The sequence below is a fragment of the Streptomyces sp. NBC_00287 genome (genome assembly GCF_036173105.1).
Taxonomy (GTDB): Bacteria; Actinomycetota; Actinomycetes; order Streptomycetales; family Streptomycetaceae; genus Streptomyces.
Genome location: NZ_CP108053.1, coordinates 4104660 through 4162330 on the forward strand (window position 1 = coordinate 4104660; position 57671 = coordinate 4162330).

A 57671-nucleotide genomic window follows, 5' to 3' on the forward strand; every position below is an offset into this window, starting at 1 on the left:
GCAGAACATGGCCCGCTCCATCAAGGACCCGGCCCTGCGCGCCAAGCTCACCCCGGACTACCGCATCGGCTGCAAGCGGATCCTGCTGAGCAGCGAGTACTACCCGGCGCTCACCCGGCCCAATGTCGACGTCGTCGCCAGTGGGCTCGCCGAGGTGCGTGGCTCGACGGTCGTCGCCGCCGACGGCACCGAGGCCGAGGTAGACGCGATCGTCTTCGGCACCGGGTTCCATGTCACCGACCTGCCCATCGCGGACCGGGTCGTGGGCGCCGACGGGCAGACCCTCGCCGAGGCCTGGAAGGACGGGATGGAGGCGCTGCGGGGCGCGTCCGCCGCCGGGTTCCCGAACTGGATGACGGTCATCGGGCCCAACACCGGGCTCGGCAACTCGTCGATGATCCTGATGATCGAGAGCCAGCTCAACTACATGGCCGACTTCGTACGGCAGTTGAACGTCCTGGGCGGACGCGTCGCCCTGGACGCCCGCCCGAGCGCTGTGCACGCCTGGAACCGGCGCGTGCAGGAGCGCATGAAGCGCACGGTGTGGAACACGGGCGGCTGCACGAGCTGGTACCTCGACGCGAACGGCCGTAACACCACGATCTGGCCGGGCACGACGGGCGAGTTCCGGCGGGCGACGCGGAGAGTGGATCTCGGGGAGTACGCGGTAGTGCGCGCCGTGGGCGGCTCCGAGGGGCAGACCGGCGCTGAAGAGCGTGCGGAGGTGGACGCATGAGCCGCCTGATGCACGTCAGCTCCGGGCCCTACGCCCCACCCGCCCCCGCGCGCGAACTCACCGCGATCTCCGCGGACGGCGCGCCCCTGCACGTGGAGGTGCACGGCCCCGACAACGCACCCCCCGTCGTCCTCGCCCACGGCTGGACCTGCTCGACCGCCTTCTGGGCGGCGCAGATACGGGAGCTCGCCAAGGACCACCGCGTCATCGCCTACGACCAGCGCGGCCACGGACGCAGCCCGGCGAGCCGCGCCTGCGGTACCGAGGCGCTCGCCGACGACCTGGAAGCCGTACTGAAGGAGACGCTCGCGCCGGCGGAGCGGGCGGTGATCGTCGGGCACTCGATGGGCGGGATGACGGTGCTGGCCGCCGCGGCGCGGCCGGTGTTCCGGGAGCACGCGGCCGCCGTGCTGCTGTGCAGCACCGGGTCGTCGCGGCTGGTCGCCGAGGCCACCGTCGTACCGATGCGGGCGGGGCGGCTGCGGACGTGGCTGACCAAGCAGATCCTCGGGTCGCGGGCGCCGCTTGGGCCCGTCACACCGCTCGCGCGGCGGATTCTCAAGTACGCGACCATGGGGCCCGGTTCGGCGCCGCACATGGTCGAGGCGTGCGCGCGGATCGTGCACGCGTGTCCGCGCCGGGTGCGCCATGCCTGGTCGCAGGTGCTGGATCTGCTCGATCTCGACCACGGGATACGGGAGTTGACCGTGCCGACCGCGGTGGTCGTCGGGACCGCCGACCGGCTCACCCCGCCGGTGCACGCACGCTCACTGGCGGCCGCGCTGCCGACGTGCGTCGGGCTCACCGAGTTGCCCGGGCTCGGGCACATGACGCCGGTGGAGGCGCCCGAGCTGGTCAGCACCAGGATTCGTGAACTCGTCGTCGCCTACGCACAGATCAAGGAGGGCGCATGAGCAGGGTCAGCCTCGAAGGACAGGTCGCCGTCGTCACCGGAGCGGCGCGGGGCGTGGGTGAGCTGCTCGCCCGCAAGCTCTCCGCGCGCGGGGCGAAGGTGGCGCTGGTCGGGCTCGAACCCGACGCCCTCAAGCAGGTCTCCGAGCGGCTGCACAGCGAGAGCGACCACTGGTACGCCGACGTCACCGACCACGAGGCGATGGCCCAGGTGGCGCGGGAGGTCAAGGAGCGGTTCGGGAAGGTCGACATCGTGGTGGCCAACGCCGGTGTCGCGTCCGGGGGGCCGTTCGTGGACTCCGATCCGGTGGCGTGGCGGCGGGTCATCGAGGTCAATCTCATCGGATCCGCGGTGACCGCGCGGGCGTTCCTGCCGGTGCTCATGGAGAGCCGCGGCTATCTGCTCCAGATCGCCTCCCTCGCCGCGATCACTCCGGCGCCGATGATGACCGCGTACTGCGCGTCCAAGTCGGGTGTGGAGGCGTACGCGCACAGCCTGCGCGCCGAGGTCGGCTACAAGGGCGTACGCGTGGGCGTGGGGTATCTGTCCTGGACCGACACGGACATGGTGCGCGGCGCCGATCAGGACGACGTCATGCGGGAGTTGCGGCAGCGGCTGCCGTGGCCGTCGAACAAGACGTATCCGCTGGGGCCCGCGGTGGACCGGATCGTCGCCGGGATCGAGCGGCGCTCCAGCCATGTGTACGGGCAGTGGTGGCTGCGCGGGATGCAGGGCGTGCGGGGGTATCTGCCGGCGGTCATCGGGACCGTGGGCCAGCGGGAGATGCGCAGGTTCGCGGACCGGCTCGACGGCATGCGGATCGGCCTCGTGGGCGCGGGCGGGGAGGCCGATGAGCAGGAGAGGACTACGCGCCGTAACTGATCGACATGCGCTGCGTCACCGGGCGTGTGAATCTGGTCGGGCTTGATCCCCTCACCCATCACGGGAGTGAAACCTCATGGGCATGAAGGACCAGTTCCAGGACAAGTCCGAGCAGCTCCAGCAGCAGGCCAAGGAAAAGATGCAGCAGGCCCGCGAAAAGGGCGCGCAGCGCGGCCAGCAGCGTGACCGCGACGAGGAGACGGAGCGCCTGCAGCGGGAAGAGCAGGACCGCTTCGACCAGGACTACGACGCGTAGCTGCTGCGCTCGGCTTGAGCCGATGACGTGGGGTGTCCCGAGCTTCGGGGCACCCCACGTTCGTCATTGCTCGAAGACCACGGTCACCGGGGCATGGTCCGACCACCGCTCCTCATGGCTTGCGGCACGCTCCACGTACCCCTTGACCGCCCGGCCCGCGAGCCCCGGCGTCGCCATCTGGTAGTCGATGCGCCAGCCCGTGTCGTTGTCGAAGGCCCGCCCCCGGTACGACCACCAGGTGTACGGCCCCTCGACGTCCGGGTGCAGGGCGCGTACGACGTCGACGTAGCCGCCCTCGGACGGGTCGAGGACGCGGCCGAGCCACTCGCGTTCCTCCGGCAGGAAGCCGGAGCTCTTCTGGTTGCCGCGCCAGTTCTTCAGGTCCGCCTTCTGGTGCGCGATGTTCCAGTCGCCGCAGACCACGACCTCGCGGCCGTCGGCGGCGGCGCGTGCGCGCAGCTCCTTGAGGTAGGCGAGGAACTCGGTCATGAAGCGGACCTTCTCGTCCTGGCGCTCCGTGCCGACCTCGCCGGAGGGCAGGTACAGGGAGGCGACCGTCACACCGGGCAGGTCGGCCTCGACATAGCGGCCGCTGGTGTCGAACTCGCTCGATCCGAAGCCGACCTGGACGCGGTCGGGCTCGCGGCGGGTGTAGAGGGAGACGCCCGCGCGGCCCTTGGCGGCGGCGGGGGCGTGGACGACGTGCCAGCCGTCGGGTGTGCGCACGGTGTCCGGCAGCTGCTGCGGCTCGGCGCGCACCTCCTGCAGGCAGAGCACATCGGCGGAGGTCTCGGCGAGCCACTCCACGAAGCCCTTCTTCGCGGCGGCGCGCAGCCCGTTCACATTCACGCTGGTCACAGTGAGCACCCGGGCACGATACCGGCACACTGGACGGAGTCCAGATTCCGACCACTGATGAATGTACGGTTTTCCGCATGCACATACGTCGCGTCTCCTTCGACCACCCCGACGCCGTCAAGCTCAACGACGCGGTCCAGGCCGAGTACGACATCCGCTACGGCGACGGCGGCGACGCCACCTCGATGGACGCGGCCGACTTCGAGCCGCCGAACGGTGTGTACCTGATCGCCTACGACGAGCTCGGCGTCCCCGTCGCCTCGGGCGGCTGGCGCGTCCAGGACGCCAACGGCGAGGGCAATGTCGACGGGGACGCCGAGCTGAAGCGGATGTATGTGACCGACGCCATGCGCGGCCGTGGTCTCGCCCGGCGCATCCTCGCCGCTCTGGAGGAGGACGCGCGGGCGGCCGGGCGGCTGCGCATGGTGCTGGAGACGGGCGCCAAGCAGCCGGAGGCGGTCGCCCTGTACGAGTCCAGCGGCTATGAGCCGTGCGTGAAGTTCGGCTACTACCGCTTCCACGAACTGAGCCTGTGCTACGCCAAGGCGCTGCTCTAGCCGAGCTTGTCGACCGCCTGGTAGTACGTCCAGGCGGCCGCGTCGCAGGAGGTCTTCTTCAGCCCTGAGTAGGTGGCGCAGACGCGCTTGAGGTCGGCGTAGAAGGCGTCGTCGAGGCGGGTCTTGTTGGTGTCGAAGGTGCCGGCCGCCTTGTAGTTGCGGTAGCCGAAGTCATGGCGGACACAGGCGTTGGAGAACGGGAACCCGAAGGGGTTGTCCGGCGACGTGGTGCAGTAGTCCGTGGACCAGTCGAAGCCGTAGGCGCTCCACGCGCTCTGGTTGGCGCGGGCCGCGAAGAAGGCGTTGTAGCTGCTCGCGCCTGTCTGCGTCCAGCCACTGAGGACCGCGCCCTTGTCGGCGGGCGCGGCGGCGGCCTCGGTGGCGGGCAGCAGGGCGGCGGTCAGCGCGAGCGTGGCGGTGGCCAGGGACGCGGCTGCGGTACGACGGCGCATGAGGTGTCCTCCGTGGGGAGCGCTGCTCGCTCCGGCGGGGGTCGCTCGGAGCGGCGTCAGCGTTCGCCGCGGGGTTACAGCGGATGTATGCGCCGGCTATAGGGGCTGGTCAGGAGCGGAGGTAGGCCAGGACGGCCAGGACCCTGCGGTGGGTCTCCTCGGCCGGGGGCAGGTCCAGCTTGGTGAGGATGGAGCCGATGTGTTTGCCCACGGCGGCCTCGGAGACCACCAGCGCCTTGGCGATGGCGCCGTTGGACTTGCCCTCCGCGATCAGCGCCAGCACCTCGCGTTCGCGTGGGGTGAGCCGCTCCAGTGGGTCGCGGCGCCGGCGCAGCAACTGCCGTACGACTTCGGGGTCGACGACGGTGCCGCCGTCCGCGACCTCGCTCAGCGCGTCGACGAACTCCTCGACCTGGCCGACGCGGTCCTTGAGGAGGTAGCCGACCCCGGATCCGTCGCCCGAGTCGAGGAGGTCGGAGGCGTAGGTGCGCTGCACGTACTGGCTGAGGACCAGTACCGGCAGGGCGGGCCGCGTCTCGCGCAGGCGCACCGCGGCGTGCAGGCCCTCGTCCTGGAAGCCGGGCGGCATGCGTACGTCGGTGACGACGATGTCCGGTTCGTGCTCCTGAACGGCGGCGACCAGGGCGCTCGCGTCGCCGACGGCGGCCACCACGTCGTGGCCGCAGCGGCCGAGCAGGCCGATGAGGCCCTCGCGCAGCAGCACACTGTCCTCGGCCAGAACTACCCGGAGCGATCGGCGCGTTCGGCCGTCTCGGTCCACTCGCAAGGAATCTCCACACTCAGCAAGGTCGGTCCGCCCGGCGGACTGGACAGGGAGAGTCTGCCATCGAGGACGGACACCCGGTCGGCGAGTCCGGTCAGTCCGCTGCCCCGGTCGGCGTCCGCGCCGCCGCGGCCGTCGTCGCGGACCTTGAGCACCAGGCGTCCGTCGTCGTGGCCGCCGCTGACGGCGGCGCGGGTGGCGCCGCTGTGCTTGGCGACGTTGGCGAGGGCCTCGCAGACGACGAAGTAGGCGGCGCTCTCCACCGCTTGGGGCAGCCGTCCGGGCAGGTCGAGGTCGACGTCGACGGGGACGGCGCTGCGGTCGGCGGCGTCGGCGACGGCCGCGTCGAGGCCGTAGTCGGCGAGGACCTTGGGGTGGATGCCGTGGATGAGCTCGCGCAGTTCCGCGAGGGCCTTGCCGGCTTCCTCGTGGGCCTTGGCGAGCTGGTCGGCGAGGGGGCCCGGCGGGACGTCGAGGCGGGCCAGGCCGAGCGTCATCGTCAGGGCGACCAGGCGCTGTTGGGCGCCGTCGTGCAGATCGCGTTCGATACGGCGGCGTTCGGCCTCGAAGGCGTCGACCAGCCGGATCCGGGAGCGGCTGAGTTCGACGACCTTCTCGCCGAGGTCGGCGTCGCGCGGGGCGATCAGCAGACGGGTCAGCTCGGCGCGGGCGCCGGCCGTCAGGGCGAGGATGTAGGCGCCGGCGGCCAGCAGGAGCAGGCCGAGGACGGCGACGCCGAACGCGGTCGGCCAGTCGGTGACCGTCCACTGCTTGAGCACCTTGGTCTCCTCGCCCGCGCCGACCGTGGCCATCAGCAGCGGGGTCGCCGCCATCGACAGCGGGAAGAGCAGGGCGACGGTGACGACGAAGGCCTCGGCGGGCCAGAGCAGTACGGCGAAGAGCAGGGCGTAGCCGAGTTCCCGCCAGGTGAGCTGCTCGCGCAGGCGGGTGGTGAACCAGCACCACAGTCCGGGCTCGGCGGGTTCGGCGTGCGGGCCGTTCGCCGGGTCACCGTCGATCAGCCGCAGTCGGCGCCGCTCCATCGTGGCCACGGGCAGGCCGGCGAGGGCGGTGACGGCGAGCAGGGGCAGGCCGACCAGGACGATCGCCAGGACGCCGCCCACCGCCACCAGGGTCACCAGGGACACGAGGGCGGCGATGCCCGCCAGCACGCCCGTCAGCAGATACGCGACGGAGCGCCAGGGCCACGGCGACAGCAGGAAGTCCGGCCGGGACATGGCCTGCCACACATTGCGAGGGTGCATGGGGATCACCGTAGAAGCCGGGGCGTGGGCTGTGCCATCGGTCCAGGTGGCGGACCGGGGGTAGGGCTGGCCATACCCCCGGGGCAGGCGATGCGGGGTCACGGGTGGGCCGCTGCAAGGTCCTGCCATCGCAGGCTGCTGCCAAACAGAAGGCTCAATTCCGGCCGGGAGTGGCGCAAACAATGGCCATGGGTCAACGCTGCGCGCGTTGCGATCCGGCCCTGTCCATAGGGCCGGGGCTCACAGGAGTGGGGGACTCACACATGGAATTCCAGCTTCTCGGTCCGGTGGAGGCACGGCAGACAGCACAGAACCCGGGGCGACGGGTGGCATTGTCCGGCTCGAAGGTGCACACGGTGCTCGCCGCACTGCTGCTCGCCCGGGGCCGGGTGGTGGGGGACGGCAGGCTCAGCGAACTGCTGTGGGGGTGGGAGCCGCCGGCCACCATGAACGCGCAGATCTACACGTACATTTCGAGACTGCGCAAGCTGCTCGGCCCTGACGTGGAGTTGATCCGTCGTCAGCCGGGCTACCAGCTGCTCGCCGAGGGTGCGCGGCTGGACGTCGTGGAGTTCGAGGAGCTGGACCGCGGGGGCCGCAGGGCGCTGGAGGAACGCCGGTTCTCGGACGCGGCGGACTTACTGCGCCGGGCGCTCGATCTGTGGCAGGGCCCGGCGCTGGCGGGGGTGACGCCGTATCTCGCCGAGGCGGAGGTGCCGCAGCTGGAGGAGGCCCGGGTGACCGCGCTGGAGCACCGGGTCGAGGCAGATCTGGCGCTCGGCCGGCATCAGCGGCTGGTGTCCGAACTCACCGGCCTGGTCAGCGAGTTCCCGGTACGGGAGCGGCTGCGGGCCCAGCTGATGACGGCGCTGTACCGCGGGGGGCGGCAGGCAGACGCGCTGCACGTCTATCACGAGGGCCGCACGGTGCTCGCCGAGGAGCTGGGGGTGGACCCCGGGCCCGATCTGACGGCCGCCTACCAGGGTGCGCTCAGCGGTGAGCTGGGGCGGCTGCCCGAGCCCGCCCGGGTGTCCGTGGCCGTCTCCGGTGCGGCGCGGCGTACGCCGCCGCTGCTGTTGCCGCCGGATCTAGCCGACTTCACCGGGCGGCGGCGGGAGTTCGAGGAGCTGTGCGCGGCGCTGGTGCCGGCGCCGGCCGAGCGGCGGCTGCCGTTCCGGCCGCGGCGGCTGCTGTTGAGCGGTATGGCGGGGGTGGGCAAGACGGCGCTCGCGGTGCGGGTGGCGCACGCGGTGGCCGGGGAGTTCCCGGACGGGCTGCTGTATGCGCGGCTGCGCCACGAGGACGGTGGGGTGAAGGACTCCGGGGTGGTGCTGGCCCAGCTGCTGCGCACCTTGGGCGAGCGGCCGGAGGACGTGCCGGTGCCGGGCGGCGGGCCGGGGCGGCTCGACGAGCTGGTGCACCGGTGGCGGACCAGGACGGCGGGGCGCAGGCTGCTGGTCGTGCTCGACGACGCGGCGAACGAGCTCCAGCTGGACGCGCTGCTTCCGGCCACGACTGAGGCGGCGGTGCTGGTCACCAGCCGTGGGCGGCTGTCCACGGTGCCCGGATCGCGCGGTCTTGCCCTCGAACCCCTCGGGGACGCGGAGTCGCTGGCGCTGCTGGGGGCGGTCGCGGGGCCCTCGCGGATCGGGGTGGAGCCCGAGGCGGCCCGGCTGATCGCGCGGGCCTGCGCCGGTCTGCCGCTCGCCCTGCGGATCGCGGGGACCCGGCTCGCCGCGCGTCCGCACTGGCCGGCGGCGCGGCTGGCCCGTCGACTGGCCGACCCGGCCTGCCGGGCGGAGGAGTTGCGGGTGGGGGAACTGGACGTACGGCACACCCTGTCCAAGGCGCTCCGACAACGGCCGGTGGACGAGCGGGAGTTCGTGACCGCCTTCGCACCGCACGGCACGGAACCCTTCACCACGGCACGGGCCGCGCGCTTCGCCGGCGTCGCGGAGGAGGTGGCGGAGGAGCTGCTGGAGCGGCTGGTGGAGGCGGCGCTGCTGGAGATGGCGGGCATCGACGCGACGGGAGAACCCCGGTACCGCTTCCATGAGTTGGTCCGCCTGGTCGCGGCGGGCCTGCCGGAACGGGACGGAGGGCTGACGCTGTCGGGGGCGTGAGCGCCCCCGAAGGGGCGCGGGGAACTGCGCGACCAGCCCCCACGCAGCCGCAGCTACCCCGCAAGGTATGCCTGGCCCTACCCCAAGTCTCGCCTCTGCCGCACTGCGTCACACCCGCCTTACGCGGTTTCGTGGAGTGGTCGAAGCGGCGAGAGAGACGGGGACCGGATGTTGGCTTGGCTGGCCGAGCGTGTGCTGGCGTTCGGGAGTATCGGCATCCTGGTCACGGTTCTGCTGCTGCCCGCCCTGGAGGCGGCGCTGCCGGTGATCGGCGTGGCGCTGCCGGGACAGACCGCGGTGGTGCTCGGCGGGGTGTTCGCCTGGCACGGGCACATCAGTGTGCAGGCCGCGCTGCTCACCGCGATGGCGGGCGCCGTACTCGGCAACGCCGTCGGGTACGCCGTCGGCAGACGCTGGCGGCGGCCGCTGCTGGAGCGGATGCCGGGCGGTGCGCGCGGGAGCCGGTACACCGCTCGGGCGCTCGGCCTGATCGAACGGCGCGGCGGCGGCGCGGTGTTCGTCGGCCGGTTCACCGCAGTGCTGCGCACCCTCGTACCGACCCTGTGCGGGGCCGTCCGGATGCCGCTGCACCGCTATCTCGCCTGGTCGCTGGTGAGCAGTGCGGTGTGGGCGCCCTCCTTCGTCCTGCTCGGCTATGTGATGGGCCCGGCCGGACCCGGCTGAGTGCGCCCTTCGCAGGTTGCTGCCAGGGCAGTCTCCTGCCGCCCGCGGCACCTCGTTCGGGCCCGGCCCGCTTCGACAATGACTTCGCCACGCCACTTCCGTCCCGCCTTGGTGCGCGGGAGGACCGACACCAACGAACAGGGACTTAGGGACAGATGACGAACAACGCGATCCAACTGCGCTCCGTGAGCCGGGAGTACGGGTCGGGCGGCGGCCGAGTCACCGCCCTCGACCAGGTCTCCCTGGCCTTCCCCCGGGCTACCTTCACCGCCGTCATGGGCCCCTCCGGCTCCGGCAAGTCGACCCTCCTGCAGTGCGCCGCCGGTCTGGACCGGCCGACGTCCGGCTCGGTCACCGTCGGCGACACCGAGCTGACGAAGCTGAGCGAGACCCGGCTGACGCTGCTGCGCCGCGAGCGCATCGGCTTTGTCTTCCAGGCGTTCAACCTGCTGCCCTCGCTGACCGCCGAGCAGAACGTGGCGCTGCCGCTGCGCCTGGCAGGGCGGCGCCCCAAGAAGGCCCGGGTCCGTGAGGTGCTGGCGCAGGTCGGTCTCGGCGACCGGGCCGGGCACCGCCCCTCGGAGATGTCCGGCGGCCAGCAGCAGCGGGTCGCCCTGGCCCGCGCCCTCATCACCCGCCCCGAGGTGCTGTTCGGCGACGAGCCGACCGGCGCCCTGGACTCCCAGACCAGCCGTGAGGTGCTGACGCTGCTGCGCGGCATGGTCGACGCCGAGGGCCAGACGATCATCATGGTGACCCATGACCCGGTGGCCGCCTCCTACGCGGACCGGGTGGTCTTCCTGGTCGACGGGCGCGTCAACGGCGAGCTGATCGGCGCCTCGGCCGGCGACATCGCCGCCCGGATGACCAAGCTGGAGGCCGTGCCGTGCTGAGCGTCGCCCTGCGCACCCTGCGCACCCGCTGGGTCACCTTCGTCGGCAGCTTCGTCGCGCTGTCGCTCGGTGTCGCGCTGATCGCCGTGATGGGTCTGGCCCTCGCCTCCTCCCTCAACGCGCCCGAGCGGCAGCCGGAGCGGTTCGCCGCGGCCCCGGTCGTGGTGCAGGGCAAGGACACCCTGAGCGTGCCGACCTCGATCGGGAACCGCGAGCAGGAGCTGGAGCAGCCCAACCCCGTCCCGGCGAAGACGGTCACCGCGCTGAAGGAGCTCGGCACCGTCACCGAGGACCGCTCCTTCGCCGTACGGGCCGAAGGGGCGCCCGGTGATCTGGTGGGCCACCCGTGGTCCACGGCGGCCTTCGCGCCGTACAAGCTGAGCGAGGGGCGCGCGCCCGAGGCCGACGGTGAGGTCGTCGTCAGCGGCGACTGGGCCGCCGTAGGAAAGGAACTGCGCACCGCCGCCGGGACCGTGACGGTCGTCGGGACCGTCGGTGGGCTCGGCTTCGAGGACGCCGTCTTCTACACCGACGCGCGTGCCGCACAACTGGCCCCGGTCTCCACGCAGTTGGTCGTGGACGCCGACGCCTCGGCGGTGCGGAGCGCGGTCGACGGCTCCGGCGTCGAGGTGCTCACCGGCACCGACCGGCGGTACGCGGATGCCGACCCGGACCGTGACAGCGAGGCACTGACCGCGCTCAACGCCATGTTCGGCACGGCCGGCGGGGTCAGCGGCTTTGTGTCGGTGTTCGTGGTGGCCTCCACGTTCGCCTTCGCCGTCGCCCAGCGGCGCCGCGAGTTCGGGCTGCTGCGCACCGCGGGTGCCACGCCCGGGCAGATCCGCCGGATGGTGTTCGCCGAGGCCCTGCTCGTGGGTGTCCTCGCCTCCGCAGCGGGCTGTGTCCTCGGCGCGTACGCGGCGCCCCATCTCGCCGAGTGGGTGGTGGACGGCGGGCTCGCGCCCGAGTGGTTCGCCATCGGTGACCAGACCTGGCCGTACCACATGGCCTTCTGGACGGGTCTGCTGGTCGCGCTGTGCGGGGTCGTCGCCGCGTCCTGGCGGGCCGGGAAGACCGGGCCCACCCAGGCGCTGCGCGAGGCCTCGGTGGACAGCCGGACCATGACCTGGGGCCGCTGGCTGTTCGGTGCGGGCCTGCTGGTCACCGCCGCGGTGACGCTGGTGCTGGCCCTGGTGACCGAGCCGGGCGATCTGCTGCACCGCAAGACCTACGTCAGCCGGCCCATGCTGCTGATCACCGCGATCGCGCTGCTGTCGCCGGTGCTGGTGCGCCCGCTGACCCGGCTGATCGCCTGGCTGCCGGCCCAACTGCCGGGCGCGGGCGGCATGCTGGTGCGGGAGAACGCCGCCGCCGGGGTGCGCCGTACGGCCGCCATCGCGGCGCCCGTGCTGGTCACCGTGGCGCTGGCCGGTTCGCTGCTCGGGGCGACCGCGACGCTGAACGAGGCGAAGGCGACCGAGACCCGGGAGCAGACCGTCGCGGACTTCGTGGTGGCCCCGGGTGGTGACGGCTTCGACGCGGCGGCGGTGGAGCGGCTGCGCGAGGTGCCCGGCGCGGAGGTCTCGGTGACCTCGTCGAGCGCGGTGTACGTCCTGGAGGAGGGCGTCGCGCTGATCCGTTCCGACGCCCGGGCCGCCGAGGCGAAGGCGCTCGCGGACACCGTGAAACTGCCGGTCACCGCGGGCCGGGTCACCGACCTCGACGACGACTCGATCATCGTCAACGAGGAGTGGGAGAAGCACACCGTCGGGGACCGGGTGAGCGTGTGGCTCGGCGACGGTACGAAGAAGTCGCTGCGGATCGCCGCGGTGATGTCCATCGGAACCGGCAACAACGGCGTGTACGTCACCCCGGCCAACGCCCCGCGCGCACCCGTCGACCGGGTCGATGTGAAGATCGCAGACGGCGCGGACGCCGCGGCCGTGGCGAGCGCACTGGCTACGGCGGTCAAGGGCGACGGCGGCGAGGTCCTCACCAAGGACCAGTGGGTGCAGGCCAGTTACCCGGAGACCAATGAGACCACCCGGCTCGGTTTCCTGCTGGTCCTCGGCATCGCCCTGCTGTACACGGGCATCTCGCTGGCCAACACCCTGGTGATGGCGACCTCCGACCGGGTCCGGGACCTGGCGGTGCTGCGGCTCGCCGGGGCCACCACCTGGCAGGTGCTGCGGCTGGTGGCCTGGGAGGCGCTGATGGTCGTGGTGGTCGGCGGGGTGCTGGGGCTGCTGGTGGCCGCGCTCAACCTGCTCGGCATGTGGAGCGCGCTGGGCCTGCTGTCGGTGTGGACCTCGATCGAGATCCCGTGGGCGGCCGTCGGCTCCGCGGTGGGCGCCTGTGCGGTGCTGGCCGTGGTCTCCGCGGTGGCGCCGGCCGGGCTGTCCATGCGGCGGCGGGCCGTGGAGCTGGCGGGCATGCGGGAGTGAGGGCCCGCTGAGACGTCGCGCCGGGTGGTCAACGTCCCCCGTCCCGCCCGGCGCGGCACCAAAGAGGGCCGGCCGCCGGTTCCGTACGGCATGTGTACGGAACCGGAGGCCGGCCCTCGCCTGTGCTGAACAGGCGTGAAAGGAGAGGGGTGTTCAGACGGCGACCGGGGAACGCGAGGGTTCCGCCATCGCCACCGCGATCTTCCGCGGGCCCGTGAACGGCTCACGGCCGTGTGCGGCCAGCATGTTGTCGACGATCAGCACGTCGTCGCGCTGCCAGTCGAAGCGGGTGGACGCCGAACGGTAGGCGGCCCGCAGATGCGCGACCGTCTCGTCGGGGATACGGCCGCCGTCGCCGAAGTAGGTGTTGGTGGGCAGGTCCTCGTCGTCGAAGATCTCCCGCAGCCCCTCCTGCACCTCCGGCGCCAGCGAGGTGACATGCCAGAACGTGGCGTGGTTGAACCAGACCTCCTCCCCGGAGACCGGATGCGTGTGCACCGCCCGCCGGACCGTGGTGGTGCGCAGCCCCCCGTCGGGCCGCCACTCGGCCGTGATGCCCTTGCCCCGGCAGTACTCCACGATCGAGTCCCGGTCCTCCGTGCCGAACGCCTCCTGCCACGGCACCCCGAAGTCGGCGTGGAAGTTGCGCACCACGCGCCAGCCGCCGCGCCGCACGAACTCCTCGCGCACCGCCGGGTCGATCGCCCGGTACACCTCGCGGATGTCGGCGAGCGGGGTCGCGCCCTGGGTGAGGGCCGGCTCGATGCAGTAGAAGTACAGGGTGTGCGGCCACACGGCCTGGTAGGAGTTCTCGTTGTGCAGGAAGATCTCCTCGTCGGCCGGGTAGTCGGTCGACGTGTACACCTGCCCCTTGATGGTGGAGCGCGGCGAGGAGCGCTCGGCGTAGTCCAGCGGCGCGCTGCCGGAGAAGGCCCGCACCACCCCGTCGAAGCCGTCGACGCCGCCGACCTCGAAGCCGCGCAGCAGGATCGCTCCGCGGGTGCCGAGGACCTCCCTGAGTTCGGTGCGGTGTTCGGCGATCCAGCTGTGCACCGGGGTGCCGGGGGCCCCCGTGTATGTGATCGCGGTCATGGGACCAGGACCCCTCTCGTCGGTTCGCCCTGGCTGTCCAGGGACTCGTAGCGGCGCAGGACGACCGGGCCGAGCGCGGTGCCGGCCTGCCGGGCCAGGGCCGCGAACACCCCGTCGACCACGGGCAGGTCCTCCACCAGCCAGGTGTCGGGCCCGGTCGGCAGCGCGTGGCCGACCAGCACGGGGCCGTCGTCGGCGGGCTGTACGTCCACCTCGCGCAGGTTGGTGATGATGCCGACGCCGCTCGCCTTGACGACGGCCTCCTTGCGGGTCCAGCAGCGGAAGAAGGCGTGCAGCCGCTCCCGCTCGCCCTCGTGCGCGTCCACGTGGGCGAGTTCGCAGGGGCTCATCACCAGCCGTGAGGCGCCCTCCACATCCAGGTCGCGGCCGTCCTCCAGGTCGACGCCGACCTGCCGGCCGACGAGCACCGCGAGCAGCCAGTGCGGCCCGGACCTGGACAGGTTGAAGTCGAGGTCGGTGTGCGGCCAGTCGATACGTGGCCTGCCGTGCCGCGGGTGGGCGCAGCGCGGGCAGGGGCGGCGGCCGAGGACCAGGTCGCGCGGATCCTCACCCAGGTAGTGGGCGAGGATCCGGCGCAGGGCCGCGTGCGCCGACGCATAGCGCGTCGCGGCCGGTTCGCCGAGGCGTCGGGCCTGGGCCAGCTCCTCCTCGGACAACAGGTCGGTGTCGCCCGGCGCCAGGGTGTCCGGTGCCCTGCCCCGCCAGACGTGGACCGCGTCGTGGTCCCTCAGATACTCGTATGCGGCGGTCATCGCCTCAGTCCGTTCTGTGCGTTGGGGAGCCGAGGGGCCTCAGTCCGACATCGCGACCAGCACCCGGCGGTCGCCGGTGAACGGACGGCGGCCGTGCGCCAGCAGGACGTTGTCGATCAGCAGCAGGTCTCCGGTGCGCCAGTCGACGTCCACGGCGTGCTCGAGACCGCGGTCGCGGATCTGGACGACGTACTCGGCGGGGATGGGGCTCCCGTCGGCGAAGGTGACGTTCTGCGGCAGCTCATCCTCGGGCAGGATCTGCGCGAGGGCTGCCGCGGTGTCGTCGCCGAGGCCCGCGGGGTGCCACTGGTCGGCCTGGTTGAACCACACCTCGGCGCCGGTGACCGGGTGCCGGGTGGTGGCCGGGCGTACCGAGGAGACCCGGATGCCGCCGTCGGCCTTCCACTCCCAGGTGGCGCCGGTGGGGGTGAGGAAGGCCTCCACGTCCTCGCGGCTGGTGGTCTCGAAGGTGTCCTGCCAGCTCTTGCCGAGGCCGAAGCCGTCGTGCAGGTTCTGCACGTAGCGCACTCCGCCCGCGAACGCCTCGCGGACCTTGTCGTCCAGGGAGTTCAGCCACAGGGCGGCGTCGACGACGGGGGTCGCGCCGCGGCTGCCGGGCTGGACCTGGCAGTAGAAGGCGAGGCGGGCGGGCCAGGCGTGGGCGTAGCTCATCTCGTTGTGCATCGAGATGGTGAATTCCTGCGGGTACTCGGTGGAGGTGTAGACATTGCTGCCGACCTTGGTGCGCGGGGAGTTGCCGTGCACGTAGGCGAGCCGGTTGGGCAGCAGGGCGTCCAGCACGCGGTCGAGTTCGGCGGGGGTGACGCCGAAGCCGCGGAAGACCAGGCCCTTCTCCGCGACCAGCAGCTTGCCGAACTCCTCGCCCATCCCGGTGACCCGCTCGACGAGTTCCTCGGCGCCGCCCACCCCTTCGCTCTCGATCTCCAGCGGGGTCCAGATGTCCGTCTGCGTCATGTCAAAACCTCCAGGTCTTCGGTGATGTCGGCGAGCAGCTCGGCCTCGCGGGGGGCGAGGTAGAAGTGGTCGCCCGGGTAGGTGCGCAAGTGGAAGTCGGCGGTGGTGAGTTCGGCCCAGGCCGCGACGGCGTCCGGGTTGCAGCCGGGGTCTTCGCTGCCGAGGTAGGCGGTGATGGGGGCGTGGACGGGGGCGGGCGGGTCGGCGGGGCGGTAGTTCTCGATGAGCCGGTAGTCGGCGCGCAGCGCGGGCAGCAGCAGCTCGCGCAGTTCGGGGACGTCGTACGCCTCCGAGCCGAGGTCGCCGAGGCGGCGCACTCCGGCGACGAGGTCGTCGTCGGACCGGTGGTGCAGGCCGGTGGGGCGGGCGCGGTGCGGGGCGGAGCGGGCCGAGACCATGAGCCGGCGCGGGACGACACCGTGCCGGGCCTGAAGCCGGAGCGCCGTCTCGTAGGCGACGGAGGAGCCCATGCTGTGCCCGAACAGGGCGATCGGCCGGTCGAGGCGGTCCAGCAGGGCGGCGGTCACGGCGTCCGCGAGGGCGGCCATGTCCTCGACACAGGGCTCGGCGAGGCGCTCCTGGCGTCCGGGGTAGCGGACGGCGAGCAGCTCCACATCCTTGGGCAGCCGGGCGGACCAGCCGCGGAACAGCTGGGCGTTGCCGCCGGCGTGCGGGAAGCAGACGAGCCGGAGCCGGGGCGGCCGGCCGTTCGCCGCCGGGTAACGCCGCAGCCACGGCACGTCGTGGACGGTGGCGGTGCTCATGGGGTCTCGTCTCCTTTCGTGCGGGGATGGTCATCCGGTCCCGGAGGCTTTCGTCCGGACCTTGAGCGGGCCTCGAGCCCGGAGGCCGGACGGGCTGCGTGATGCGGACCGCCGCCGTCAGCCGCGGCCTCGTCCGGGAGTTCTCTTCTCAGGTCCGGTGCCAGCGCCGCCAGCAGGGCCAGTACCGCCATCGCCGCCGCGATCGCCCGTACCGTCGGCTCCGCTCCCCACGTCGCCAGCAGCAGGCCGCCGGCGAAGGAGCCGAGGGCGTTGGTGCCGGAGCCGATGAGGGTGGCCGTTGCCGCGACTCGGCCCTGGAGGGCGTCCGGGGTCGTGCGGACCTGGTAGACGGCGGCGGAGACGTTGAACACCGCGCCGACGAAGCCGGTCCCGGCGTAGAGCAGGCCGAGCAGCAGCGGCTCGGCGGTGAAGCCCATCGCGCCGATCAGCAGGGCCCAGGCGACGGCCCCGCCGATGAGCAGCGCGCGGCGGCTCGTCCGGCGCTCGAGACGGCTGCCCGCCAGCGCCCCGCACAGGCCGCCGATCCCGCCGACGCCCATGACGATCGCGAGGGTCGACGGCGGCAGGCCCTCCTCCTTGACGCGCAGGATCAGGGCCAGGGCGAGCATCTGGAACAGCACATTGGTGCCGGCGACATAGCCGAGGGCCGCCCGCAGAAACCGCTGCCGCCACAGCCACCGCATGCCCTCGGCCACCTCGGTGGCCATCCGGCGCGGCGCGGCGGCGCCGGTCCGCTCCTGCTGGAAGTCCTTGCGGATCAGCAGCAGGGAGACGAAGGAGCAGGCGTAGGCGAGCGCGCCGAAGCCGAACGGCAGCCAGCGCGCCGCCGAGTACAGCAGCGCTCCGCCCGGCTGGCCGAGCAGCCCGGCCGCCCGCCCGCGCGCCTCGTTCTGCGCGAGGGCGGCGGGCAGATGCGCGGGGTGCACGAGATTGCGTACGGCACCCCGCTCGGCGAGCCGGTAGAACACCGCGAACGCCGACTCCACGAACGCCACCACCGCAAGATGCGGCACCGACAGCCGGCCCGCCGCGAGCGCCAGCGCCACGCTGCCCACCGCGAGGATCCGGCCCGCCTCGCACCCCAGCATCAGCCGGCGCCGGTCGAAACGGTCCACGACCGCCCCGGCCGGCAGCTGCACCAGCAGCAGCGGCAGCAGGGCCGCCGTGGTGACGACCGACATCGCCAGCGGCGAGCCGGTGTGCCAGAGCACGATCAGCGGGTAGGCGACCGAGGTGACCCGGGTGGCCAGGAACGACAGGCTCGCTCCCGACCACAGCAGCAGGAACTCCCGGTTGTGGCGCAGCGGGGGCGGCGCTTCGACGGCCTCGGCGTCGACGAGGGTCATGTCCTGCACCACTCCAGGACCGCCATCGCGCTGTGCATCTTGTTCTCCGCCTGCGCGAAGGCGATGGACTCGGGCCCGTCCAGCACCTCGGCGGTGACCTCCTCGCCGCGGTGGGCGGGCAGGTCGTGCATGAAGACGGCCTTGGGGCTCGCCTCCCACAGCGCCCGCGTCACCTGGAACGGCGCGAAGATCTCCCGCCAGTTCGCGTCCGGCTTGGCGGTGCCGGTGGTCTGCCAGCGGGTGGTGTAGACGACGTCCAGGTCCGCGGGCAGCCCGGCCATGTCGTGCCGCTCGGCGAACCGGGCCCCGCTGCGGGCGGCCTGCTCGGCGGCACGGGCCGCGAAGGACGGCTCGAGTCCGTAGCCGGGCGGGGTGCGCAGCTCGAACTCGACGCCCGGGAAGCGGGTCAGGGCGAGGGCGAGGGCGGAGGCGGTGTTGTTGCCCTCGCCGACGTAGAGGATCTTCAACCCGTCGACCTGCCCGAACTGCCCCTGGAGCGTGGTCAGATCGGTCAGCGCCTGGGTGGGGTGCTCGTCGGCGCTCATGGCGTTGATCACCGCCATCCGGTCCTGGGTGGCCCAGGCCCGCATCTCGGCGGGATCGCCGGCGGTACGGGCGACCAGCACGTCGAGCATCCGCGACATGACCCGGCCGGTGTCCTCGCTGGTCTCCCCGGTGTTGAGCTGGAGGTCCCCCGGCCCGTACGCGATGATCTGCGCGCCGAGCCGCAGGGCGCCGCTGGAGAAGGCGGTGCGGGTACGGGTGGAGGTCTTGCTGAAGTAGATGCCCACGACGTCCCCGGCGAGGGGGGTGGGGCGGCCGGCCGCGCGGGCCGAGAACTCGGCGCCGCGCGCGACGAGCGCCCTGAGGTCGGTGTCGTCGAGGTCGTCGATGGAGATCAGGTGCCGTACGGATGCCACGGTGTCCTCCCGGAAGATGGCCTGCGGGTCAGGGGCGTCATGCGCGGTCCTCGTCGGTGACGACCGGGGCCAGCACGGCGGGGACCCCGTCGGTGCCGCCCTCGCCGCGCCAGTCGGCGGCGAGCCGTCCGCTGCCGAACCGGGCGTCGTCCCGGCCGAGTTCGGCGGTGAGGTGTTTGACCACGGCCTTGCCGGAGTCGGCGTTGGTCAGGGCGACGAAGCCGGTGCCCGCGTGCAGCCGGCTGATCGCCATGTTCCAGTAGCCGGAGGGTTCGCCCCCGTGGCCGAACTCCAGGTCGTCGCCGCTGTCGTCGACGATCGTGCCGAGGCCGTAGAAGGTGCCGGACTCGCCCGCCAGCAGCTCCCGGGCGCTCGCCTGGGTGACGAGCGCGCCCGGTGCGCCGAGCAGGGCCTCGCGTACGGCGAGGACTAGGCGGGCGGTGTCCCCCGCGGTGGTCCACAGCCCGGCGGCGGCCAGGTGGGCGCGGTTGCGCCAGCCGCCCTTGAGCGACGTGCCGTGTGCGTCGTGGCCGAGCGCCACCGGCAGCCCGGAGGTCTCGGGGAACCGCTGGTCGAAGCTGGTGTCGGCCAGGCCCAGCGGGTCCAGGACCAGGCGCCGCATCAGCGTCTCGAAGTCCTCGCCGGTGATGTCCTCCAGCACCTGCTGAAGCACCCAGTAGTGCGTGCTGCTCTTGCGGAACGTCTCGCCGGGGGGCAGTTCCCGGCGCACCCGCGGGGTGGTGACCGGCGGGCGGCCCTCCAACAGGTCGAGCAGGACGGGCAGTTGCTCACCCGGCTTGAAGCCGACGCTGCGGTGCCGGGCGAGCCCGGCCCGGTGGCCGAGCAGATGGCGCGCGGTGAGCGGGCCGGGGGCGGCCGGGTCGTCGGCGAGCTGCCAGGAGGTCAGGTAGCCGTTCACGTCCGCGTCCAGGTCGATCAGACCCTGGTCCAGCAGCCGCATGACGGCTACGGCGGTGACGTGCTTGCTGATCGAGCCGACCTGGAAGAGCGTCCGGCCCGTCACCGACGCGTCCCCGCCCGCGGCAAGCACACCGTGGCCTTGTACGTCGGCCAGGGCGCCGTCGCGAAGCACGGCGAGGGCGACTCCGGGCACGTGGTGGTCGTCCATGACGGCGGCGAGGCCTTCGGCGAACTCCGGCTGGGCGTAGAAGGGTTGGGCTGCCGCGCCGGGAAGCGGGGCCGCCTGCGCGCGGGCGTCGTCCGGGACCCGGGCGTCGGGCGGGGCCGTACCGAGCAGTGCGGCGGCCTGGGCGAGGGCTCCGGCCGCGGCCTTGCCGTCGGCTCCGGCGGAGGCCTGCCGCAGCAGGGCGGCGAGAAGCTCGGCCGGGACCTGAACGGTGCCGTCGGCGCCGACCGCGGGCGGCGCGCTCGGCCCCGCCTGCTGGGCCTCCCGGGCCGCCTCCGCCGCCCGGCCCGCCGTGGCCCGCTCGGCCTCCGAGGACTTGGCCGCCGTGCCCCTCTCCGTCTCCGAAGCCTTGGCCGCCTTGGCCTTCTCGGCCTCCGCCGCGTCCTCGTCGATCGCCGCCGCCAGATCGATCAGCGTGTCGTGCTGGTACATCCGGTAGATCGACACCGTCAGGCCCGCCGCCCGGGCCGCCGCCAGCACCTTGATCATCAGCAGGGAGTGGCCGCCGAGGTCGAAGAAGCGGTCGTGGATGCCGACCTGGTCGACGCCGAGGACGTCGGACCAGATGGCGGCGAGCGTCCGCTCGGTGTCGGTGCGCGGGGGCACATGGTCGGTGCCGGTGCGCAGGGCGCCGCGGTCCACGGCGGGCAGGGCGCGTCGGTCGACCTTGCCGTTGGCGTTCAGCGGCAGGGCGTCGAGGGCGACGAAGGCCGACGGAACCATGTAGTCGGGCAGCCGCAGCGCACAGTGCGCGGCAAGCGCCTCCGCGTCCGGAGCCTCGGCGGACGAAGGCGTCCAGTACGCGACCAGCCTCCGGTCCCCCGGCACCGGCTCGTGCACGGTGACGTAGGCGTCGCGGACCCCGGCGTGGCCGGCGAGCACGGCCTGGACCTCGCCGAGTTCGATCCGGTAGCCGCGGATCTTGACCTGGTCGTCGATCCGGCCGAGGAACTCGATGGCGCCGTCGGCCAGTTGGCGCACCAGGTCCCCGGTGCGGTACATCCGGGCGCCGGCCACATCGCCGTACGGGTCGGGCAGGAAGCGCTCGGCCGTCAGGTCGGGGCGGCCGGCGTAGCCGCGGGCCACGCCGGTGCCGCCGACGTACAGTTCGCCCGCCACCCCGACCGGGACCGGGCGCAGGGCCGAGTCCAGCACGTACGTCGTCATGTTGGGCAGCGGACGGCCGATCGGGACCACGTCCCGGCCCACGGGCTCGACGACCGGGTGGATCGTGGAGCCGACGGAGGCCTCCGTGGGGCCGTACTCATTGATGAGGCGGCCCGGGCCGAGGATGTCCAGGGAGCGGTCGGCGGTCGCGCCCGGCAGCGCCTCGCCCGCGACGACGAGGACGCCGGCGAGCTCCTGCGCCTGCTCGGTGGTCAACTGCTCGGCCAGCAGGTCCAGGTGACCGGGCGTCAGCTTGATGAAGGCGTACGGCGCGCCCGCCAGCAGCGCCCGGCCCAGCAGGCCCGGTTCGGTGTCCTGCGGGACGGCGAACACGCGCTGCCCGGTGACCAGCGGCGCCCACAGGTTGGGGACGATCAGGTCGAAGGCGACGGAGGAGAACATCGGCGCGCCGCCCTCGCCCTTCGACGCCAGCTCGCGCGCCGCCCAGGCGACGTGGTTGGCCAGACCCCGGTGCGGCACCTCCACGCCCTTCGGGGTGCCGGTGGAGCCGGAGGTGAAGATGACGTACGCCAGCCGGTCCAGGTCGTCGGTGCGGGCGGGCGGGGTGGACGGCCCTGCCTTGACGTCGGTGTCGTCCAGGAGGACATCCACGGCCTCGAAGCGGTCCGCGTACGCGGCCTGGGTGAGCGCCACCGCGGCGCCCGAGGTCCGTACGATCGCGGCGACGCGCTCGGCCGGGTAGGACGGGTCGATCGGCACATAGGCGCCGCCCGCCTTCCACACCGCGAGCAGCGCGGCGATCAGCCCGGGGCCGCGGTCCAGCTGGACCGCCACCCGTGCCTCCGCGTCCACTCCACGCGAACGCAGGGCATGCGCTAGGCGGTTGGCGCGGGCGTCGAGCTCGGCGTAGCTCACGGTCTCGTCCCCGAGGGTGACCGCGGGGGCATCCGGGACGCGGGCCGCCTGCTCCTCGAACCGCTGGAGCACGGAGGCGGTCTCGGCCTCGTACCCGGTGTCGTTCCACTCGACGAGCTGGCGGTGCAGCTCCTGCTCGGGCAGCGGTACGAGGCGGGCGTCGCCGGTGGGGTCGGTCGCCATGGCGGTGAGGACGCCGGCGTACAGGGCGGTGAGCCGGTCGGCGTGCTCCCGGGACAGGGCGTGGGTGTGGGTGGTCATCAGCAGATAGCCGGAGACCGCGGAGACGGCCAGGCCGAACTCGGTGGCGCCCTCGCCGGAGCTGTCGCCGACGTCGACGCGCTCGGTGTCGACGTGGTCGAAGTCCTGGTAGCTGAAGCGGACGTCGAGCAGCCGCTCCAGGCCCGCGTCGCGCTGGATGGCCGGCATCGGGTAGCGGCGGTGCTCCCACATGCCCGCCTCGTGCGCGAAGACCTCGCGGACCAGCTCCTCCCAGGTGCGGTCGCGGTCGGCGTCGAAGGCGAACGGCAGGGTGTTGAGGTACATGCCGTAGACGCGGTCGGCGCCGGGGGCCTCGGGGCGGGCGCTGAAGACGAGCCCGGCGTGGAAGCGGTCCTCCTCGGTGACGAGGCTGAGCGCCTTGAGGTGGGCGGCGAGCAGCACGCTCTTGAGGGAGACCCGGGCCCGCGCGGCAAGGGCGCGCAGCCCCTGCTCGTACGGGCGCAGCTCGACGGCGACCCGGAACCGCTCGCGCGGTGCGCTCCGGTCGCCCGCCCAGGCGGACGGCAGAGCGAAGCGCGCGTAGCGGCCGGTGACGTCCAGCCAGTGGCCGCGGTCCACCTCCGAGTCCAGGGAGCGCAGTTCGGCGGCGACGAAGTCGGCGTAGCGGACGGCGGGCGCCGTCGGCTCGACGGCTTCGGCGTTGTCGCGGGCGCGGCGGTACTCGTCGAGGAGTTCCATCAGCAGCGCCCGGTGGCTCCAGCCCTCGGTGATGGCGTGGCAGACGGTGAGGCCGAGGCGCCAGGCGCCGTCGCCCTCGATGTGCGCGGTCATCCGCAGCAGCGGCGCCTGTTCCAGGTCGAACAGGTCGGCCCGCTCGGCGGCGATGAAGTGCTGGACCGCCTCACGACGCCCTTCCTCGTCGAGGCCGGTCAGGTCATGAACCGCGACCGGGATGGCCGCCTCGGCGTGCACGACCTGGAGCGGCTCGGCGTACCCGTCCAGGTGGAAGGAGGTGCGCAGCAGCTCGTGCCGGGCGGCGACGGTGTCCGCGGCGGCGCGCAGCGCGTCGGCCGAGAAGGGCCGGTCGTCGTCGGTGATCCGGAAGGAGGAGACGTTGTGGTAGGCGGCCTGGGTCCGGTCGGCGAGCATCTCCAGGACCATGCCGAGCTGCACCTGGGTCAGCGGATAGGCGTCCACGGCGTCGGCGGGCAGCTTCTGCTCGTCCTCGTCGGTGACCATCGCGAACCGCTCGACGGGCGTGTCCACCTCGGTACGCGCGGGGCGCCCAGTGAGGAACTCGCTCAGTTCGGCGACCGTGCGGTGCTCGAAGACGTCCCGTACGCCGATGTCGAAGCCGGCCGAGCGCAGCGCCCCGACGAGGGCGACGGCGCGGATGGAGTGGCCGCCGATCTCGAAGAAGCCGTCCTCGACCCCGACCCGCTCAAGGCCGAGCACCTGGGCCCAGACCTGGGCGATGCGCTCCTCGGTGACGGTGCGCGGGGCGACATAGCCGTCGTCGGCCACCGGCTCCGCGGCGGGCAGGGCGCGCCGGTCGACCTTGCCGTTGGCGTTCAACGGCAGGGCGTCCAGGGTGACGAACGCGGCCGGGACCATGTACTCGGGCAGGCGGGCCGTCAGATGCTCGCGCAGGCTCTCCGCTGTGACCGTGTCCGGGGTGCAGTAGGCGGCGAGTTCACCGTCGACGGTCGTGACGAACGCGTCGCGGACCTCGGGGTGGGCCGCGAGCACCGCCTGGACCTCGCCGAGTTCGACCCGGTAGCCGCGGATCTTGACCTGGTCGTCGATCCGGCCGAGGAACTCGATGGCGCCGTCGGCGAGTTGGCGCACCAAGTCGCCGGTGCGGTACAGACGGGCGCCCGGGGCGCTGCCGTAGGGGTCGGGGACGAAGCGCTCGGCGGTCAGGTCGGGGCGGTTGGCGTAGCCGCGGGCCACACCGGTGCCGCCGACGTAGAGCTCGCCGGTGACGCCGACCGGGACCGGCTGGAGCGCCGGGTCCAGCACGTATGTCGTCATGTTGGGCAGCGGGCGGCCGATCGGCAGGACGTCCGTGTCGGCGTCGGCCGGGACCGGGTGGATCGTGGTGCCGACGGAGGCCTCGGTGGGGCCGTACTCGTTGATCAGCGTCACGTCCGGGGCCAGCGCGCGCCAGCGCTCCAGGGTCGCCCGGGTGAACGCCTCGCCCGCCACCACCAGCACCGGCGCCAGACCGGCCGCCTGCTCGGCGGTCAACTGCTGGGCCAACACGTCGAGGTGACCTGGCGTCAGCTTGATGAAGCTGTACGGCGCCGCGGCCGCGAGCCGCTCGCCGAGGTCCGCCATGTCGACGTCCCCCTCGACGGTGTGCACGGCCTGCCCGGTGACCAGCGGCGCCCACAGGTTGGGGACGACGAGGTCGAAGGCGACCGAGGAGAACAGCGGGGCTCCGCCCTCACCGCGGGAGGCCAGCTCGCGGGCCGCCCAGGCGACGTGATTGACCAGACCCCGGTGGTACACCTCGACGCCCTTGGGGGTGCCGGTGGAGCCGGAGGTGAAGATGACGTACGCCAGCCGGTCCAGGTCGTCGACGCGCTCGGGGGCGTGGACGGGCCGGTTGACGAGGGCGTCGGCCGGCAGCGCGGTCAGCGTGACCGCGGCGCCGGCGAGGTCGCGCATGGCGGCGACGCGCTCTGCCGGGTAGGACGGGTCGACGGGCACATAGGCGCCGCCCGCCTTCCACACCGCCAGCAGCGCGGTCAGCAGGTCCGGGCCGCGGTCCAGCTGGACCAGGACGCGGGACTCGGCGCCGACGCCCTCGGCGCGCAGCTGGTGGGCCATCTGGTTGGCGCGGGCGTCGAGTTCGCCGTAGGAGAGCGTGCCGCCCGCGTGGCGTACGGCGACGGCTCCCGGGGTGCGGGCCGCCTGCTCCTCGAAGCGCTGGAGGACGGTGTGCGTCTCGGCGCGGTAGGCGGTGTCGTTCCAGGTGCCGAGCTGGCGCTCGCGCTCCCCCTCGGGCAGGAACGTCGACTTCGCGTCGCCCTCGGGGTCGGCGGCCATCGCCTCCAGGACCTGGCGCAGCATGGCGGCGAGCCGGTCGGTGCCGGTGCGGCTCAGGGCGCGCGGCGCGGCGGTGAGGACGAGGTGGCCGATACGGGCGGAGACGCCGAGCGGGAACTCGGTGGGGCTGTCGTCGATGCTCGCGAGGTAGTCGACCTGCTCGCGGTCGACCTGGTCGAAGTCGTGGTAGCTGAAGCGCATGTCGATCAGCCGCTCGCCGTCGGCGAGGTCGCGCTGGATGACCGGCATCGGGAAGGTGCGGTGCGGCCACAGCTCGATCTCGCGGGCGAACACGGCCGCGACCAGCTCGCGCCAGGTGTCGTGGTCGCGGTCGTGGGCGAACGGCAGGGTGTTGAGGTGCATGCCGTAGACGCGGTCGGCGCCGAGGATCTCGGGCCGGGCGTTGCACACCAGACCGGAGAAGAAGCGCTCCTCCTCGGTGAGCATGCTCAGCGTCTTCAGGTGGGCCGCGTGCAGGACGCTCTTGAGGGAGGCGCCCGCCTTGGCGGCCAGGGAGCGCAGCCGCTCCTCCAGGTCGTGGAAGGGCACGGCCACCCGGTAGGGGGCGCCGTCGTCGTCCGGGTCGCCGCGCCAGGGGGCGGGGACGGTGAGTCGGGCGTGGCCGTCGACTATGGACTGCCAGTACGCCTTGGACGCGTCGGAGTCGAGGACCTCGAGCTCGGCGGCGATGAAGTCCGCGAAGCGCACGGCGGGCATCTGCGTCTCGGAGGGCTCCTGGCCGTCGCGGATACGGTCGTACTCCTGGAGGACCTCCATCAGCAGGGAGTGGTGGCTCCAGCCGTCGAGGATGGCGTGGCACTCGGTGTTGGTGATCCACCAGCTGCCGTCGCCGGCGATGTGGGCGTACAGGCGCAGCAGCGGCGGGGTGGCCAGGTCGAAGAGGCGGGAGCGCTCGACGACCGTGAACTCCCGCAAGGATGCCTGGAGTTCGTCATCAGTGAGGTGGGACAGGTCGCGGGCGCCGACCGGCATCTCGGCGGTGGCGTGCACCAGTTGGAGGGGTACCGAGTAGCCGGTGAGGTCGACGGAGGTGCGCAGGGCCTCGTGGCGGTCGACGACGACCGCGGCGGCTGCCTGGAGCGCGTCGAGCGAGAAGGAGCGCGCGTCGCGGATCCGGAACGAAGTGACGTTGTGGTACGGGTGCTTGCCGTCGTCGGTGAGCATCTCGACGACCATGCCGAGCTGGACCTGCGACAGCGGGTAGGCGTCGGCGAGGCCCTCGGGCAGCTTCGCCCGGTCCGAGGCGGCGACCAGGGAGAAGGGCTCGACGGTGCGGGCGGCCTCGGCGGGGGCCGGGCGGCCGGTGACGAGTTCGGCGATCCGGGCGACGGTGCGGTACTCGAAGACATCGCGCACGGCGAGGTCGTAGCCGAGGGCGCGCAGTCGGCCGACGAGGGTGACGGCGCGGATGGAGTGTCCGCCGAGTTCGAAGAAGCCGTCCTCGACGCCGACCTGCTCCAGGCCGAGCACATCGGCCCACACCCCGGCGATGCGCTCCTCGGCGACGGTGCGCGGGGCGACGTGGCCGGAGGCGCCCAGGGCGTCCTGGCCCGGGGCAGGCAGGGCGCGCTTGTCGAGCTTGCCGTTGGTGGTCAGCGGCAGCGCGTCCAGGGCCACGAAGGCGGCCGGGACCATGTACTCGGGCAGTTGTCCGGCCAGGTGGGAGCGGAGCTCGCCGGGGGCGGGCACGCTCTCGCCCGCCGGGGTGACGTAGGCGGTCAGGCGCTTGTCGCCGGGGGTGTCCTCGCGGACCAGGACGACGGCGTCGCGGACCCCGGGGTGCGCGGCGAGGGCGGTCTCGATCTCGCCGAGCTCGATCCGGAAGCCGCGGATCTTGACCTGGTCGTCGATGCGGCCGAGGAACTCCAGGCTGCCGTCGGGCATCCGGCGCGCGAGGTCACCGCTCTTGTAGAGGCGGGAGCCGGGCGCACCGAAGGGGTCGGGCACGAACCGCTCGGCGGTCAGCCGCGGGCGGCCCAGGTAGCCGCGGGCCACGCCCGGTCCGCCGACGTAGATCTCGCCGGGCACGCCGACCGGGACGAGCAGGCCGTCGCCGTCCAGGAGGTAGACGCGCAGGTCGGCCAGCGGGTGGCCGACGGGGTTCCCGGCCTGCGGGTCGAGGTCGGCGTCGGTGAGGCGGTGGTAGGTGGTGTGGACGGTGGTCTCGGTGATCCCGTACATGTTGACCAGAGCGATCCGGTCCAGGCCGAACCGGTCGGTCCACGGCCGCAGTTCGGACACCTCCAGCTTCTCGCCGGCGAACACCACGGCCCGCAGCGACAGCTCGGCGTCCGTGCCGATCAGCGAACGGAACGCGGTCGGCGTCTGGTTGAGGACCGTGACCTGCTCGCGCACCAGCAGGTCGAGGAACTCCTCCGGCGACCGGGTGACGGCGTAGGGGACGACGATGAGCCGCCCACCGAAGAGCAGGGCGCCCCACATCTCCCAGACGGAGACGTCGAAGGCGTAGGAGTGGAACAGCGGCCAGACGTCGGACTCGGAGAACGCGTAGTGCTCGTGGCCGCGCTCCAGGAGCCGGACGACATTGGCGTGGGTGAGGGCGACGCCCTTGGGCTTGCCGGTCGAGCCGGAGGTGTAGATCGTGTAGATCAGGTTCTCGGGGCTGCCGGGGACGGCCGGGTCGGTCTCGGGCTGTCCCTCCTCCTCACCGACAATCAGCAGGTCCACGTCGAAGAGGTGGGCGTGCTCGGCGGTGGTGACCACGACCGGCGCCTGTGCGTCCTCGACGATGTACGCGATCCGGTCGGCCGGGTTGGCGGGGTCCAGCGGCAGGTAGGCGGCACCGGACTTGAGGATGCCGAGCAGCGCCGGGATCAGCTCGGCGCCGCGCTCCAGGCTGAGTCCGACCAGCGTCTCGGGGCCTGCGCCGCGGGCGATCAGGGCGTGTGCGATGCGGTTGGCGCGGGCGTTGAGCTGGGCGTACGTCAGGTCGGCGCCCTCGAAGGAGACGGCCACCGCGTCGGGCGTGCGCGCCACCTGCTCCTCGAACAGCTCGTGCACCCGCCGGGTCACCGGCTCCGGCACCTCGGGGGAACCGACGAGCACGGCCCGCTCCTCGGCGCCGAGGATGTCGTACGACGACAAGGGCGCGGCCGGGGCGGCGGCGACGGCGTCCAGCAGCCGCAGCAGATGGCCGGCGAACCGCTCCACCGTGGCCCGGTCGAACAGGGCGGTGGCGTACTCCAGGTGGCCGCCGAGCGTGCCGTCGGCGCCCTCGCGGACCTGGAGGTCCAGGTCGAACTTGGCGACCTTGCCGGAGCCCTCGAACGGGGTGACGTCGACCCCGGGGAACGCGAACGCGGCGCCGCGGTCGCCGTGCATGGTGAACGCGACCTGGAACAGCGGGGTGCGGGACAGATCGCGCTCCGGGCCGATGGCCTCGACGACCTGGGCGAAGGCGATGTCCTGGTGGTCGTAGGCGTCCAGGACCGTGGCGCGGGTGCGGGCCAGCAGGTCGGTGAAGGCGGGGTCGCCCGCCAGGTCGCCGCGCATCACCAGGCTGTTGATGCCGTAGCCGATGAGCTGCTGGAGCTCGGGGCGGCCGCGGCCGGAGACCACGGTGCCGACCGCGATGTCGGTGCGGCCGGTCCAGCGGGCCAGCAGGCTCTGGTAGGCGGCCAGGAACAGCATGAACAGGGTGGAGTCTTGGCGGGCGGCCAGCTCCCGCAGCCGGGCCGCGAGGGCGTCCGGGACCTGGAAGGCGACCGAGGCGCCCGCGCCGTCGCGCACGGCGGGGCGGGGGCGGTCGGCGGGCAGATCGAGCGGGGTGAGGCCGTTGAGCTGCCGCTGCCAGTAGCCGAGGTGGCGTTCGATGACCTCGCCGGTCAGCTCGGCGCGCTGCCAGGCGGCGTAGTCGGCGTACTGCACGGCGAGCGGCGCCGGGGCGGAGCCCGTGTACAGCTCGCCGAGCTCCTGTCCGAAGACGCCGGTGGACCAGGCGTCGCAGGCGATGTGGTGGAAGACCACGGCGAGGAGGTGCTCGTCGTCCGCGAGCCGGATCAGCCGCGCGCGGACCGGCCAGTCCCGGCCGAGGTCGAAGGGGCGGGCGAGATCGGCCTCGACGAGGGCGCGGGCCGCGTCGTCGTCGACGGCGGTGGACTCCTGGAGGGGCGCGGGCCGGGGCTCGTCGATCACCTGGACGGGCTCGTCCCCGTCCAGCACATAGCGCGTCCGCAGGATCTCGTGCCGCTTCAGCAGCGCCTGCCAGGCCCGTCCGAGCGCCTCGGTGTCGAGGGCGCCGCGCAGCCTGAGGACGAGCGGGACGAGGTACTCGGGGCTGTCCGGCTCGAGCCGGCTGAGAAACCACATCTGCTGCTGCCCGTACGACAGCGGCAGCGGCGCCTCACGATCGGCACGCGGAATCTCCGCCCGCCGCGAAGCCGCGGCCCCCCGCCCGGCGAGCCGACGGCGCAGCAACTCGGCGCGCAGAGCGTCGGCACCAGACCCCTGTGCCTCGGCAGGGGCGCCCGAGACCGTGCTCTGCGCGGCTTCACCGGCGGCCGCACCTTGCGCTCCGCCCCCGCCCCCACGCCCCACCAACTCCGCGCGGAGCGCCCCGGCATCGGCGCCCGAGACCGTGCTCTGCGCAGCCTCACCGGCGGCCGCACCTTGCGCTCCGCCCCCGCCCCCACGCCCCACCAACTCCGCGCGGAGCGCCCCGGCATCGGCGCCCGAGACCGTGCTCTGCTCGATTTCCCCGGTGCTCATGCCTTGTGCTCCTTCAGCGATGGGTGGGTCGAAAGGTCCGTGGTGGCGTCCCGCAGCAGGTCCGCGTCGGACAGCGCGTCGATCTGCGCCATGACGCGCTCCTCGACGGCGGCCGCGAGGCGGGCGATCGTCGGCCCCTCGAAGACCGTGCGGACGGCGAAGTCGATCTCGTACTCCTGCTGGAGATGCGAGATGAGGCGGATCGCGAGGATGGAATTGCCGCCGATGTGGAAGAAGTTGTCGTGCGCGCCGGCCTGGACGCCGAGCAGCTCGGTCCAGATCTCGGCGATACGCTCCTCGACCGGTCCGCTGGGCGGGATGTGCCCGTCGTCGGCGGCGGGGCGGCCCGGTACGGGCAGCGCGCGCCGGTCGATCTTGCCGTTGGCGTTGACGGGGAGGGCGTCGAGGGCGGTGAAGGTCGCCGGGATCATGTACTCGGGCAGCCGGACCGCCAGGTGCTCGCGCAGGGCGTCCGCGTCGGCCGTCCCCGGGGTGCAGTAGGCGGCGAGTTCGCCGTCCACCGTCGTCACGAAGGCCTCGCGCACCTCCGGGTGACCGGCCAGCACCGCCTGGACCTCGCCGAGTTCGACGCGGTGCCCGCGGATCTTGACCTGGTCGTCGATACGGCCCAGGAAGGCCACGTTGCCGTCGGGCAGCCGGCGGACCAGGTCGCCGGTGCGGTAGAGGCGGGCGCCCGCGACCGAGCCGTAGGGGTCGGGCAGGAACCGTTCGGCGGTCAGATCGGGGCGGCCCGCGTAGCCGCGGGCGACGCCCGTGCCGCCGACGTACAGCTCGCCGGTGACGCCGACCGGGACCGGCTGGAGGGCCTCGTCCAGGACGTACATCGTCATGTTGGGCAGCGGGCGGCCGATCGGCAGAACGTCCGGGATGCCCTCGCTGCCGTCGGCCGGCACCGGGTAGACCGACGTGCCGACGGAGGCCTCGGTCGGGCCGTACTCGTTGATCAACCGCATGTCCGGGGCGAGTTCGCGCCAGCGCTCAAGCGTGGACCGGGTGAAGGCCTCCCCCGCCACCACCATCACCGGGGTGAGCGCACCGGCCTGCGAAGGGCTCAACTGGTGAGCGAGGATGTCGAGGTGACCGGGCGTCAGCTTGACGAAGCTGAACGGCTCGGCCTCCGCGAGTCGCTTGCCCAGCTCGGACATGTCGGTGTCCTGCGGCAGCAGGAACAGCCGCTGCCCGGTGACCAGCGGCGCCCACAGGTTGGGGACGACCAGGTCGAAGGCGACCGAGGAGAACAGCGCGCCCCCGCCGTAGTCCTCGCCGGCCAGCTCCCGTGCGGCCCAGTCGACGTGGTTGGCCAGGCCCCGGTGGTGCACCTCGACGCCCTTCGGGGTGCCGGTGGAGCCGGAGGTGAAGATGACGTACGCCAGCCGCTCCAGGTCCCGGGTGCGCGCGGGCGCGGTCGCCGGGCGCTCGGCGATCTCCGCGGCGTCGGCGTCGACCAGCACCGGACGGGCGCCGGAGTCCTGGAAGCGGTGGGCGTAGGCGGCGGAGGTGATGGCCGTGCGCGCCCGGGCCGCCGTGCACATCGCGGTGATGCGGTCGGCCGGGTAGGACGGGTCGATCGGCACATAGGCGCCGCCCGCCTTCCACACCGCGAGCAGCGCGGTGACCAGCTCGGGCCCCCGGTCCAGCAGGACGGCGACCCGCGCCTCGCAGCCCGCGCCCCGGGTGCGCAGATGGTGCGCGAGACGGTTGGCGGCGGCGTCGAGTTCGCCGTACGTCATGGTCTGGGTGCCGCAGGTCAGCGCGGTGAGCTCGGGCGCGGTGGCGGCCTGTGCCTCGAACAGCTCGAAGACCGCCTTGTCGGCGACCGGGTAAGCGGTGTCGTTCCACTCGGTCAGCAGTCGGTCGCGTTCGTCCGCGGTCAGCAGGTCGACCGTGCCGAGCGGGGTGCCGGGGGTGGCCGAGACCCGCTCCAGCAGCGTCAGGAAGTGGCCGGTCATCCGCTCGGCGGTGGCCCGGTCGAACAGCGAGACGGCGTACTCCAGGACGCCGTCGAGGGCACCCTCGGGGGTCTGCCGCATGAACAGCGACAGATCGGTCTTGGCGACCTGCCAGGCCTCGGTGAACGCGGCGAGGTCGGCGTCGGCGGTGACGACACTGGTGACGCCCTCGCTGTGCAGGTCGAAGGCGACCTGGTAGAGCGGGGTGCGGGACAGGTCGCGCTCCGGCTGGAGCTCGTCGACGAGCCGCTCGAAGGGCAGCTCCTGGTGGACGAGGGCGGCACGGGCCGCGTCCCGGACCCGGCCCAGGGCCTCGGTGAAGCTCACCTCGGGGCCCAGACCGCAGCGCACGATCAGCGAGTTGAGGAAGAAGCCGACCATGTTCTCGGTCTCGGGCCGGGTGCGGCCCGCGACCGGGGTGCCGATGGGCACGTCCCACTGGCCGCTGTAGCGGGCGACAAGGGTGGCGTAGGCGGTGAGCAGCGTCATGAACGGCGTCGCGCCGTGCGCCCGCCCCAACTCGGTGAGCCGCTCGGCGAGTTCGGGGACGATCCGGAACGGCACGACGGCGCCGCGCGGATCGCGGACCGCCGGACGGGGCCGGTCGGTGGGCAGATCGAGCGGGGCGATGCCGTCGAGCGCCGTCCGCCAGTGCGCGAGCTCCCGCTCGATGACCTCGTCGGTGAGGCGGGCGTGCTGCCAGGCGCCGTAGTCGGCGTACTGGAGGGCGACCGAGGGCAGCCGGTCCCCGGCGCACAGGGCGCGCAGCTCCCGCTCCAGCAGGACCGTCGACCAGCCGTCGCAGGTGATGTGGTGCAGGGTGAGCAGCAGCAGATGGTCCTCGCCCGGGATCCGCACCAGCAGCGCCCGCCACAGCGGGCCCTCGGCGAGGTCGAAGCCGCGCTCGAACTGCTCGCCGAACAGGGCGGCGACACCGTCGGCGGTGGCGTCCGCCACGCGCAGCTCGACGCTCTGCGCGCCGGGCGCGTCGATGATCTGGCGCGGCTCGCCGCCCTGGCTGAGGTAGCGGGTGCGCAGCGGCTCGTGGCGTGCGGCCAGCGCGTCGAGGGCGGTGCGTACGTCGTCGGCGGCGAGGGTGGCGGGCAGGCGCAGGAAGAGGGGGGCGACCCACTCGGGGCTGCCGGGGTGCATCCGGTCCAGGAACCACAGCCGGCGCTGACCGGAGGACAGGGGCAGTTCGCCGTCGCGGGGGACGGCGACGACGGCAGCGGTCTCCTCGACCGACGTCCCGATCAGCCGGGCCTGTGCCTCGACCGTGGTCGCCGCGAACAGGCCGCGCAGGGACACCTTCTCGCCCGATGCGCTGCGCAGCCGCGCCGCGAGCCGGGTCAGTTGCAGGGAGGTGCCGCCGAGGGCGAAGAAGTCGTCGAGCGCGCCGACCCGGTCCAGGCCCAGCAGCTCCGCCCAGACACCGGCGACGAGTTCCTCGGCGGCGTCGCGCGGGGCGGTGAAGGCGGGCTTGTCGGCGGCGGCGATCTCCTCGACGGAGGGCAGCCGCGTCCGGTCGACCTTGCCGCTCGGCAGCAGCGGGAAGGCGTCCAGGACGTGGAAGAGCGCGGGCACATGGCTGTCCGGCAGCCGCTCGGCGAGGAAGCCGCGCAGCTCGGCGGTGTCGACGGTGCCGGTGAGGTGCGCGGCGAGGCGCTTGCCGCCGTCCTCGGCCGGGTACGCGACGACGACCGCGCCGGTGACGTCGGGGTGCGCGGCGAGCGCCGCCTCCACCTCGCCGGGCTCGATCCGGACGCCGTTGACCTTGACCTGGTGGTCGAGGCGGCCCAGGTACTCCAGGGTGTGGTCGGCGCGCCAGCGCACCTGGTCGCCGGTCCGGTACAGCCGGGCGCCGGGCTCGGTCGCGTACGGGTCGGGCACGAAGCGCTCGGCGGTCAGATCCGGGCGGCCGACATAGCCGCGGGCGACCCCGACCCCGCCCGCGTACAGCTCGCCGGGCACGCCGACCGGCACGGGGGCGCCGCCCGCGTCGAGGACCAGGACACGCATGCCGGGCAGCGGGCGGCCGATGGGCACCGGGCCCGTGGTGAGCGCGGGGTCGACGAACTGGGCGGTGACATCGATGGAGCACTCGGTGGGGCCGTAGGTGTTCCAGACCTCGAGTCCGGCGCCCGCCCGCTCGCGCAGCCGCGTGACGAGCTCGGCGTGCAGGGCCTCACCGGCCGAGAACAGCAGCCGCAGCGAGCCGCAGCCGCTGAAGTCGCCCTCCTCGACGAGGAGCCGCAGCACCGACGGCACGACCTGCAGAACGGTGACGTCATGGTCCGCGACCGCGCGCAGCAGCGCCGCCGGATCGCGTTCGGCGCCCGCGGGGGCGAGCACCACGGCGGCGCCGCTGACCAGCGGGGCGAAGATCTCCCACACAGCCGCGTCGAAGCCGATGGTGGTCTTGTGCAGCACCCGGTCACCGGCACCGAGCGCATGCCGCTCGACCGTCCAGCCGACCCGATTGGCAATACCGGCGTGGGTGACGGCGACGGCCTTGGGCTTCCCGGTGGAACCGGAGGTGAAGACGGCGTAGGCGACACCCGCGGGGTCGGCGACGGGCAGCTCGGGCGCGTCCCTGGACGGCTCGTCCGCCTGCGGCGTCAGGTGCCGCGCCCCCGACTCCCGGACGACCTGGGCCAGTTCCGGCCCACTGAGAACGAGACCGGCGCCGGCCTCACGGATCAGGCCGGTCAGGCGCGCGGGCGGCTGGGCCGGGTCGAGCGGGACGTATCCCGCTCCGGCCCGCCAGACGCCCAGGAGCGCGACGACCAGGTCGACGCTCCGGGGCAGGGCCACCCCGACGAGCGTCTCCGGCCCCGCGCCCAGATCCCGCAGACGGCGGGCCAGGTGCAGTGACGCACGGTCCAGTTCCTCGTACGTCACCACCCGGGAGCCGTCCACGACGGCGGCCGCGCTCGGGGTACGGAACGCCTGCTCGGCGAAGCGTTCCGACAGCAGTTCGGCGTTCACGGTTACTCCTGTCACAGACCTGGGCGTGGGGTGGCGGGGATTCAGGCCGCGGACGACTCGTGCATACGGCGGCGCAGGCTCGCCGGACGCATGTCGGTCCACACCTCGGCGATCCGGGCCAGGCACTCCTCGCGGCTGCCCTCGGTGCCCTCGGCGTGCCAGCCGGCGGGCAGCTCACGCCCGGCGGGCCACAGCGAGTACTGCTCCTCGTCGTTGAACACCACGCGCTGGCGGGGGCCGTCGTTCTGTTCGGCGGTCATCGAAACTCCTTGAGAGGTAAGGGAATTGAGGGGCATGGCTCGCTCAGGCGCCGAGGAAGTCCTCGACCTCGACGCCGAGGCCGCGCCGGGCGGCCTGCTCGCGCACGAACTCGGCAAGGGCGAGGTCGAGCACGCCGAGGCCGAACGGGGAGAACACGACGGGCCGGTCCGCCTCCCGGCGCAGCACGGCCGTGCCGCGCAGCAGCGCGCCGATCGGGGCGGCGACGAAGTCGCGGTTGCCGACGGCCTGCTGGGCGAGGTCGAGGGAGGTGCGCTCACGGCAGACGTGGTCGGTGTCGTCGACGACGTTGACCGCGCCGAGGATCGTGTCGGCGGTCAGGTCGCGCAGGGAGATGTGCAGCACCGTGGTGTCCGGTCCGCAGGCGGACAGGTCCAGGTGCGGGGTGGCGGCGGTGGTGGCGAGGGAGACCAGCCGGTGGGCGCCGAGCGCCTCGGCGAGGTCGGTCACCGGGTACGCCTTGACGTCGGGCGCCACGGCCCGGCACTGCTCGGCGAACGCCTCGGCACGGGCCGGGTCCGTGTCGTACAGGGCGGCCTCGGTGAGGCCGGGCAGGGCGGCGGCGAGGAAGCGCAGGATCTCCCGGTTGATCACACCGCAGCCGATCAGCAGGACGGAGGCCGGCGGGTTCCCGGCGGTCAGCTCCCGGGCGGCCAGCGCGGCGCTCGCCGCGGTGCGCTTCGCGGAGATCACCGAGCCCTCGCAGAAGGCCACCGGGTGCCCGTTGTCGAGGGAGTTGAGGACGATCGCGGCACTGGCCCGCTCGATGCCGGCGCTCACATTGCCCGGGAACGAGGAGATCCACTTCATCCCGGCGACCGGCCACTCGCCACCCCGGTACGCCGGCAGCCCGATGATCCGGTCCCGGGCGTGCCGCTCCTCGGGGAAGCGCAGGAAGGTGGAGTGCGGCAGGGACGTGAGCCCCTCGTCGTGCAGCCGGTAGGTGTCGGCGACGAGCTCGATGATCTCCGTCTCCCGGCCGGACAGCACGTCCGTCACATCGGCACGCCGGAGGATCAGCATGGGGTTCCCTCTCTGCGGGGCGGATCGGATGCTCCGATGCTCCGACCGGCCGCTATATGGGCCCTATACGGGACGTTCGCCCCGGTCGGACGCGCCGCGCACGAGCAGCGCCGACGGCCTGGGGGGCGGCCGTCGGCGCTGCGGGAGGGGGGTGGGGTCAGGGCGCTCCGGCTCCGAGGGCGAGCAGGAAGGCCAGGTCGTCCTGGGCGACCAGGGACACCTCGGCGGCCCTGGCGTCCGGGGTGTCGAGGGAGGCCTCCAGCAGGCGCAGCCAGGTGTCGCGGAAGCGCTCGATGGTGGCGGCGTCGAACAGGTCGGTGTTGTAGCGCAGTACGGCCTTGAAGTCCCGGCTGCCCTGGAGCACTTCGGCCGTCAGATCGAGCTGGCCCTCCTGCTGCGGTACGTCGCACAGCTCGGCGCGCAGCCCGCCCAGGCGCACGGGACCCTCGTACAGGCCGGGGATCGGCAGCCGGTCGGCGGCGACCAGGGTGCAGGAGATCCGGAACAACGGGCCGCCGCTGTCGAGGAGTTCGACGGGGAGCCGGGCATGGGCGAGGCCGGACCTGAGCTGGCTCTGGGCGTCCTGGACGGCGGCGAGGAGGGTGGTGTCCGGGGTGAACCGGGCGGCCATGGGCAGGGCGTTGACGTAATAGCCGACGGCCTGTCTGCTCTGCGGGGTGAAGCGGGTGGTGGCCGGGCAGCCGATGAGGAAGCCGTCGCCGGCCCCCAGTCGGTGCAGGGCGGCCTGGAAGGTGCCGAGCAGCCAGGCGAACGGGGTCAGCGCATGCCGGGCCGCGGCCTCGCGCAGCCGGTCGGCGGTGGCGGCGCCCACGTCGAGTTCGACGGTGGCGCCGCTGAGGGTGCGCTCGGCGGTGCGGGGCCGGTCGGCGGGCAGTTCGGCGGGCCCGAGCCCGGCGCACACCCCGCGCCAGTGCTCGACGGCCCGCCGCCCGCGCGGGGAGTCGATGAACTCCCGCTCTCCCAGCACATACCGGTCCCAGTCGACGGGTTCGGACGACACCGTGTCCGTCCCCTCGTAGGCGGCGAACAGGTCGCGCACCAGCAGCCACTGCGAGGTGGCGTCGCTGACGATGTGGTGCGTGACGGTGACCAGCACGGCGTCGTCCTCGGCGCGGCGCAGCAGCACCGCCCGGAACGCGACCTCCTCGGCGAGCCGGAACGGCTCCTGACCGGCCCGCTGGGCCAGCCGGAACAGTTCCTCGTCACCGGCGTCCGGCACCTGACGTACATCGAGCCGTACGGCGTCGGCGGGGACGGTGACCCGCACCGGGCCCTCCTCGCCGGCCGGGAAGCGGGACCGCAGGAGTTCGTGCCGGGTGGCCAGCGCGGTCAGCGCCCGCTGGAGCCGGGCGGTGTCCACCCGGTCGCGCAGCCGTACCGCGAGGACCACGTTGTAGGCGGGGCTGTCCGGGGCGAGCTGGTGGGTGAGCCAGAGTCCTTCCTGGCCGACGGAGACGGTCACGGTGGGATCAGCCCTTCCACAGGTGGGACACGTCGCCGAAGTTCCGCCGCACCCATACGTCGTCGTAGATCGTGTCGAGGTAGCGGTCGCCGCCGTCGGGGAAGACCAGGACACAGTTCGAGCCGTCGGGGATGCTCTGGCGCAACTTGCCGAGGGCGGCGACGGTCGCCCCGGAGGAGCCCCCGGCCAGCACCGCCTCCCGGCCGATGAGCCGGCGGCAGGCGACGACGCACTCCAGGTCGGAGATGTGCACCACCTCGTCTGCGGCGGAGGCGTCCATCAGCGGCGGGACGACGGACGCGCCGTGCCCCGGGATCAGCCGCTGGGTGGACTCCAGGCCGAAGATGGCGCTGCCCATGGCGTCCACGGCGACGATCGTGGTGTCCATGCCGCGGGCCCTGATGTGGTCGCGGCAGCCGCGCAGGGTGCCGAAGGTGGAGACCGAGCAGAACAGGTAGTCGACCTTGCCGTCGAGGGCCTCCTCGATCTCCCGCATGGTCGTCTCGTGCGCCTTGGGGTTGAGCAGGCTCGCGTACTGGTTGGGCCAGTACGCCTCCGGGGTCTCGGCGACCAGTTCGCGCACCCGGCGCAGCCGCACCGGCAGATACTCGCCGGTCAGCTCGTCGCGGTCGGTGACGACCTCCACCTCGGCGCGGAAGGCGCGCAGGATGGCCAGGTTCTGCTCGGTGGTCTTGCCGTCGACCACGCAGATGAAGCGCAGCCCGAAGTAGCGGCAGATCTGGGCGAGTCCGACGGCCAGATTGCCGGAGCTGGACTCGACGATCGCGGAACGGCCGGGCACCACCTCGCCGCTGCGGATGGCCCCGAGCAGCATGCCCAGCGCGGAACGGTCCTTGATGCTGCCGCCCGGGTTGAACCGCTCGATCTTGGCGAAGACGCGGGAGCCGAACTCCGGCAGCAGCCTTTCCAGTTCCACCAAAGGGGTGTTGCCGACGGTCGAAAGTATGCCTGGGAACGTTTTCTCGGGCACGGCTGCCTCTTCCCGTTATCCGGCGAGCTCGGCCGCGAGGTACGCGGTGATCGCGTCGATCGTCGGGTGGTCCCAGGCCATGGTCGGCTCGACGACCAGGCCGAAGCGGTCCTCGACGTCTCCGCACAGGGTGAGCGCGAAGACGGAGTCGAGTCCCATCTCGGCGAGCTGGGCGCCCTCGTCGAGGTCGGCCGGGGACCGCTCCAGGTAGTAGGCGACCCGGTCGGTGAGCCAGGCGCGGATGGCCTGGGGGCTGGTGTCGACAGTCGTGGTGCCGACGGTCGTGGTGTCGTTCACGGAGTGACTCCTCGGTCGGGGGCGGAGCGGCGGGCGAGCCGTCCGCGGTACAGGTCGAAGGTGAGGTCGGCCTCGTGCCGTGCAGCCAGCTCCCCGGCCAGCCGGGCGACGAGGGGTTCGGGCAGGGGTCCGTGGCGCAGGCCGAGCCGCTGGGCGAGCCGGTGCAGTGCGGCGGTGGCCCACAGCGGGTCCGCGGTGAAGCCGCCGTCGGCGGTGTGCCGGATGCCGAGGCAGGCGGCGGCCGCGAGCAGCAGCGTGTAGCGCTCGGCGAGCAGGAAGGCGCGGCGTCCGGCGACCGGAGTGCGGTCACGGGGCGGCAGGGCGGCGGCCCGGCGGGCGAGTTCGCGAAGCTCGGCGGCGAACAGACGGGCCAGCTCGGCGAGTTCGGGGTGCTCGGCGGTCTGCTCGGCTTCGGCGAACATCGTCAGCTGCCCGGCGAGGGTGTCCGCGCCGCGTGTGGTCAGCTCCAGCCGGCCGAAGTCGAGTTCCGGCAGCGGGTCGTCGAGCCGGAACAGCGCGTCCGGCGCCGGTGCCGCTTCCCCGGCGAGAATCCGCTGGGCGAGCCTCGGCAGCTGCGGGACGATATTGGACAGGCAGACCGCGCCACTGGCGTGGGCGAGGGCGACGACCGGCAGGTCCCGGGCGGCCTTCTGGAAAACCGCGTAGGGCCCCTCGCGCAGATAGCTGCGGGCGCCGAGCACGGTGCCGAGCCGGTAGGAGCTGTCCTGGAGGAACTTCGGCACCAGGTACTTCACGGCGGCGGAGCGCACGCTGGACTCGTGCGGCAGCAGATGCAGCGACCTCGCCGCTACGGCGGACAGCGCGTCGCAGATCAGCAGATCGACGAAGGCGTCCGTCAACGCGGCCCGCACCTCGGGGAGTTCGGCGACCGGACGGCCGTACAGGTGCCGTCGTGCGGTGAAGTCGAGGACGGTGCGCAGCTGGGTGTCGCCGACGCCGACGACCATGCCGGGCAGCACACTGCGGGTGACCTGGAAGACCTTCAGTACGGTCTCCATGGCGGCGCCGGGTGCGCCGACCAGCGCGTCCTCCGGTACCGGGAAGGCGTCGAAGTCGATCCCGCCCAGGCGGCAGCCCCGGACTCCCGAGGTGGCGTAGCGGCGGGAGCGCTCGGTCCGGTCGTCGAGGTCCACCAGGAAGTGCGAGTGGCCGCGGCTGCCGGGGCCGTCGCCGGTACGGGCGAACAGGACGGCGGCCTCGGCACGGCCGACGTTGTTGACGAGCTGCTTGCCCCCGTCCAGCACATACCCGTCGGGCGTCGGCCGGGCGGCCAGGGAGATACGGGCGAAGTCGCTGCCGTGGTCGAGCTCGGTATAGGCGGCGGCGATCCGGCCGCCGGACAGCAGCAGATCCGCAGCCCGACGCCGCTGGGCCTCGCTGCCGTCGGCCCACACGGGCAGCCCCGCGATGAAGCTGGTGACCCCGTGCCCGATGCCGAGCGCACAGTCACGACGGAACAGGGCCCGCATGAGCTGCGCGAACCGATCGGCGCGCTCGAAACGCCCCCCGAGAACGGCGGGCACGAACTCAGCAGCGAGCCCGAACCCGGCCAGCACCCGCTCCCCTTCGAGCAACAGCTCACCCCGCTCATCGGCGGCAAGCACGGCGGCGTGACCCAACGGGTTGGCCGGGTCATGGGGGTCGCCGAGCAGCGCCTCCATCCGGTCGATGCGCTCGAGCACGGGGGCGGCGGGAGCGGCGGGAGCGGCGTGGCCGGTCAGCAGGTCCGTCATGCTGCGTCCTTCGTCGGGCGGTCGGCGGGGGCCTCGGCGGAGACGGGCGCGGTCAGCAGGTCCGTCACCCCTGCCTCCTTCGTCCAGCGGTCGGCGGGGCCCTCGGCGAAGACGGGGCCGGTCAGCAGGTCCCTCATGCCGCGTCCTTCGTCGGGCGGTCGGCGGGGCCCTCGGCGAAGACGGGCGCGGTCAGCAGGTCCGTCACCCCTGCCTCCTTCGTCCAGCGGTCGGCGGGGCCCTCGGCGGAGACGGGCGCGGTCAGCAGGTCCCTCATGCCGCGTCCTTCGTCGGGCGGTCGGCGGGGGACTCGGCCAGTGGGCAGGGGAGCAGGGAGAACAGCAGGCCCTGGTCGTACTGGGCGTGCAGCGCGGGCAGCAGGGCGTCCAGTGCGGGGCCGTCCAGGTCGTCCAGGTCCGCCTCGGCGGTCAGGCGGCGGTTCAAGCGGGCCAGTACCGCGTCCAGCCAGGCGGCGTTCTGCCACAGCGGTCCGGCGGCGCGGCCGGTGCCGGTGTTCTCCAGCCACAGGTGCAGGGCCGCGGCCCCGGCGTACACGAGCGCGTACCGGCGGGCCGAGGCGAACGCCTCGGGGGGCACCGCGCGGGCCGTGTGCCGGTGGGCGGCGAGTTCCCCGTGCAGGTCGCCGGCGAGCGCGAGGAGGTGTTCGGCACGGGCGACGACAGCGGGCGGGGCGAGGGTGCGGGCCCGCTCGACGGCCTCGGGCAGCGACTGCACCACCCCGACGCCGGAGCGGGCGTACAGCGTGAGCCGGCCGTGATCGAGTTCCGGCACCGGACCGTCCAGGCGGGCCGCGGCGGCCACCGCGCCGGAGTCGGCGAGCTGCCCGCGCCAGCCTCGGATGAGCACGGGGAACTGGTTGATCAGGGAGTTGAGGTTGACGGCCGTACTGCCGTCGAAGATGCCGACGATACGGTGGTCGCGCTCCAACTTCTGGAAGGCGCCGTCGGCGAAGTCGTCCACCAGCATCGCGCGGGCGCCGAGCGTCGAGCGCAGGGCGCCGATCACCTCGTCGCCCAGGGTCGGCACCAGGTACTTGACCACCGCGGAGACCGCGCTGAGTTCCTCGGTGAGGGTGTGCGCGGAGCGGGTGGCGACGAGGCTTGCCGCCTCCATGGCGAGCAGGTCGGCGTAGGCCTCGGCGAGGGTGCGGGCGGTGTGCGGGAGGTCGGCGAGCCGGCGCTGGTAGAGGCGGTGGGAGCGGGCGAAGTCCAGGGCGATGCGCAGTGCGTGGTCGGTCATGCCGAGGGACATGGCCGAGCAGAGCGTGCGGGTGAGCTGGAAGCCCTTGAGGATGACCTCCAGGCCCTCGCCCTCGGCGCCGACGAGCGCGTCCTCGGGCAGCTCGGCACCGTCGAAGGCGATGCCGCTGATGTCGGCGCCGCGCACACCGTGGGTGGGCACCTTGTCCAGGGCCCGCCAACTCCCCTGCCGCAGCCGCGCCTTGTCGACGAGGAACATGCTGAACCCGCGGCTGCCGCCCTTCGGGTCGGTGCGGGCGAGCACACACAGCAGCTCGGCCCGGGTGGCGTTGTTGATCAGCCACTTCTCACCGTCCAGCCGCCAGCCGGACGCGGTGCGCTCGGCCCGCAGCTCACCAGCGAGCACATCGCTGCCGTGCTCCCGCTCGGTGAGGGCCAGGGAGACCACGGCGCCGTCGGCGACCCGCCTGCCGAGCGCCGCGGCCTGCTCCGGCCGGCCCGCCACCCACACGGACACCGCACCCAGATACGTCTTGACATGCCCGAGCGCCACCGTGAAGTCCCGCCGGCCCAGCGTGCGGATGAGCTGCAACAGCTCCTCGCTGGAGCGCAGTTCACCGCCGTGCCGGGCGGGCGCGAACCAGCGGGGCACCCCGAGCGCGTCCAGTGCCATGCAGATGTCCGCGGGGAAGGCCTCGGCGCGGTCGAGCTCGGCGCTGCGGGCGTAGGAGAAGGTGTTGCTCGCGTCGGAGGGATCACCGAGCCGCGCCTCCAGGTCACGGCTGAGGGCGTGCGGGTCCCAGGGGTTCACCAGGGCGGCGACCTCGGGGCTCAACTCCTCGTGAAGTGCCTGAAGTTCCCTCCCCTCGAACAGCTTGCGCATCAGCGTGCGCTGGATCTTTCCGCTGGTGGTGCGGCGGATCCGCCCGGCACGGACCAGCACGACACCGCCCACGCGCACGCCGAGCCGCTGGGCGAGCCGGGCCCGGGCGGAGCGGGCGAGGGCGGCGAGCTCGTCCTCGCTCACGCCCCTGCTGCGTACCTCCTGTACGGCGACGATCTCCTCGCCCGCCCGGGAGCGCACCGCGAACACGGCGGTCGGCAGATCCTCGAACGCGGGCTGTGCGTCGCGCAGTTCACGCTCGATGTCGTGCGGATAGAGATTCCGCCCGTGCACGATGATCATTTCCTTGATGCGGCCGGTGACATACAGCTCGCCCTCACGCAGCGCGCCGAGGTCCCCGGTGCGCAGAAAGCCGCCGTCCCCGCCGGCCGTGACGGCGCCGAAGGTGCGGGCGGTCTCCTCGGGCCGGTTCCAGTAGCCGAGCGCCACGCTCTCGCCGCGGATCCAGATCTCGCCGACGCGGCCGTCGGGCAGTTCGGCACGGCTGTCCGGGTCGACGATCCGCACATCGAGCCCGTCCACGACACCGCTGCTCGCCAACTCCTGCGTCGGACCGTCTCCTTGGACGACCTCACCGCGGGCCAGCGCGTCGGCGTCAGCGCGCAGCACGGTCGGCGGGAGGTCGGCGGGGGTGCCGGAGACGTAGAGGGTGGCCTCGGCGAGGCCGTAACCGGGCAGCAGGGAACTGGCCTTGAAGCCCGCCGGGGCGAACCGCTCGGCGAAGGCGGCCAGCGTCGCGGCGTGCACGGGCTCGGCGCCGTTGCAGGCGTAGCGCCAGCTCGACAGATCGAGTCCGGCGGTCTGCTCCTCGGTGAGACGGCGCGCGCACAGGTCGTAGGCGAAGTTCGGGGCGCAGCTGATGTCGGCGCGGTACTTGTCGATCAGCCGCAGCCAGGACACGGGCCGCTTGAGGAAGTCGGTGGACGACATCAGCACCGAGGTGCCGCCCAGGTACAACGGGGCGAGCATCATCGCGATCAGGCCCATGTCGTGGTAGGCGGGCAGCCAGCTGCACCAGGTCATACCGCCGTGCCAGCCGTGCCGGTCGCGCATCAGACCGAGGTTGTGCACGAGCGAGCCGTGCGACACCATCACGCCCTTGGGGTCGCTGGTGGACCCGGAGGTGTACTGGAGGAAGCAGAGCGAGTCGGGTGCGACGGGAACCTCGCGCCACGCCTCGGCGTCCCCCTCCCCCTCGGCGCGCTCGACGGTGAGGAGGTCCAGCCCGGGCAGCGCGCGCTCCACGGCCTGGGCACTCGCCACGTCCGTGAGCACGAGCCGCGCCCCGGTGTCGGCGGCGATCGCGGTCGTACGGGACTCCTGGCGCCCGAACCCACCGGGCGCGGGCACCGGCACGGGCACCGCGCCCGCGTACAGGCAGCCCAGGAAGGCACGCAGAAACCCGGTACCGGCGGCGCAGGACACGAGCACGCGGTCCCCGGGCGCGACCCTGTGACTCAGGGCACCGGCGACGGCCCGCGCCCGGCGGTCCAGTTCCCCGTAGGACAACTCCTCCTCGCCGGCCCCCGTCCGGAACCGGACGGCATACCGCGCAGGCGCGGCATCGACCCTACCCCGCACCGCCCTGACCAAGCTCTCGAAGCCGGACACCCCAACTACCCACCCTCTGCGACCACTTGAGGCCGCGCTAACCCAGCAGCGGACGGACTCCAGCGAAACGCCGGGGGCTATGCGGCACCTATATGTGGATCTACGGCTGTATCTCCGCCTGCCTGCGTAGCTGCGGGCAGTCGTGCCGCTGGGGCGGCACGGGTGGGCGCAGCGGCACCCCGTCGCGCCGGGCTGCGCACCCACCCCCACGGCCACCGCAGCAGGCGGCACCGCTCGGACGCCGGGCAGCAGAAGGGCCGCCGTACGACACCCGGGGGGATGGGCGTCGTACGGCGGCCCCTTTACGCGGCCGGCCCGGGGGAAGGCTCAGCCGCACCCGCCCGCATGCCCGTCATCGACGGGCACGGGCGACGGACCCGATACCCCGGACGAATCCGGCGTACCGACAAGGTCAACAGCACCCCTGGCCTCCAGCGCAGCGACAAACGCAGGCAACCGGTCGACCCCCCAGTACTTGTCGAAGTGATCGACGAAGAACGGCACCCCGAACACCCCGTCCCGCTGGATCTCCAGCAGCACGCGCACACCCTCCGCCCGCAGCGAGGAATCGTCCGAGGCGCAAGCCAACTCATCGGAGTTCAGGCCGAGTTCCGCACCGAAGCCGCCGATCACCGCCCGGTCGCAGATATCCAGACCCAGCTCCCACCGCGCCCGCTGCGCGAGCGCGATGTACTCGGGCCCCTTCCCGTGCCGCGCCGCCGCGAGATACCCCAGATGCGGCACCTCCCACACCGGCTCCCGGTCCACCGGCCAGCTGAACGACAGCCCGCGGTCCCCCGCCAGCCGCCGTACGTCCTGAAGGATGTAGCGATGCTTCTCCGGCGACATCGGCGTGTACGGGAACGCACCCCCCGCCTCCGCCAGCAGCTTCCGGCTCAGCTCGTCCGGCTCGAAGAACGGCACCCACTCCAGCGCGGCGGCCGTACCCGGATACCGGTCGAGCAGATCCCGGTAGGCCAGCCAGGAGTACGGACTGCGCAGCGAGAAGTAGAAGCGCGGTGGTCTCCTGCGCCGGGCGCTCACAGCGCGATGCCCCCGTCCACCTGGAACACCTGACCGGTGATGTAGGAGGCCTCGGACGAGACCAGGAAGGCGACCAGCGAGGCGACGTCCTCCGGCTGCCCGAACCGCTTGAGCGGAATCCGCCCCAGCATCTCCTTGGAGACCTTCGGCGGCAGCGCCGACGTCATGTCCGTGTCGATGAAGCCCGGCGCCACCGCGTTCGCCCGGATCCCGTGCCGCCCGCCCTCCTTCGCGAAGGAGCGGGTGAAGCCGATGATCCCGGCCTTGGACGCCGAGTAGTTGGTCTGGCCCGCGTTGCCCGCGACCCCGGCGACCGAGGACAGCGTGACCACGGCGCCGCCGCCCCGCCGGATCATCGGGAAGGTCACGGCCCGGCACAGGTGATAGGTGCCGTCGAGGTTGGTGCGCACCACCGCGTCCCAGTTCTCGTCCTCCATCAGCACCAGCGGGCTGTCCCGGGTGATGCCGGCCGAGGTGACGGCCGCCCCGGCCGGACCGAGCTCGTCCTCGGCCGCGGCGACGAACTCCCGTACCTGCGCGCCGTCCGTGACGTCCACGCGCCGCGACAGCACCCGCCGGCCCAGCTCGCGCACCTCCTTCTCCACCAGGGCGGCGGACTGTTCGTCGGAGCGGTAGCAGAAGCCGATGTCGTAGCCGTCCGCGGCCAGCCGCAGCACGACCGCGCGGCCGATGCCCCGCGAACCGCCGGTGACCAGCGCGACCTTCTCGCCGGTGTTGCTCAGGGTCGACATGGTGGTCCTCTCCTCACACAGTCAGCAGGGCGCGGTCGGGCGCCGGAAGCAGCTCGTTGACATCGCGCAGCGCCACCACGAACGCGCCGATCCGCAGCACCTCGCGCCCGCCGGCGTACGTCTCGCCCGCGAGGATCGCCGTCTCGTCCACGGCCTTGACCAGCCGCACCCGGTGCTCCAGCACATCCCCGGGGTAGGCGCGGGCCGAGAAGGCGACCTCGTTGATGGAACCGGCCAGCTCCACCTTCCCGGCGAGCACATCCGGGTTGGGGTTCTCCCACACCGACAGCAGCACCGCGGACTGCGCCCACGACTCGATGACGAGGGAGGTCGGATAGGCGTAGTCCTCGGCGGCGGCGTCCTGGGCGAGCGGGGCGTAGCACGGCTCGTTGCCGGAGACGGCCTTGTACGCGGTCAGGCGCTCGCCCGGCACCACGCCCTCGACCCGGTCCACCAGCAGGATCTCGCCCCGGTGCGGAATGGTGTTCTTGATCCGCTCGATGCCGTGCACGCTCACGGGGTCTCCTCGTCGGGGGTCTGCTTGGGGCGGTAGCGCAGCTTGAGGTCGGCGACCTTCCCGCGGTTGGTGGCGACGGCGGCCTTGAACAGCAGCCCGGCGGCGTTGTCCACCACCTTGACGTCGGTACGGACGCGATCGCCGGGGAAGACCGGGCGGTGGAAGCGGCAGCGGTCCATGGCCACCAGCTCGACCTCACCGCTCTCGCCCTCTACTTCGCGGGCCCGGCCGTGGGCCCAGCTCCGCACGGTCCGGTCGGCGGCCTCGATGAGGAACACGCCCGGTAGCACGGGGAATCCGGGGTAGTGCCCGGCGACGATCGGCCCGTCGACAGGCGCGTCGAACGCGGCGACGGCGCCCTCGGGACCGGTACGGATCAGCTCCAGTTCACCCAGCGGCGTGGCGGCGCTCATGCCAGTTCTCCCCTCTTGGCGGAGAGCAGCTCGTAGGTGTCGCCCAGCGAGGTGATCGAGGTCAGCTCGGACTCGGCCAGGCGCACGCCGTACTCCTTCTCCAGGCGCACGGCGATCTCCAGCGCCATCAGCGAGTCGACGTCCAGGTCCTCCACGAAGTGGGCGTCGTCGGTGACTTCGGCGACATCAAGGTCGAGCACATCGGCGACGAGGTCACGCAGCTGCTCCTTGTCGAGAGCGGCGAGCGCGGGGGCGATGACGGATTCGGGCATGGGGTACACACGTCCTTCGGGATGGTGGTTGGCGTACGAGTAGTGGACGAGGATCCGCCGCAGCCGATAGGCCCGACGGCGAACCGCGACAGCGATCACGGCGTGGCCGCGAGACGGTCGGCGTACGAGTAGGGGGCGAGGATCCGCGGCAGCCGCTCGGTACGGCGGCCGACCCCGGCGTGGCCCGCAGGACGGTCGTCCGCGCCCGCCAGGCGGTCGGGGTACGAGTAGGGGGCGAGGATCCGCCGCAACCGCTCCGCACTGCGGCCGGCCCCGGTGGCGATCACGGCGTGGCCCGCAGGACGACCGCGCCCGCCTGGCCGTCGGGGTCCACGGACGTGACGAGGACCGGGCCCTCGGCTCCGGCCGCGAGCGCGCCGGCGAGTTGGAGGGAGGCGGTGGCGGCGCCGCAGTCGCCGACCAGTCGGCGCAGGCGCAGCCGGGCCGGGCGCTGCTCGCCGAACAGGTCGGCGAGGGCCGCGTCCTCCCGGGCGCCGAGCGGTCCGCCACCGTCCGAGGGCACCAGCAGGGTGACCTCCTCGGGTGTCACGTCGGCCTCCTTGAGCGCCTCGGCGGCGGCCCGGGCGACGACGCTCTGAGCCCGCTCGACGTCGCTGAAGGCCAGGAAGCGGGACGCGGCGAGGGAGGCCAGCGGCGTACGGCCGTGCGCGCGGGCCCGCTCGGCGGACTCCAGCAGGAACAGGGCGCAGCCCTCGCCGAGCGGGCCGGCGGGCTGGCGGTGCGCGGAGCCGGTGCGGGCCCGGTACTCCAGCCAGGCGCGTTCGGCGGAGAACTCCTCCACGGCCCCGCACAGCACGGCCTCGCAGTGCCCCTGGCGCAGCAGCCGGGCCGCGTAGCTGAGGGCGAGCAGTCCGGTCGGCGCGCCCCCGGCCACCGTGGTGTTGGGGCCGCGCAGGCTGTGCCAGATGGCGCTCTGTCCCGCGGCCTTGTTCATCACCGTGTTGGGGAACAGGGCCGGATCGACATGGAAGGGCTTCTCGCCGCGCAGCGAGTCGCGGGTGAAGTCCATGATGCTCTGCACACTGCCGTGCCCGGTGCCCAGCACCATGCCGACGGCCTCGGGGTCGTCCGCGGCAAGCCCGGGACCCGCCGACTCCAGCAGCATCCCGGCGGTGGCGACGGCGAGCGCGGTGGCCCGGTCCATGGACCGCGTCCCCTTGCGCCCGAGTACCGCCCGTACGTCGAACTCCGGTATCCGCCCGGCCCGTTCGTACGGCCCGAGATCCGCGTCCTCGTCGGCGACGCGCACCGCGTCGCGCTCCTGGCGTACCCCGTCGGCGAAGGGCCGGGCGCCGAGCCCGTACGGCGAGACCGCCGACCATCCGGACACGACCAGGGTGTCCGGGTCCGCCCCGGTGGCAAGACTGACACTCATCGCTGCTGCTCCTGTGGGTGAAGGGTCGTGAACTGGCGGGTGATCAGGCGGACGCCGGTGTGCCCCAGGCCCCGGCCGCGGCATGCAGCTCCGCGCCGTCGACGCCGATGGTGTTTCCGGTCAGCCAGGAGGAGGTGGAGCGGGACAGCAGCGCCACCGCCTCGGCGACGTCGTCGGGCCGGGTGAGCCGTCCGTGCGGGTTGTTCTCGGCGGCGCGCTCGATGTATCCGGCGTGCTCGGGGATGCGGCGCAGGGCGGGCGTGACGGTCGTACCGGCGCGCAGCGCGTTCACCGCGACACCCCGGGTGGCCAACTCGCAGGCGAGCTGGCGGACATGGGCCTCCAGGGCGCTCTTGGCCGCGGAGACGGCGCCGTAGCTGGGCAGCGCCTGCGACGTGCCGGCGCTGGTCATGGCGTACACCTTGGAACCGTCGCGCAGCAGGCCCGCGGTGAGCAGGTCCTGGGTCCAGTAGACGAGGCTGTGCGCCATGACGTCGAGGGTCATCTCCAGCTGGCGCGTGCTGATCTGCTTGTCCCAGCCGGGTCGCGGCGTGAACGGCACGAGGGTGCCGAACGCCAGCGAGTGCACCAGGATCCGGATGCCGCCTGTCGCCCCCGTCAACTCAGCCAGCTGCGGCACGAGTTCGGCGCGGGTGCTCTTGGCGGCGGCGTTGGAGTTGAAGAAGTGCGCCTCGACGCCGAGCCCGCGGATCTCCTCGACGAGGTCCTCGACCTCCTGGGCACGGGAGGCGGTGTCGAAGTGCACACCGGCGATGTTCACCCCTTCCCGGGCAAGACCCAGGGCGATCGCCCGCCCGATCCCGCTGGACGCCCCGAGAACCAGGCACCAGCTCCCTTCGAGTGACTTCAGCATGCGAGGACTCCTGTGGACGAAAGGGCGTTGACGGAAGGGGCGACCCGGACCAGACCGACGTGCCCGTCCCCGCGAGCGGCGACGACGAGCCCACCGGCTCCGAGGGCATGGGCGACGGCGAGAGCGGGGGTCAGACAGCCGACGGAGGCGGCGGCGGTGCCGGGGGGCGAGCCGAGAGCCGCGGCGACCGTCTGCGCGACTGCCGAGCCGTCGAGGTCGAGATGTACGGCGGGGGCGGCGCCCTCCAGGCCACCGGCCAGGCCACCGGTCAGGTCGGCAAGCGCGGCCCCCAGGCGGCGCGCGGCGCGTTCCCGGCCCGCCCTCTCCCGCAGGGAGTTCGGCGCGAGGAACAGCGACCGGGCCCGTACCGTGCCGTGGACGCGTGCTCCGCGTGCCCGGGCCGCGGCCGGCGGCTCCAGGGCGAACACCACGGCGCCCTGCTGCCCGCCCCCGCCGCGCCCGGCGGGCACCGGCTCCTCGACCGCCGCGAGGACGAGCGAGTCGCACCGCCCCGCGGCCAGCGCCAGCGCACCGGCGGACAGCGCGTCCGCGGCGGCCGTGCCCGGGGTGGCGACGGTCAGTGCGAAGCCTTTCAGCTCCAGTTCGGCGGCGAGCCGGTTGCCGAGCACATTCACGGCGAAGTAGGGGGCGGTCGCCGGGGACAACGCCCCCGCGCCCTCCTCGGCCACCGTCGCGTCCATGGCGTCGAACAGCCCCGCGAGCCCGGCTCCGGTCGCGAGCACCAGCCCACGCCGGTCGGCCGGCACCGCGTCGGGCCGCCCACCGTCGGCAACCGCGGCCCGCGCCGCGGCCAGGACGTACTGCGCAGCCGGCGGCAGGTACTTGTAGCCCCGCGCCCCGAGCCGCACCCGGTGGTCGAACCACCCCTCGCCGCCCGGCCGACCCGCACCGCCCGCCGCCAGGACGTCCCCGGCCGAGTCCCCCCAGGGAGACACGACCCCGACGCCGGTCACGGCAAGCTCACTCCGCACCAACTCCCGTACGGGCGCAGCCGTTTCAGGCAGCATCACGCTCATCACCCGCCACCCCCTCCAGCACCACCGACGCGTTGTTCCCGCCGAAGCCGTACGCGTTGACCAGCACCCGCCGTGCCTGCGCCGCCAGCGGCAGCGGTGCCCCCTGCGGCAGCAGGACCTCGCACTCGGGGTCCTGGTCGCTCAGCGGCACGTTCGGCGGGATCTCGCCGTGCCGCAGGATCAGCGCCGCCGCCACCGCACCGAGCGCGGCGGACGCCCCGCCCGCGTGCCCGAGCAGCGCCTTCAGGCTGTACAGCGGCACCCGCGAGGCGCCGGCCCCGAGCACCCGGTGCAGCGCCCGGCTCTCCAGCACGTCGTTGAGCCGGGTCCCGGTCCCGTGCGGCACCACACACCCCACGGACTCCGGCACCGGACCCACGGCCTGCCGCATCGCCCGTACGATCTGCTCGCCGTCCGCCCCGGGCGCCGTCGGATGATCGGCGTCGCAGCTCCACGCCACGGCACCGAGCCGCACCGCACCGGACGCGGCCCCGCGCAGCCGCGCATGCTCGGCCGACTCCACGACCAGCACACCCGCGCCCTCCGCGAACACCGTCCCGGCCCGGTCCCGTTCAAAGGGCCGGCACCGCTCGGCGTCCACCGCGCCGAGCCGGTTGAAGCACCCGAGCGCGACCCGCGAGTACGCGTCGGAACCCCCGGCGATCACCACATCCGCCTCGCCGGCCCGCACCAGATCGGCCGCGACGCCCAGCGCGTAGGCACCGGCGGCGCAGGCGTTGCCCAGGTCGTGGACGGTGCCGTAGACCCCGAGTTCGGCGGCGAGCGCCGCGGCGAGCCGGAACGGCGGCGCCCAGCCGCCCTCCGGCCCCCGCCCGCGCTCGTTGCCGCCCGGCTCGCCCATGCAGCTGCCGAGCACCACGGCCGTACGGCCGTCGGCGAGCGCGTCCGCGTCGAGGCCCGCGTCGGCCAGGGCCTCCCGGGCGGCGAGCGAGGCGAACCGGGTGGCCCGCTCGGCGGTGAGGTCGGGGTCCGGCACCAGGCTGATCAGCGGCAGCTCCATCCGGGCGAGCGGGTCGGCCGGCCGGTCGGGCCGGCGGACGCCGGCCGCTCGCATGGCGCCCCACAGTGTGTCGGCGCCCGCACCGTGGCAGGTGACCGCACCGATCCCGGTGACCAGGACCTCGACCTCGGACTTCATGCCGTCCGGCCCTCCAGGGCGGCGTTCATCCGGTCGTCGAAGGCCACCAGGCTCCAGTCGCGACGGTTCTCGATCACCGCGTACCCGTGGGTGATCCGGCCGGTCGCGGTCTGCACGAGCTCGCCGTCGCGCACGACGTAGGTGTCCATACGGGAGTCGTAGGTGAAGCCCTTGAAGACGTTCTCGACGGTGAGGACGATGTACAGGTCCTCCTCCATCCGCGCCTCGTCGAGGACCGTGATGCGCGAGTGCGGCACGACCGGGATCCAGTTCTGCTCGTCGAGCAGCGTCTTGATGGACACCCCGCGGTCGGCGACGAGCCGGTCCTTGGCCTCCTCCATCAGCCGCAGATAGCCCGACATCTGCTGGCGCTCGGTGAAGTGGCAGTACCAGTAGGGGATACGGAACTTCCAGGCGTACGCGTTGCGCCCGGCCGTCAGCTCCTTGACCAGGTCGTCCGCGGCGAGGTCGGCCTCGACGGGCTCGGGGGTCCAGCCGGGCTTGGCGGACAGCTTGTCGACGGCGTACGGCGCGAGCGGCGCCGGCACCGGCAGCTCGCCGCCACCGCGCGGGTCGAGGCGCAGCTGGACGCGGACGGTGGAGGTGACCGCCTTGAGCAGGGTCTCGCGCTGCACATACAGGGTCACGGCGAGCACCAGCTCGTCGGCCTTGGCCTTGCGGTGCGGCTTGACCTCGGCGACCGCGGTGTCGTCGATGTGGAAGGCGTGCAGGATGCGGGTGTCGATGTCGACGATGTCCGTGCACAGCCCGTAGACCTCGTAGATCGTGCCCGGGGCGAGTCCGGCCTGGCGCAGATGGTTCAGTACGGCTTCCTCGACGAGGTAGTTGACGTGCTTGAAGCCGATCCAGGTGCAGATGTTGGAGCCCTCGTAACGGGGCCGGATCTCCAGGGAACTGGGCTCCTGGAGGGCGAGGACCGCGGCCTCGATGTCAGCGGTGTTCGTGGTCACGTCAACTCCGGTGCGTAGGGATGGTCAGGAGGGAAAGGTCGGAAGAGGTACAGCGGTCCTTGTCGGTGTCGGTGTCGACCTCGGGAACGGCGTCCCGGATCAACTCCCGGACGGCGCCCGCGAACCGGTCGGGCTGCTCCGCCATGGCGAAGTGCCCGCAGTCGTCGAACAGTTCGAGCCGCCCGTCGGGCAGCGCGGCGGCCAGCGCGGCCGCGTCGCCCGGCGGAGCAGCGAAGTCCTCGGCCCCGGCGACGACGAGCACCGGCATGCGCAGGGCGTCGACATCCAGGAAGGGGCTGCGCAGATAGGCGCCGAAGAACTGCTGCCAGCCGTACGGCCCGATCCGGTCCCGCACCCGCAGAGCCATCGCGGCCCGCAGTTGCGGCGACAGCCGGTCCCCCGCGCTGATCCGCAGCCCCTCTTCGAGGATGCGGTGAAAGCCATTGAGGTAGTACGCGGCGTCGTCCCAGCTGAACTCGCCGGGACCACGCCGGTGGAAGGGCGCCACGGCCACGATCCCGCGGGGCCGCACGTCCCGCCGTACGACGGCCTCCAGCGCGGGCCCGACGGTGAACGAGTGCGCGACGAGCACGTCGACGCCTCCGGGCACCGCGTCGAGCGCGTCCGCCACATGCTCGGCGGGATCACCGAAGAGACTCCAGTCAGGATCCCCGTCGGCCCCCCAGGGCAGGGCCCCGTCCCACAACTCGACGCACCCCGGCGCAAGTTCCTCGTACGCCCGCCACACGGCCGTACTCCCGGCGAGCCCATGCAGCACAAGCACCCGCACGGCAGTCCCCGCCTCCCGGGAACCCCGCCGCAACCGCACGACAGCTTCCCGCCGCCCACCGAGCCCAAGCCCGGCACGCGGGGCGCGGTCCTGGGCGGGGCCGCCCGATGCGACAGCCTGCGCGACGGGCTCGTCCGCCGTGGCGTACTCGCCCGCGCCAGGCGCGAACCCACCAGCCCGCTCCCCGCGTGCACCGCTCCGCATGGGGCGCGCAACCTGCTCAGAACGCCGCGCGCTCGCACCACGCGCCCCAGAGCCGTCAGCTCGCCCTTCACCCGCGCCGGTCACGCCCCGAACAGGGCGCGCAACCCAGTCCGCGAGCTCCGCGTTCGCGCCGCGCACGCCGGAGCTGTCATCGTGCACTCCGCCCGCGCCCGGCATGCCCTGCGCGCTCATGCCGCACTACCCGCCACCGCGAGCGCCTCCGGCGCAGTCAGCAGCAGTGCCGCGCCCGCGTCGTCGCCGCCGGCGTCACCCGTACCGGCGCTGACGAGGACCATGTCGTCGTGGTCCGCGAGCCATACGGCGGCCGTCGCGCACTGCAGCACACCCAGCGCCCCGGACGACGGGCCGTACAGCGCGGAGAGGTCGTGAACCGGGGCCGAACCGGCGGACGCCCCGAGCGCGGGCGCGGGGGCGCGCACTCCGGCGGGATGCTCCGGTACGCACCACAGCCCCACCGGCCCGGGCCGCAGCGCCCGTACCTTCGCGACGGCGCCGGCGTGATCGCCCCGGCGCGCGTAGGGCCCGAGCGCCGCCAGCGCACGCACCCCGCGCGCCTCGGCCGACGCGAGCGACTCGACGACCAGCGCGACCGCCCCGTCGAAGAGCTCCGGCACCGCGTCCGTGTCGTCGGTGCCGTCCGGCTCCGGTGTCTCCGTGACATGCCGCACGGCCGCGTTGTCCGGCTCGACCCCGACGACGAGCACCCGTTCCACCCGCCTGGCGGCGACCAGCAGCCGGGCCCAGTTGACGGCGTCGAGCCCGGAGGCCGGCCCGTTGCACAGTGTCAGGTTGGCGCCGCGCAGCCCGTGCGTGATGGCCACCCAGGAGGCGACCACATTGCTGGAGGTGGCCGGCAGCATCATCGGGCTGGTCCCCAGATACGTCGACTCGGCGATCGTCTGCACGGTCTCGCAGACGGTGTCGCAGTTGCCGTAGTTGGTACTGGCGACCACCCCGACACTCTCGCCCGGCACCGTCAACTCCCCGGCCCCGTCGAGCAGTCCGGCCGCGTCCAGCGCGTCCCGCGCCGCGGTCATGGCGAGTTTGGTGGCCCGGTCCTTGTAGCGCAGCCCGCGCCCGGTGAGCCGGGAGACGGGATCGGCCGCCGACCGATGGCCCGCGGGCAGCGGCCCGAGCAGTCCGCCCGGCCCGTCGAGACCTCGTACCGCCGTACCGAGCCCGGTGATCACGGCCTGCGCCGTGGTTGCGGCACTCAACTCCCCGCTCCTTCCCCTGCGGACTCCCGCACGGCCTCCACGACGGCGACCGCATTGAGCCCGCCGAAGCCGAACGAGTCGATCTGCGCGATCCGCAACGGCCCGTCCGCCCGCTCGGCGGCCCCGCGCACCAGCCGGAACCCGGCCACGGCCTCCACGGGATCGTCCAGATACACGGTCGGCGGCACGGTCCCGCAGCGCATGACGTCCACCGCAGCGACCAGACTGTGCAGCCCGGACGCCCCCGCGGTGTGCCCGGTCATCGACTTGATCGCCGTCATGTACGGCGAGGGTTCGACCCCCGCGAACACCGCACCGAGCGCCGTCGATTCGGCCTCGTCGTTCAGCGGCGTACCGGTGCCGTGCAGCATCACGAGGTCGATGTCGGCCGGCCGTACGCCCGCCCTCTCGTGCGCCTCGCGCACGGCGGCGGTGATGTTCTTCGCGTCCGGCGCGGAGGGGTGATGGGCGTCGCAGTTGACGGCGACACCCCGCACGCGCGCGTGCACCCGCCCCGCCGCCCCGGGCCCGTCGCTCTCCCGTCTGAGCACCACGGCCACCGCGCCCTCGCCCTGGAGCATCCCGCGCCGGGCCCGGTCGAAGGGCCGTACCCGGTCGGGCGCTTCGGGATAGCAGCGGTCCAGCAGCCCGTACGTGCTCTCGCTGATGGTGTCGACCCCGGCGACGACGACGGTGTCCGCCGCCCCCAGTTCCAGCAGATCGGTGCCGAGCGCCAGCGTGTACAGCGAGGCCGAGCAGGCGTTGGCCACGGTGTGCGTGTCCGCGGCCCCGAACCGGCGTCGCAGCATGGTGCCGAAGTGCAGATCGGCCGCGTCGAAGGGCACCTTGTCCCGCCAGGACAGCTCCACCGAGCGCAGCTCGCGCAAGGTGGTGCCGACCAGCACCGGCACCCCGGACAGATCGTCCCCGAGCCCGGCGTCCGCCGCGGCCGCCGCCACGGCCTGCTCCAGCCAACGGGTCGCCCGCAGCGGCACATCCACGCCCGGCGCGGGCCGGTCGTCGATCTCGTACGCCACCTGCGCCCGGAACTTCTCCCGGTCGTACCCGCGCAACGGACCGAGCCCGCTGCGCCCGGCGACCAGCGAATCGAAGATCTCGTCGACGCTGTCGCCGATGCTGGCGACGGCGCCCATCCCGGTCACGATCCAGCTCATGCCGCACTCACCGCTTCGCCCCGGTAGGCCCCGAGGATCAGCACGGCGTTGTTGCCGCCGAAGGCGAGCGCGTTGTTCTGTACGACGTTCAGCTCCGCCTCGACCGCCTCGTTGGGCACGCAGTCCACCCCGCACTCGGGGTCGGTCTCCCGGTGGTTGACCGTCGGCGGGATGAATCCCTCGGTGAGCGCGAGCGCGCAGGCCGCCGCGGCGACCGCGCTGGCGGCGCCCATGCTGTGGCCGATCATCGACTTGATGGAGACGGTGCGCGGCATGGCGTCCGCGCCGAACACCTGGCGGATGGCGCCGGCCTCGGTGATGTCGTTGGCCTTCGTCCCGGTGCCGTGCGCGGAGACGAAGTCGACCTGATCCGGCGTCACCCCCGCGTTGCGGTGCGCGATGCGGATCGTGCGGGCGATGCTGTCCTGGTCCGGGGCGACGGGATGCAGGGCGTCGCAGGCGAGGCCGTACCCCAGCACCTCGGCGTAGATGCGCGCGCCGCGGGCGAGTGCCGACTCCAGGCTCTCCATGAGGAGGATGCCCGCGCCCTCGCCGGTGAGGATGCCCTCGCGGTCCTTGTCGAAGGGCCGGCACACCTCGGGGGCGATGGTGCCGAGCCGGTAGAAGCCGGTGAAGGTCTTGCGGCAGGCCGCGTCGGCGCCCCCGCACAGGGCGACGTCCACGTCCCCGCTGCGGATGGCGTCGTAGCCGTAGCCGACAGCGTAGTTGCCCGCCGCGCAGGCGGTCGGAATGGTGACGGCCTCGACGTCCTCCAGTTCCAGCTCCCGCACGATTCCGGCGGACAGCCGTCCCGCGGGGATGCGCCGGGCGACGGTCGGCTCGTACTCCTCGGGCCCGCTGTCCAGGCTCGCGGCGACGAGCTGGTCGAGGTCGCGGGACTCGCCGTCCGTGGTGCCGACGGACACCAGGGAACGGCGGGCCCGTACGTCCGCGACGCTCAGACCCGCGTCCTCGACCGCCATCCTGGCGGCCGCCACCGAGAACTGGCTCGCCCGGCCCAGCTCCTCGGGAGACTGCCGGGTGACCCACTGCTCCGGCTCGAAGTCGGTGACCTCGCAGCCGTTGGCGTGGGCGAAGCCGGTCGTGTCGAACGCGGTGATCGGCTTGACGCCGCTGCGTCCCGCCCGGAGGCCGGCGGTGAAGGCCTCCACACCGATGCCGATGCTGGTGACCACGCCGAGTCCGGTGATGACCACCCGGCGCCCTGTGTTGCTCGAAGCGTTCATCGAAGCTCACCCATCTGACGGTCGGGACGGCAGATCAGTTCTGGGCGGCCTCGGCGACCACGATGTAGACGCCCTCGAGGTTGACCATGCGGCTGAGCTCGGCCTGGTCGAT

At 73.1% G+C, this 57671-nt stretch carries 46 protein-coding genes (2 of these 46 cut by a window edge); 9 read left to right on the forward strand and 37 right to left on the reverse strand.

Going from position 1 to position 57671, the window contains the following annotated elements; genetic code table 11:
- The 4 genes from OHT76_RS18585 to OHT76_RS18600 all read left to right on the forward strand — a co-directional run.
- Positions 1–736, forward strand: partial view of a flavin-containing monooxygenase gene (locus OHT76_RS18585; protein ID WP_328871956.1) — the 3' end only. Its footprint begins 788 nt before the window's first position; 736 of the gene's 1524 nt are visible here — the last part of the coding sequence; the start codon falls outside the window, past its left edge; its stop codon occupies positions 734–736.
- Complete coding sequence (locus tag OHT76_RS18590; RefSeq protein WP_328871957.1) at positions 733–1650, forward strand: alpha/beta fold hydrolase; 918 nt, start codon at positions 733–735, stop codon at positions 1648–1650. The genes OHT76_RS18585 and OHT76_RS18590 overlap by 4 nt, the downstream gene beginning before the upstream one ends.
- A complete protein-coding gene (locus OHT76_RS18595; protein ID WP_328871958.1) occupies positions 1647–2531 on the forward strand; it encodes an SDR family oxidoreductase in 885 nt (294 codons plus the stop codon). The genes OHT76_RS18590 and OHT76_RS18595 overlap by 4 nt, the downstream gene beginning before the upstream one ends.
- Before the next feature lie 76 nt (positions 2532–2607).
- On the forward strand, positions 2608–2787 hold the full coding sequence (locus OHT76_RS18600) for a hypothetical protein (RefSeq protein WP_328871959.1): 180 nt from the start codon (positions 2608–2610) through the stop codon (positions 2785–2787).
- A 63-nt stretch (positions 2788–2850) separates the two neighbouring features.
- On the opposite strand, the gene OHT76_RS18605 is transcribed toward OHT76_RS18600, so the two are convergent.
- The gene (locus OHT76_RS18605; protein WP_328871960.1) at positions 2851–3675 is read right to left on the reverse strand and encodes an exodeoxyribonuclease III; all 825 of its coding nucleotides are present in this window, start codon (positions 3673–3675) and stop codon (positions 2851–2853) included.
- A gap of 47 nt (positions 3676–3722) precedes the next feature.
- Between OHT76_RS18605 and OHT76_RS18610 the strand changes: the two genes are divergently transcribed.
- A complete protein-coding gene (locus tag OHT76_RS18610; protein ID WP_328871961.1) occupies positions 3723–4202 on the forward strand; it encodes a GNAT family N-acetyltransferase in 480 nt (159 codons plus the stop codon).
- Here OHT76_RS18610 and OHT76_RS18615 read toward each other — a convergent pair.
- The 3 genes from OHT76_RS18615 to OHT76_RS18625 all read right to left on the reverse strand — a co-directional run bounded on the left by OHT76_RS18615 (position 4199) and on the right by OHT76_RS18625 (position 6676).
- Positions 4199–4654 carry a phospholipase gene (locus OHT76_RS18615; RefSeq protein WP_328871962.1) on the reverse strand — a complete coding sequence of 152 codons (456 nt, stop codon included), beginning with the start codon at positions 4652–4654 and terminating at the stop codon, positions 4199–4201. The two genes, OHT76_RS18610 and OHT76_RS18615, sit on opposite strands and share 4 nt — an antisense overlap.
- Positions 4655–4763: 109 nt before the next feature.
- Positions 4764–5378, reverse strand: a complete 615-nt coding sequence (locus OHT76_RS18620) for a response regulator transcription factor (RefSeq protein ID WP_328871963.1) — start codon at positions 5376–5378, stop codon at positions 4764–4766.
- Positions 5379–5395: 17 nt separating this feature from the next.
- Positions 5396–6676, reverse strand: a complete 1281-nt coding sequence (locus OHT76_RS18625) for a sensor histidine kinase (protein WP_328876569.1) — start codon at positions 6674–6676, stop codon at positions 5396–5398.
- Between the two features lie 290 nt (positions 6677–6966).
- Between OHT76_RS18625 and OHT76_RS18630 the strand changes: the two genes are divergently transcribed.
- From OHT76_RS18630 to OHT76_RS18645, 4 genes are all read left to right on the forward strand, one after another.
- Complete coding sequence (locus tag OHT76_RS18630; protein ID WP_328871964.1) at positions 6967–8826, forward strand: AfsR/SARP family transcriptional regulator; 1860 nt, start codon at positions 6967–6969, stop codon at positions 8824–8826.
- A gap of 168 nt (positions 8827–8994) precedes the next feature.
- Positions 8995–9510: a DedA family protein gene (locus tag OHT76_RS18635; RefSeq protein WP_328871965.1), complete on the forward strand. Its 516-nt coding sequence runs from the start codon at positions 8995–8997 to the stop codon at positions 9508–9510.
- Between the two features lie 155 nt (positions 9511–9665).
- Positions 9666–10403, forward strand: coding sequence for an ABC transporter ATP-binding protein (locus OHT76_RS18640; RefSeq protein WP_328871966.1), 738 nt, complete (start codon positions 9666–9668; stop codon positions 10401–10403).
- Positions 10397–12847, forward strand: coding sequence for an FtsX-like permease family protein (locus OHT76_RS18645; RefSeq protein WP_328871967.1), 2451 nt, complete (start codon positions 10397–10399; stop codon positions 12845–12847). Before OHT76_RS18640 ends, OHT76_RS18645 begins: the two co-directional genes overlap by 7 nt.
- A gap of 153 nt (positions 12848–13000) precedes the next feature.
- Here the strand turns inward: OHT76_RS18645 and OHT76_RS18650 are convergent, their stop codons facing one another.
- The 33 genes from OHT76_RS18650 to OHT76_RS18810 all read right to left on the reverse strand — a co-directional run.
- The gene (locus tag OHT76_RS18650; protein WP_328871968.1) at positions 13001–13939 is read right to left on the reverse strand and encodes a TauD/TfdA family dioxygenase; all 939 of its coding nucleotides are present in this window, start codon (positions 13937–13939) and stop codon (positions 13001–13003) included.
- On the reverse strand, positions 13936–14712 hold the full coding sequence (locus OHT76_RS18655) for a 4'-phosphopantetheinyl transferase family protein (protein WP_328871969.1): 777 nt from the start codon (positions 14710–14712) through the stop codon (positions 13936–13938). The genes OHT76_RS18650 and OHT76_RS18655 overlap by 4 nt, the downstream gene beginning before the upstream one ends.
- Positions 14713–14751: 39 nt before the next feature.
- Positions 14752–15687, reverse strand: a complete 936-nt coding sequence (locus OHT76_RS18660; protein WP_328871970.1) for a TauD/TfdA family dioxygenase — start codon at positions 15685–15687, stop codon at positions 14752–14754.
- On the reverse strand, positions 15684–16451 hold the full coding sequence (locus OHT76_RS18665) for a thioesterase II family protein (RefSeq protein WP_328871971.1): 768 nt from the start codon (positions 16449–16451) through the stop codon (positions 15684–15686). The genes OHT76_RS18660 and OHT76_RS18665 overlap by 4 nt, the downstream gene beginning before the upstream one ends.
- Positions 16448–17818 carry an MFS transporter gene (locus OHT76_RS18670; protein ID WP_328871972.1) on the reverse strand — a complete coding sequence of 457 codons (1371 nt, stop codon included), beginning with the start codon at positions 17816–17818 and terminating at the stop codon, positions 16448–16450. The genes OHT76_RS18665 and OHT76_RS18670 overlap by 4 nt, the downstream gene beginning before the upstream one ends.
- The gene (locus OHT76_RS18675; RefSeq protein WP_328871973.1) at positions 17815–18738 is read right to left on the reverse strand and encodes an ornithine carbamoyltransferase; all 924 of its coding nucleotides are present in this window, start codon (positions 18736–18738) and stop codon (positions 17815–17817) included. The genes OHT76_RS18670 and OHT76_RS18675 overlap by 4 nt, the downstream gene beginning before the upstream one ends.
- A 37-nt stretch (positions 18739–18775) precedes the next feature.
- Complete coding sequence (locus tag OHT76_RS18680) at positions 18776–29953, reverse strand: non-ribosomal peptide synthetase (protein ID WP_328871974.1); 11178 nt, start codon at positions 29951–29953, stop codon at positions 18776–18778.
- Positions 29950–34911 carry a non-ribosomal peptide synthetase gene (locus tag OHT76_RS18685; RefSeq protein ID WP_328871975.1) on the reverse strand — a complete coding sequence of 1654 codons (4962 nt, stop codon included), beginning with the start codon at positions 34909–34911 and terminating at the stop codon, positions 29950–29952. Before OHT76_RS18685 ends, OHT76_RS18680 begins: the two co-directional genes overlap by 4 nt.
- A 41-nt stretch (positions 34912–34952) precedes the next feature.
- Entirely contained in the window at positions 34953–35171 is a 219-nt protein-coding gene (locus tag OHT76_RS18690) for an MbtH family protein (RefSeq protein ID WP_328871976.1), read from the reverse strand.
- A gap of 43 nt (positions 35172–35214) precedes the next feature.
- On the reverse strand, positions 35215–36213 hold the full coding sequence (sbnB, locus tag OHT76_RS18695) for a 2,3-diaminopropionate biosynthesis protein SbnB (protein ID WP_328871977.1): 999 nt from the start codon (positions 36211–36213) through the stop codon (positions 35215–35217).
- A gap of 157 nt (positions 36214–36370) precedes the next feature.
- Positions 36371–37696: a condensation domain-containing protein gene (locus tag OHT76_RS18700; RefSeq protein WP_328871978.1), complete on the reverse strand. Its 1326-nt coding sequence runs from the start codon at positions 37694–37696 to the stop codon at positions 36371–36373.
- Between the two features lie 7 nt (positions 37697–37703).
- Entirely contained in the window at positions 37704–38687 is a 984-nt protein-coding gene (gene sbnA, locus OHT76_RS18705) for a 2,3-diaminopropionate biosynthesis protein SbnA (protein WP_328871979.1), read from the reverse strand.
- A 15-nt stretch (positions 38688–38702) separates the two neighbouring features.
- Positions 38703–38984 carry an acyl carrier protein gene (locus tag OHT76_RS18710; RefSeq protein WP_328871980.1) on the reverse strand — a complete coding sequence of 94 codons (282 nt, stop codon included), beginning with the start codon at positions 38982–38984 and terminating at the stop codon, positions 38703–38705.
- Positions 38981–40738, reverse strand: coding sequence for an acyl-CoA dehydrogenase (locus OHT76_RS18715; protein ID WP_328871981.1), 1758 nt, complete (start codon positions 40736–40738; stop codon positions 38981–38983). The genes OHT76_RS18710 and OHT76_RS18715 overlap by 4 nt, the downstream gene beginning before the upstream one ends.
- Positions 40735–40875, reverse strand: a complete 141-nt coding sequence (locus tag OHT76_RS18720; protein WP_328871982.1) for a hypothetical protein — start codon at positions 40873–40875, stop codon at positions 40735–40737. Before OHT76_RS18720 ends, OHT76_RS18715 begins: the two co-directional genes overlap by 4 nt.
- Positions 40872–41012 carry a hypothetical protein gene (locus OHT76_RS18725; RefSeq protein WP_328871983.1) on the reverse strand — a complete coding sequence of 47 codons (141 nt, stop codon included), beginning with the start codon at positions 41010–41012 and terminating at the stop codon, positions 40872–40874. Before OHT76_RS18725 ends, OHT76_RS18720 begins: the two co-directional genes overlap by 4 nt.
- Positions 41009–44368, reverse strand: coding sequence for an AMP-binding protein (locus tag OHT76_RS18730; protein WP_443049807.1), 3360 nt, complete (start codon positions 44366–44368; stop codon positions 41009–41011). Before OHT76_RS18730 ends, OHT76_RS18725 begins: the two co-directional genes overlap by 4 nt.
- A gap of 429 nt (positions 44369–44797) precedes the next feature.
- A complete protein-coding gene (locus tag OHT76_RS18735; protein WP_328871985.1) occupies positions 44798–45514 on the reverse strand; it encodes a 2-hydroxychromene-2-carboxylate isomerase in 717 nt (238 codons plus the stop codon).
- On the reverse strand, positions 45511–46266 hold the full coding sequence (gene fabG, locus OHT76_RS18740; RefSeq protein WP_328871986.1) for a 3-oxoacyl-[acyl-carrier-protein] reductase: 756 nt from the start codon (positions 46264–46266) through the stop codon (positions 45511–45513). Before fabG ends, OHT76_RS18735 begins: the two co-directional genes overlap by 4 nt.
- 13 nt (positions 46267–46279) lie before the next feature.
- Entirely contained in the window at positions 46280–46783 is a 504-nt protein-coding gene (locus OHT76_RS18745) for a 3-hydroxyacyl-ACP dehydratase FabZ family protein (protein WP_328871987.1), read from the reverse strand.
- Positions 46780–47196: a 3-hydroxyacyl-ACP dehydratase FabZ family protein gene (locus OHT76_RS18750; protein WP_328871988.1), complete on the reverse strand. Its 417-nt coding sequence runs from the start codon at positions 47194–47196 to the stop codon at positions 46780–46782. The genes OHT76_RS18745 and OHT76_RS18750 overlap by 4 nt, the downstream gene beginning before the upstream one ends.
- Positions 47193–47468: an acyl carrier protein gene (locus OHT76_RS18755; RefSeq protein WP_328871989.1), complete on the reverse strand. Its 276-nt coding sequence runs from the start codon at positions 47466–47468 to the stop codon at positions 47193–47195. Before OHT76_RS18755 ends, OHT76_RS18750 begins: the two co-directional genes overlap by 4 nt.
- Positions 47469–47563: 95 nt before the next feature.
- Positions 47564–47755: a hypothetical protein gene (locus tag OHT76_RS18760; protein ID WP_328871990.1), complete on the reverse strand. Its 192-nt coding sequence runs from the start codon at positions 47753–47755 to the stop codon at positions 47564–47566.
- Positions 47752–48864 (reverse strand): beta-ketoacyl synthase N-terminal-like domain-containing protein, encoded by a 1113-nt coding sequence (locus OHT76_RS18765; protein WP_328871991.1) that lies wholly within the window; start codon positions 48862–48864, stop codon positions 47752–47754. The genes OHT76_RS18760 and OHT76_RS18765 overlap by 4 nt, the downstream gene beginning before the upstream one ends.
- Before the next feature lie 43 nt (positions 48865–48907).
- Complete coding sequence (locus OHT76_RS18770; RefSeq protein ID WP_328871992.1) at positions 48908–49738, reverse strand: SDR family oxidoreductase; 831 nt, start codon at positions 49736–49738, stop codon at positions 48908–48910.
- The gene (locus OHT76_RS18775; protein ID WP_328871993.1) at positions 49732–50775 is read right to left on the reverse strand and encodes a beta-ketoacyl synthase N-terminal-like domain-containing protein; all 1044 of its coding nucleotides are present in this window, start codon (positions 50773–50775) and stop codon (positions 49732–49734) included. Before OHT76_RS18775 ends, OHT76_RS18770 begins: the two co-directional genes overlap by 7 nt.
- Entirely contained in the window at positions 50756–51934 is a 1179-nt protein-coding gene (locus OHT76_RS18780; RefSeq protein WP_328871994.1) for a beta-ketoacyl-[acyl-carrier-protein] synthase family protein, read from the reverse strand. Before OHT76_RS18780 ends, OHT76_RS18775 begins: the two co-directional genes overlap by 20 nt.
- Positions 51931–52905, reverse strand: a complete 975-nt coding sequence (locus tag OHT76_RS18785; RefSeq protein WP_328871995.1) for an acyl-CoA thioesterase — start codon at positions 52903–52905, stop codon at positions 51931–51933. The genes OHT76_RS18780 and OHT76_RS18785 overlap by 4 nt, the downstream gene beginning before the upstream one ends.
- Position 52906: 1 nt before the next feature.
- Entirely contained in the window at positions 52907–53899 is a 993-nt protein-coding gene (locus tag OHT76_RS18790; RefSeq protein WP_328871996.1) for an alpha/beta fold hydrolase, read from the reverse strand.
- A 188-nt stretch (positions 53900–54087) separates the two neighbouring features.
- Entirely contained in the window at positions 54088–55137 is a 1050-nt protein-coding gene (locus OHT76_RS18795; protein WP_328871997.1) for a beta-ketoacyl synthase N-terminal-like domain-containing protein, read from the reverse strand.
- Positions 55134–56312: a beta-ketoacyl synthase N-terminal-like domain-containing protein gene (locus OHT76_RS18800; protein ID WP_328871998.1), complete on the reverse strand. Its 1179-nt coding sequence runs from the start codon at positions 56310–56312 to the stop codon at positions 55134–55136. Before OHT76_RS18800 ends, OHT76_RS18795 begins: the two co-directional genes overlap by 4 nt.
- Positions 56309–57559, reverse strand: coding sequence for a beta-ketoacyl-[acyl-carrier-protein] synthase family protein (locus OHT76_RS18805; protein WP_328871999.1), 1251 nt, complete (start codon positions 57557–57559; stop codon positions 56309–56311). The genes OHT76_RS18800 and OHT76_RS18805 overlap by 4 nt, the downstream gene beginning before the upstream one ends.
- A 34-nt stretch (positions 57560–57593) precedes the next feature.
- Positions 57594–57671, reverse strand: the 3' portion of a protein-coding gene (locus OHT76_RS18810; RefSeq protein ID WP_328872000.1) for an acyl carrier protein. The gene runs 192 nt beyond the window's last position; 78 of the gene's 270 nt are visible here — the last part of the coding sequence; the start codon falls outside the window, past its right edge; the stop codon is at positions 57594–57596.

Bases quoted from the DNA above. Each gene is read 5' to 3' on its own strand.
- OHT76_RS18780 (WP_328871994.1), bottom strand. From the start codon at position 51,934: ATGAAGTCCGAGGTCGAGGTCCTGGTCACCGGGATCGGTGCGGTCACC.
- OHT76_RS18625 (WP_328876569.1), bottom strand. From the start codon at position 6,676: ATGTCCCGGCCGGACTTCCTGCTGTCGCCGTGGCCCTGGCGCTCCGTC.
- OHT76_RS18715 (WP_328871981.1), bottom strand. From the start codon at position 40,738: ATGACGGACCTGCTGACCGGCCACGCCGCTCCCGCCGCTCCCGCCGCC.
- OHT76_RS18750 (WP_328871988.1), bottom strand. From the start codon at position 47,196: ATGAGCGCCGCCACGCCGCTGGGTGAACTGGAGCTGATCCGTACCGGT.
- OHT76_RS18725 (WP_328871983.1), bottom strand. From the start codon at position 41,012: ATGAGGGACCTGCTGACCGCGCCCGTCTCCGCCGAGGGCCCCGCCGAC.
- OHT76_RS18790 (WP_328871996.1), bottom strand. From the start codon at position 53,899: ATGCGGAGCGGTGCACGCGGGGAGCGGGCTGGTGGGTTCGCGCCTGGC.
- OHT76_RS18720 (WP_328871982.1), bottom strand. From the start codon at position 40,875: ATGAGGGACCTGCTGACCGGCCCCGTCTTCGCCGAGGGCCCCGCCGAC.
- OHT76_RS18800 (WP_328871998.1), bottom strand. From the start codon at position 56,312: ATGAGCTGGATCGTGACCGGGATGGGCGCCGTCGCCAGCATCGGCGAC.
- OHT76_RS18655 (WP_328871969.1), bottom strand. From the start codon at position 14,712: ATGACCGCCGCATACGAGTATCTGAGGGACCACGACGCGGTCCACGTC.
- OHT76_RS18615 (WP_328871962.1), bottom strand. From the start codon at position 4,654: ATGCGCCGTCGTACCGCAGCCGCGTCCCTGGCCACCGCCACGCTCGCG.
- OHT76_RS18770 (WP_328871992.1), bottom strand. From the start codon at position 49,738: ATGCTGAAGTCACTCGAAGGGAGCTGGTGCCTGGTTCTCGGGGCGTCC.
- OHT76_RS18680 (WP_328871974.1), bottom strand. From the start codon at position 29,953: ATGAGCACCGGGGAAATCGAGCAGAGCACGGTCTCGGGCGCCGATGCC.
- OHT76_RS18765 (WP_328871991.1), bottom strand. From the start codon at position 48,864: ATGAGTGTCAGTCTTGCCACCGGGGCGGACCCGGACACCCTGGTCGTG.
- OHT76_RS18640 (WP_328871966.1), top strand. From the start codon at position 9,666: ATGACGAACAACGCGATCCAACTGCGCTCCGTGAGCCGGGAGTACGGG.
- OHT76_RS18600 (WP_328871959.1), top strand. From the start codon at position 2,608: ATGGGCATGAAGGACCAGTTCCAGGACAAGTCCGAGCAGCTCCAGCAG.
- sbnB (WP_328871977.1), bottom strand. From the start codon at position 36,213: ATGCTGATCCTCCGGCGTGCCGATGTGACGGACGTGCTGTCCGGCCGG.
- OHT76_RS18690 (WP_328871976.1), bottom strand. From the start codon at position 35,171: ATGACCGCCGAACAGAACGACGGCCCCCGCCAGCGCGTGGTGTTCAAC.
- OHT76_RS18635 (WP_328871965.1), top strand. From the start codon at position 8,995: ATGTTGGCTTGGCTGGCCGAGCGTGTGCTGGCGTTCGGGAGTATCGGC.
- OHT76_RS18630 (WP_328871964.1), top strand. From the start codon at position 6,967: ATGGAATTCCAGCTTCTCGGTCCGGTGGAGGCACGGCAGACAGCACAG.
- OHT76_RS18775 (WP_328871993.1), bottom strand. From the start codon at position 50,775: ATGAGCGTGATGCTGCCTGAAACGGCTGCGCCCGTACGGGAGTTGGTG.
- OHT76_RS18805 (WP_328871999.1), bottom strand. From the start codon at position 57,559: ATGAACGCTTCGAGCAACACAGGGCGCCGGGTGGTCATCACCGGACTC.
- OHT76_RS18665 (WP_328871971.1), bottom strand. From the start codon at position 16,451: ATGAGCACCGCCACCGTCCACGACGTGCCGTGGCTGCGGCGTTACCCG.
- OHT76_RS18670 (WP_328871972.1), bottom strand. From the start codon at position 17,818: ATGACCCTCGTCGACGCCGAGGCCGTCGAAGCGCCGCCCCCGCTGCGC.
- OHT76_RS18660 (WP_328871970.1), bottom strand. From the start codon at position 15,687: ATGACGCAGACGGACATCTGGACCCCGCTGGAGATCGAGAGCGAAGGG.
- fabG (WP_328871986.1), bottom strand. From the start codon at position 46,266: ATGTCGACCCTGAGCAACACCGGCGAGAAGGTCGCGCTGGTCACCGGC.
- OHT76_RS18610 (WP_328871961.1), top strand. From the start codon at position 3,723: ATGCACATACGTCGCGTCTCCTTCGACCACCCCGACGCCGTCAAGCTC.
- OHT76_RS18755 (WP_328871989.1), bottom strand. From the start codon at position 47,468: ATGCCCGAATCCGTCATCGCCCCCGCGCTCGCCGCTCTCGACAAGGAG.
- OHT76_RS18590 (WP_328871957.1), top strand. From the start codon at position 733: ATGAGCCGCCTGATGCACGTCAGCTCCGGGCCCTACGCCCCACCCGCC.
- OHT76_RS18650 (WP_328871968.1), bottom strand. From the start codon at position 13,939: ATGACCGCGATCACATACACGGGGGCCCCCGGCACCCCGGTGCACAGC.
- OHT76_RS18595 (WP_328871958.1), top strand. From the start codon at position 1,647: ATGAGCAGGGTCAGCCTCGAAGGACAGGTCGCCGTCGTCACCGGAGCG.